The organism is Neorhizobium petrolearium (assembly GCF_017873175.1).
GTDB classification, from domain to species: Bacteria; Pseudomonadota; Alphaproteobacteria; order Rhizobiales; family Rhizobiaceae; genus Neorhizobium; species Neorhizobium petrolearium.
The window spans coordinates 1-57,267 of sequence record NZ_JAGGJW010000021.1 but is presented as its reverse complement, the minus strand read 5'-3'; the positions used below and the strand labels follow the sequence as shown (position 1 = coordinate 57,267).

Below are 57,267 nucleotides of genomic sequence, written 5' to 3'. Positions count from 1 at the left end.
TGATATAAATTAATCAAAATCGTGCCCGAATTACGGGCGCGTCAAAAAAATGGCTGGGGCTAAACCTTGCAAGTTGAGATGGTGCTATATTGGGAGGAAACATGGCGGACATGGATGAATTCGCAAGGCTGTCGCTGCTTCTCGAAAGCAAGTTGAGCGAGCGGGGAATCTTGAACCTCGACGGTTTGTTGATGTCCGCTTCATTGCCCGCCGATATCGAGGAGAGACTGGACGGATTGATCGACAACGTCGCCGAGCTGGAAGGATTGATCCGCATTGCTCACGCCGCCCGGCAGGGCGAAACTCTTTCGCCACCGGTCGCGGGTGCCGTTCGCGTCATGATTGAGGAAGTCTGCGACGCCCTGTTTGAGCCGGAGGAGCTTCGGAACTTGTCTGGGCTGCATTAGTGTAGGTCGTTTCAATCACATGGTTGTGTCCGGTTCCGATGAAGTTCAAACCTTTGGTTCTGCTTGCACTTTTGCCTCTCGCGCATCCAATCCTGGCTGGAGAGGTCTCAGGCTGTACCGCTGCAGCCAAAGGCCTGCTCGTGACGAAACCTGGCCAACTGCTATCGGTTGTGCAGGCAAGGGAAAGCTGCACCGCCATTTTTCTGATGTACCGCGAGGGAAAACGTCCGCGAAGGATGACGGTCAACTTTCGAAGGAGCCCTGACGAAAGCGCCGGCATCCGATGGGAAACGGTTGGCCCGGCGAAGATATTGCCGGTGGCGGGACGCGAGCCATCCTCCCGGTGAATAGTCGTGCTGCGCCGCGTGGAAGAAAGAACCGAGCGTCAGATGGACCGTGATCGTTTCGGGAGTTACGCTTGTCATGAGATTGAGGACGGCACGCTATTTCAAAGCGCTCGCGCTGTTGGGCGTCGGGCTCGGATCATTGCCTGCTGCCGCGGCAACGCAGTCGGTACTGCCTACGGGCACTCCCGATATGCCGCGCTATATCGTCGATGTCGCCGGAAAGCGGGTCCGGTTGGTTGGCCCAAGATTTTTCACGGATACGACCAAGAAGCTGAGGTTTCCCGGCCGGAACGATGCCGTCCGGGGAGGGCAGGTCAAGTAGCTGATCGATAGGCCGAGCTGTCATACCAAGCAAACAGGGGGGGCCGACCCAGTCATCGGCGATATCTGGGGTCAAGCGTCCGGTTCGCTCATCTGGCGTAGGCGCCGAAGGGACTCGGCCAGCAAGGGTTCATGTGCGAGCATCTCGCGAAGGTGATCACGCGCAAGCGTATCGAGAAGCGCTTCTCCAGAGGTCGTCAGCTTGAGCAAAACGCTGCGCCTGTCTTTAAGGGATGCTTTGCGCAGCACAAATTTTGCCGCCACGAGACGGTCGGCGAGTTGCACGGCGGCATGATGTGACAGCAGCATATCGTTTGCGAACTGCTTGATCATGATCTCGTTGTTCGCAGCGACCTTGATGACAAGAAGCGCCTGATATTGTTGGGAGGTAATGCCTGCCTTGGTCAGGACCGCTTCACTGAAGGCGAGAAACCGGCGCATAGCGAGCCGCACCCCTGCCAGTCCTTTGAATATTTCAATGTCTAACTGGTCCTGGGCAGGGCTCATCTAGGTTTACTCGAACGAGGTTAGATCAATATTGCAGCGATAGGGCTGCGAAGGATAGCTCCCAAGAGCATCTAAGGTCGATCTTCAACGGCAAGCCAGCGCAAATCACTGCGGCAGATGTCTTGGTCGCCGGCTGCAATGGGCGAACTTCAGCCTGAGCCGCAACGACCGCACCGCAGCCGGCTTCGGTCCGGTGTCCGGATCAAACATTGCCGGCAGATAGTTCGATGATTTCGTTGGTGATTTCTTCCTGGCGCAGCTGGCGTGAAAGCGACACGAGCCCGTCGAGCGTTCTGCCAACATTGGACTTTGCCGCGATCATGGAACGTGTCCTGGCCTCGTTTTCCGCCGCGAAAGACAATGTTAGCGCTTCGCACAGCTCTGCGAAGACATATTCTTCGGCGAGTTGTGTTACGAGGCGCTGCGCAGGAAGGGTGATCAGCGGCGGCTGCGCGGACCTGGAGGGCGGAAAACGCCGATAGTCGAACGGTATGAGCGGCCTGCAAAGGATATCGAGCTGGCCGGCTTCGCCGAGGGTCGTATAGACCATGGTCACCCGCGAAAGCTCACCTGTATCCAGCCGGTCGTAGAGCGTCTCCATGATTCGGCTGGCAAGATCTGCGATCTGAGCGACATGGGCGACCATGGGAGCCGTCCATTCCACCGCGACGTTTCTTTCGGCCGCGACCATCAAACCGCGGTCGCCGATCATCAAAAGCCGGCTCTGCGGGTCCTCTTCCATGATCGCGACTGTGGCATCGAGAACGCGCTCGCTGAAACTGCCCGCAAAACCCTGGCCTGCCGATATCGCGATAATGGCATGTCCTGGCTCCGCCGCGCCAAAGGAGATGGCCGTCTTTGACGGCAGGAGCGGAAGAGCTCTGCTGATCGCATTTCCGATGGATTCGGAATAGGCGCGGATACCTTCAAGATGCGTTCGTGCTTCATGCGAGCGGGCGGCGGCTATGCCGCGCATGGCCGTCACGACAGCCAAAAGCTGTTCGGCGGAGCCGATCCTCGCTTCGACATTGCTGAGGCGGCTGGTCACTGAGGTGTCTCCGGGTCGGTTGTTGAGTTGCCGGCGACCATCGCGCGGACTGCGGCAACCAACTCGCTTCGCTGAACATCGTCGAGCGGTTTGCCGGCAGCTATGGACCGGGCGACCTCGGGCGCTCTTCCATCGATCAGAGAGGGAATGCGGGCCCTGAGCGCGAGGATGTCGGCGGGGGGCATTGCATCGAGTGCGCCTGCGCCGAGGGCCGTAAGAAGTCCGATCTGGTCGACCATGCGCAGCGAAGCGAAACGCGGCTGGGCAAGCAGCGTGCGAATCCGTTCTCCACGGTCCATCTGCGCCTTGATGCGGTTGTCGGAAATGCCGCCGAAACGGGTGAACATCTCAAGTTCCAGGAACTGCGAATAATCGAGCCGGATACGTCCGGAAACCTGCCGCAGCGCCGGATGCTGGGCCTTGCCACCGACCCGACTGACGCTCAAGCCCACATCCACGGCCGGTCGCTGATTGGCGGCGAAGAGCCGCGAGTTCAAGACGATCTGGCCATCGGTGATGGAGATCAGGTTGGTGGGAATATAAGCCGACAGGTTGCCGGCGTCCGTCTCAGCGATCGGTAGGGCCGTCAGCGAACCGCCGCCACGCTCGGCCGACAGCATCGCCGCGCGTTCAAGAAGCCGGGCGTGCAGATAGAAAATATCGCCGGGATAGGCCTCACGGCCCGGCGGCTCCCGCGTCAGCAGGGCAAGCTCGCGATGGGTCGCTGCATGTTTCGTCAGATCGTCGATGACCACCAGCGCATGGCCGCCGCGGTCGCGGAAATATTCGGCCATGGTGAAGCCGGCAAAAGGCGCGATCCATTGCATGCCGGGGGATGCCGATGCGGATGCCACCACGAAGATGCAGCGTTCCGGTGCGCCGTGAGTACGAACTGCCTCGATGACCCGCTCGACCGCCGTCGCACGCTGGCCGACTGCAACGTAGACGCAGATGATGTCCGAATTCTTCTGGTTGATGATCGTATCGATGGCGATTGACGTCTTGCCGGTGGCCCGGTCGCCGATAATCAGCTCCCTCTGGCCGCGGCCCAGCGCAAACAGCGCGTCGATCACGAGTATACCGGTCTCGACCGGCCGGGAGACGAGATCGCGCTCGATGATCGCCGGGGCAGGGCGTTCGGCTGGATGAAAGGCCTCAGCGTCGATCGGGCCTTTGTCGTCGAGGGGACGCCCGAGAGGGTCGACGATGCGTCCGAGCAGGGCTTCTCCCACCGGAACCCGTACGACTTCGCCGGTGCCCGTCACGCGCGAGCCGGCCTCGATCGTGTCGCCCTCATCGAAAAGTACCGCGCCGATGGTATCGGCATCGAGCGTGAGCGCAAACCCGGTGCGGCCGCCGTCGAAATGCAGCAGTTCATTCAGCCGGGCTTTGGGCAGGCCGGAAACGCTGGCAATTCCGTCCGCCACCTGTTCCACCCGCCCGACTGCTTCCGCGAGGGGAGCCAATTGAGTTCGCGCAACCGTTTCGCGGCTTTGAGAAAGCCAGGCTCTTGTCTCGGTATCAATCTCTGCCATGGCTTTTGAGCTCCCGCAGAAGGCGATCCAGATCGGCCCGGAAATTGTTGCGAACCACCGCGTGGGGCGCGTCGATTTGCAAGCCCGCGAGCAGCGTCGGATCCGCCGCGACAGTGATCTCCACCGGTTTTCCCAGGACCTCGGCAAGCATGGCCCGAATGTCGCTTGTTTCCTTATCCGTCAGGGCCCGGACCGCCCGTACCGGAACCGGTCCGCTCTCGGTGATCGCCGCCAGGCTTTCCGGCGGCAGAGCCCGCAAGGCCATGGCAATGCCGTCGATGAAACCGGTAATCTTGGCAGTTTCCGGCAGCCGGGTGACCAGTTTCGCAGCAATATCGACCGCCAGCGACTTGGCGTCTTCGGCATAGGAGGTCTCCGTCTCTTTTCTGTGACGTTCTATATCGGTCTCCACCGCGGCGCGGAGCTTTTCCGCTTCCGCCCGTCCGCCGGCAAGCACGGCCGCCTTTGCCGCCTCGGCCTCGGCAAGGGCGGCCTTCAGCGCATCGTCCCTTGTCGCGGCAAGTCGGGAGGTTTCCTCTGCCGCCTTTTGCTTTTCCGCCATGGCATCCGTCCTGGCGGCTTGCGCATCGGCAATCAACTTCGCTGCTGCAGCCTGCCGGGCATCGATCATCGCGGCGACGGGCTGCATGAGAAAGCGTTTCAGCAACCAGAGCAGCACGAGGACGTTGACCGTCTGCAGCGCAAGTGTCCACCAGTCGAGATGCATGGCGTTTGCGTCCTCAACCGGCGTAGGGGTTTGCGAAGAGGACCAGAAGCGCGATGACCAGGCAGTAGATCGCCATGGTCTCGATCATGGCGAGGCCGACGAAAAGCGTGCGCGAGAGCGTACCGGCCGCTTCCGGCTGACGTGCGATGGCGTCCATGGCCGCGGCAACGGCCCTGCCTTCGGCAAGTGCGGGGCCGATCGCGCCGAAGGAGACAGCAAGAGCTGCCGCGATAATGCTGACGATTTCGATGACATTCATGGTTGTTTCTGCTCCTGTAGATGCGAATTGGTGGGTGATGCGGCCTCTCCGCCGACTGCAGCACCGATGAAAACCATCGTCAGTACCGCGAAGATGTAGGCCTGTACGGCTCCGGTCAGCAGGTCGAGCGCCATCAGCGGAATGGGCACCAGCAGGCCTGCCAGCGAAACCACGATGCCGATGACAAAGACGCCGCTCATGACATTGCCGAAGAGACGCACGATCAGGGAAAAGGTACGCGTGATCTGCTCGACCACATTGAGCGGGATCATCACCCAGCTTGGTTCGGCGAAAGTCTTGAGATATCCGGCCGCACCCCTGATCCTGATGCCGTAGAAGATAGTTGCGCCGAACACGATGAGGGCAAGAGCGGTGTCCGTTTCCAGATGCGCTGTCGGCGGTTCAACGCCCGGAACGAGGGAAGACCAATTGGCGACGAGCACGAAAATAAAGATGGAGCCGACAAGCGGCCGGTAGGGGCGGGCATCCGTCTGCATCGTGTCGCGGATCTGGCCGTCGATGGTTTCGACAAGCATTTCCAGCACAGCCTGTGTCTTCGAGGGCGTTAGAGAAAGACGCCGCGTTGCCAAAATGGAAACGAGCGTCAGCACCAGCATGATGGCCCAGGTAACGACGACCGGAGCGGTGATCGGCACAGGGCCCAGAAAGAAAAGCGGCGTGATTTCGAGCGGCGAGGTCATGAAAGGCTCCCAGTCCTCCGTAAAACGAGGCTGCGCGCGATGAGAATTCCCAGCATGCCGCAAAGCAGTGTCATTGCCCCGAATGTGGCGAGCAGGGCGAGCGCGCCACCCAAAAAGCAAAGGCGCAAGAGCTGAAGAAGAAAGGCTTTCGGAAGGCTTCCTCCGGTGAAAAAATGAAGGTTCCACCGAAGTGTCGCGAAATGGAGGAGGCCGATCAGAAGACCCGCGACCAGTCCGATCCCGGCCTGGAACCCAATGCCAGTTGCTTGCAGCGAGAGAATATTTCCAGTCATGAGCGATGCATCCATTTCCAGGCTGACCAGAGGCCGAAGGCGGCGCCGATCATGATGAGCGGCGCGGAGAAGAAGATGCCGGTCCCCAGGCTGCGATCGATGAAGCGGCCAAGGATCACGCCAAGCAGGGTCGGCACGATGATCGTCCAGCCGAGAATGCCGATCTGCCCAAGGCGGACGCCCAGCGAAGGCTCCGGTTCTTCGACACTTTTGCGATCACGCTCGGCGGCGCGGCGTGCCGCTTCCTTCAAACGATCCTTGCTTTGCGGAGGTTCGGGGCCGGTCGTCATATCTCGGCCTTTCCATCGGTCGGAGCGATCGCTCGCCCTTCACCCGGACGCAAGTATTTCATCAGTTGCCGCACCGCATTGGCGTGCATCCGTGCCTGTTCGACGCGGGAGCAGCGATCGACATCGGCAAGTTTCGACCGCATCCGTTTTACGTCCTCCTCGAGCTTGGTGAGGTCGTCGCTAAGCGTGCCCTGGCGGCAGGCAATGGAGACTTCGCTGCCGCCTGAAACCGTGACGATGCCGCCGCTGACGGCGCAAAAATGCATCTTGCCTTTTAGATCCCGCCAGCGGATGACGGACGCCGGAAGCACCGTCAGAAGGTCGGCGTGACCCGGCAGGATGCCAAAACCGCCGCTTGCGTCCTCGGCACGCAAGGAACGGATACCCGCGGCATCCGCCAGGACGGCCGAGGGCGTCGTGATAACGAGGTGAAGGCCGTCGCTCATTGGTGCACCTTTGCGCTCATTGGTGTACCTTCGCCGGCGATCCGACGTCCGTCCGGCGCATCGCCTCTTCCTTTTCGCGTGCCTCGTCCAATGTGCCGACCATATAAAGCGAGCTTTCGTTCCAGTCGTCGCAAGCGCCTGCGAGGATGGCTCGGCAGCCGGCGATAGTATCGGCGAGCGTGACCGAGCGGCCTGCCGTGCCCGTGAATGCCTCGGTGACGGCAAAGGGCTGCGTGAGAAACCGCTGGAGCCGTCTTGCCCGCTCCACGATGCGGCGATCGTCGCTGCCGAGTTCTTCGACGCCGAGAAGCGAGATGACGTCCTGCAATTCGCGATACCGTTCGATCGTGCGGCGGACATCCATTGCGACTTCGGCATGATCGCTGCCGACCACGAGAGGATCAAGCAGCACGGATGACGATGCTATGGGATCGACCGCCGGATACATCCCCTCGGCCGCCATGTCGCGTGACAGCACGACCATGCTGTCCACATGCGCGGCAATCGTCGTGACGGCAGGGTCGGTGAAGTCATCAGCGGGAACATAGACGGCTTCGATCGCGGTGATTGAGGCATCGCCGACCGAAGCAATCCGTTCCTGAAGGGCTGCAACTTCGCTGGCGAGTGTTGGCTGGTACCCGACGCGCGACGGCAGGCGTCCGAGCAATCCAGACACTTCTGCGCCCGCCTGGACAAAGCGGAAGACGTTGTCCATCAAAAGCAGAACGTTCTGGTGGCGTTCGTCGCGGAAGTATTCGGCGATCGCCAGCGCGGTCATCGGCACGCGCCAGCGGGCTCCCGGCGGTTCGTTCATTTGGCCGAAGACGAGTGCGGTGCGGGCAAGTACGCCGGAGGATGTCATGTCCAGTAACATTTCGTGCCCCTCGCGGGAGCGCTCGCCGACGCCCGCGAAGACAGAAATACCCCGGTAGCTCTTGACCATTGCGTGGATCAATTCCATCACGAGAACCGTCTTGCCGACGCCCGCTCCCCCGAACATGGCGGCTTTCCCGCCTCGGGCGATCGGCGTCAGGAGGTCAATCACCTTGATGCCTGTGACGAAGAGATCGGAAACGCCTTTCTGAGTGACGAGTGCCGGAGGCTGCCGATGGATCGGACGACGCGGCAGGCTGGCCGGAAATTCTCCGCGACCATCGCCGGCATTGCCGGCGACATCCATCAGTCGTCCCAGGACCGCATCGCCGACGGGCACGTTGAGCGGCTGGCCGAGACGCACAGCCTCGTCGCCCCGCCGAAGCCCGCTGGTTGTCTGGAGCGCGATTGCGCGGACCGTGTGACGGTCGAGATGCGCCTGGACCTCTGCCAGCAAAGTGACGCTCTCGCCCTGAAGTGAAAGAGCTTCGTCAATCTCGGGAAGTTTTTCCGGCGCGAAGGTGATGTCGATCACTGCGCCGCGGATCGCTACGATTTTTCCCGATTCTGCCATGGCAATTCTGCCTCGATTGAAAGCTGAACTCCACGGCAAACTGTCTGGATGAACCGATCGCTACATTGATCTTTGTCACCCCCGTCTGAGAATTCCCATCGGCTTGTCCCCGGAGCGTTCGCATGGCCTCAAATTCGAACACAGCATCCTGAGGATGATCCTGGTCCGGAACTTTCAGGATGGATGGTGTTGGTGGTGCACCGGATAAAATGCCGGAATTTCGTAGATCGACATGTCCGACTTCAACGACAAGTCTGGGTAACGACCGGCCCGAAGCAGCCATCGACAATCCGAATTCTCTACCTTACTGCGGGCAGGAACCGCAGCCCACGCAACGCGTTGTGTGTCGGAAACAGAGGAGAAAGACGATGCTTAAGGGTATTTTATTATGGGCGATAGGCGTCCCTATCTTCGTGATCATCCTGCTTTACATGTTTGTCTTCTAGACAGAGCATCAAACCCGCGGAGTATGCCGCCGGCAGGTGGCGGCACCACCATCAAGGACCCGCAACTGCGGTGCGAGGACAGTTCTCGATCCTCGATGTGATGATTTTGGTGGTGTAAGCGGTGCGTTCGTTTCAGCCGACCGAACGCGCCCGCATGGACGGGCGAAGTCGCGCTTACTACTCCGTCGGCCGGTCGTACCTAGTGCACCGACTGGCTGGCGTCGTCGTCGCCGAGGAACGAACGAATGCCGTCCCGTTCAGTCGTGGCAAGAAATTCCTCCCACGCCTCCTTGTCGCTGACGAAACTGCCCTCCCAAGTCGTTACGTCTTCCTCCTGCGAGATCACCTCGAGGGTCCAGCCGTCGCTACTGCCGGCGGGCCTGTGAATGTCCACTAGAACAGTAATCCCGTCGTCTTCGAATTCGCCGGAGAAATCCGAATGCTCCAGCTTTGGCTTTTTCGTCATCGCCACCCGCTCCTCATTCCAATGCCGCGTGCGCTAGGCTGTGTGAAAACCCCGGCAGAACCGGTGAAATGTTTTTAGTGACCTCAACCTAGCGGACAAGCAAGATTTTTGATCTGCATTGCCCCACCTGGGGCCTGAGATGGTTGGGAGGTCCTGACTGTCGGCGTCTTGCTGCAGAAGCGGTACATCCGTCCGCTGAGGCGGCAATTGCATTCAAAAGTGCTCCTGCGGCGATCAAACTGCTTACGAGCTTACAATTGCAGGCAAGAACGTGCGGTGCATCGACACGACGGATATGCATCTTCGATGTCACCGACTGGTCGTAAAACCCGCCTTGGCGCATGAATGTCACCGGCTGGTGAAAATTATACGCCAGAACTCCAAAAACACTGTTCGGTGATATTACGAATACCCCGTGCAGGGGAAATGATTGCACGGAGCGCGGTCTAAGCCCTTTCCGCGGCTAGGCCCACGTCCGCCATCACACCGCCAACAGGCGCCGATTTCTTTGGCAACAACGTTTGACGGGAGACGCGCCAAGTTATAGCCGGGAGAATGCCAGCGGCCGAAGAACGGTTGGGCAGGAACCGACGGCGCATTCGAACGAGAGCGGATCGGGCGAGCGCGAAAGAAGGGCAAGCGGCAGGCAGGGGGCACCCGAGAGAGGCCGAAAGGCCGCGACGGTTTCCCCATAGGCTTCGCCATTGACGATGACCGCGAAATCGCCGGCGAAAAGAGGCGATCCGGCTTCACGCGCGGGAAGGGGGGCACGTCTCTGCCCGAGCGCTTTTTCAAACAGGCCGGAGCCGGAGGACAGGCGCAGCATGCGGTTCTGCTGTTCCTCCACCAGCGCAAAGGCCTTGGGGATGAATTCCTTCACCCACTCGTCTTCCTTGGCCAATGCTGCGCGACAGGCCTCGCGTTCGGCCCAGTCCGCGTAGCTCCACAGATGATGGATAACGTTAAGGGGGCCGGTTTCGGCGAGCCAGTAGCCCATCAGTGGCAGATGCCGGCTCACGAATGGAAGCCCGTAGCCCGCCAGCAGTTCGAGATAGGGTATCGCCGCTCCGGGCTTCAGCCGGTAGCTCCGCCATTCGTGAATCATGTTTCCTCCATGCCTTACGGCGTCGCGGGAATAGTCCCTTTCGAGCGCGACGCGCATAGCAAGATTGTTGCAGGAAGCCTTGCCATGAAATGGATCACCCGTCGCAAAACATGGACGATCCATCGCTCTCACGCGCAGCTCTACGCGTGGCTGCTCGCCACCTGCTTGCGATAGGCGCCGGGCGATATGCCGGCCTGCCGGGTGAAGAAGCGGTTGAAATAGGCGGGATCGTCGAAGCCCGTCATATGGGCCACCTGCGCCACGCTGCTTTCGGTATAGACCAGATAGCGCTTGGCCTCGATGGTGACGCGTTCGTAAAGCAGGTCGGACGCCGTTTTGCCCGCCCGGTTCTTGCAGGCGGCGTTGAGCCGCGCCGGGGTGACGGCGAGAGCATCGGCATAGAAGGCCGGCGAGCGCTCGCTGCGGAAATGCTCTTCCAGCAGCGCCCGGTAACGAGCGAGAAGATCATAGTCCCGGTCGGGCGCGATGATGCGCGGATCTTCCTGTGTGATGCTGAGGCGCAGGACCACCACCAGAATCCGCATGAACTGCGCGAGGATCGCGGTACGGCGACCGGGGGCGGACCAGACATATTCCCGGTGCAGCCAGTAGAAGGTGTCGGTGACGGCGGCGATGTTGACACCGGTTCCTTCCAGCGAATAGACGGCCGGGCGGCTCGCGGCATCGACAAGCCTTGCGTCACTCTCCGCTGCCGCCTTCAGGCAGCCGAGGGCGGCGGTGACGACGAAGCCGTCGGTTCCCGGATCGAAGTCGATCTGGTGGACGATACCCGCCGGGATGACCAAAATCCCGGGGACGGGGATCGTCAGCGAAAGGTCCTCCATGCGGATGGTGCCGCCACCCTCGCGCACCAGCAGAACCTGCATGTGATCGGGATGCGCATGCGGACGAATCCTCCAATCATTCGGACCGCTTCGCTCCCTGATGATCTCGATATCCAATAAGTCTAGTTCGACATCCGCACCCTGATCTCCATAGAGATAGTAGTGCGGAATGCTCGCCGTCGCCTCGCCGCCCATTTTTCCTCCCATTGCTCCGATCGAATTGTGCAACAATTGCACGGCAGCGTCCATTGGTCCGGCCTCTCCCCGCGCGTAGCAATTTCCCTGTGTAGCGTGAGAAACGGGAGGAAATCATGGAACGGGCAAGCGAGGGGCGCGTCTGTGACGTGCTGGTGGTCGGATCCGGCGCGGGAGGGCTCGCAACGGCGATCACCGCGAAAAAACATGGCCTGTCGGTCATCGTCATCGAGAAGGAAGCCGTCTTCGGCGGCACCACCGCCTTTTCCGGCGGTGTGCTGTGGATCCCCGGCAATCGCCACGGAAAGACGAACAATCCCGCCGATACCCGCGAGGCCGCGCGCCGCTACGTGGCGGCGGAGACGGGCAACTGGTTCCAGCCGCAAGCCGTCGACGCCTTTCTGGACGCGGGACCGCGCATGCTCGACTGGTTCGAGACGGAAACAGTGGTGAAGTTCGTGCCCACGCTTTATCCGGACTATCATCCGACGATGGATGGCGGCGTGGATGTCGGGCGTTCGGTGCTTGCTGCCCCCTTCGACACCAGCGCTCTTGGGCCGGACCTGAAGCGGCTCAGGCCGCCGCTTTCGACCATTACCTTCATGGGCATGATGTTCAATTCCTCAAATGCCGACATCAAGCACTTCTTCAACGCCACGAAGTCGCTGACCTCGTTCGCCTATGTGCTGAAACGGCTCGTCGCCCATGCCGGCGAGGTGGTCCGCCACGGCCGGGGGGTGCAGGTCACCAGCGGCAATGCGCTGGCTGCTCGATTGGCAAAGAGCTGCCTTGATCTCGGCATTCCGATCCTTACCGAAACCCCGGCCATGCATCTCGTCAAGGTGGATGGTCGCGTCATCGGCGTCGATGTCGGTGGAAGGAGTCCGGGACGGATCACGGCGCGGCTCGGCGTTGTGCTCGCCTGCGGCGGCTATGCCCATGATCTTGCGCGCCGGGCGGAGGCTTACGCCCATGTGAAGGCCGGCAGTGGGCATTTTTCGCCGGTACCGCAGGCCATCACCGGCGACGGCATACGGCTTGGGGAGGAAGCCGGTGCGGTCTTCAATGCGGAATATCCGCAACCCGCGGCCTGGATGCCGGTCAGCAGGGTGCCGGGCAAGGGCGTCTTTCCGCACCTGCTCGACCGCTACAAGCCGGGGATGATCGCGGTGCTGTCGAACGGCAGGCGCTTCACCAATGAAAGCGAAAGCTATCACGATGTCGGCGCGGCCATGGTCGCTTCCGGCGAAGCTTCCGCCTGGCTCATCTGCGACCACAGCACCATCCGCAAATACGGCCTTGGTCATGCCAAGCCAGCCCCCATGCCGCTCCGGCTCTGGCTGCGCACCGGCTACTTGAAGAAGGGAAGAACCCTTGGCGAGCTGGCGCGCGTTTGCGGCATCGACCCCAAAGGGCTGGACGATACCGTCTCGACATACAATCGCGGCGCGCGCGAGGGCCGCGACGAGGCCTTTCGTCGCGGCGAGACCGCGTTCAACCGCTATTTGGCGGATCCGGACCACAAGCCAAATCCGGCGGTCGCACCAGTGGAGCAGGGGCCGTTCTATGCGGTTCGGATGGAGATGGGTGACCTCGGCACCTTCGATGGGTTGAAAACGACGGTTCCGGGCGAGGTGCTCGACCGGCATGGAGCTGTCATCCCAGGCCTGTTCGCCGTGGGCAACGACCGTGCCTCCATCATGGGGGGTAACTATCCCGGCGCCGGCATCACGCTCGGCCCCGCCATGACCTTCGGCTGGATCACCGGACGCCATCTGGCTGGCATCGCACAGGAAGCAGGACGCAAAACAGCCAACAGGGAGAAAGCATCGTGAATTGGCTTGGACTGGAGGGAAAGACTGCCGTCGTTACCGGCGCCGGCGGCGGTATAGGCCAGGCTCTCGCCCGCGCCTTTGCCGGGCAGGGTGCCCGCGTGGCGCTGATCGACCGCACCTTGGAACGCACGCAACCGCTCGCCGCCGAACTGGGCAATGACGCACTTGCCATCGCCTGCGACCTGTCTCGGCCGGAGGACATCGAGGCTGCCGCCGGTCAGGTGGACAGGCATGGCGGGGTGGACATCCTCGTCAACAATGCCGGCGTGCTGCGCCCCGGCCCGCTCGATAGCGTGTCACCGGCGGACTGGTCGATGATGCTCTCGGTGAACCTTACCGGCTACATGCTCGCCGCCCAGGCCTTCGGCAAGGGAATGGTGGCGCGGGGGGCCGGTGTGCTGGTCCATGTCGCGAGCGTCGCCGGAAGCGAACCGCAGCCTGCAAGCGGCGCCTACTCCGCGTCGAAGGCCGCCATCCTGATGCTGTCACGCCAGCTAGCCTATGAATGGGGACCCAAAGGGATAAGATCGAACACGTTGAGCCCCGGCCTGGTGCGCACGCCGCTTTCTGAAGCCTTCTATGCCGATGACACGACGAGGCAGCGGCGAGAGGCCATGGTGCCGCTTCGCCGCATCGCCACGCCCGACGACATGGCGGATGTGGCACTTTTCCTTGCCTCGCCGCGCGCATCCTACGTGACGGGCCAGGATGTGGTGGTCGATGGCGGCCTAACCCAGTCCCTGATGGGCCTCGTGCCGAGGCCGGGCTATGCGTGAGGCACTGGTCACCGGAGGCGCCGACGGTATCGGCTTTGCCACGGCGCTCAAGCTTGCCGAGGCCGGCTATCGGGTAACGATCGCCGATCTCGACGGCGAAAAGGCCATCGAGCGCGCCGCCGAACTCGGGCGAATCCATCCCGGCTCGGCTCATCGCGGCATCGCCTGCGACATCACCGACGAAGCACGGGCGGTAGAGGTCGCCGCCTCCGCTCCGTTTGATGTCCTCGTCAATAATGCCGGCATCGGCGACACCCATCTGCCGACGCTGGAACAGGGATTGGATGCCTTCCGCAAGGTGGTGGACGTGCACCTTGCCGGGACCTTCCTGATGTCGCGGGAGGTCGGAAAGGGCATGGTGGCGCGCCGCTGCGGCGCAATTGTCAATCTGTCTTCCATCGCCGGCCTCACGGGACTGCCGAAACGCAATGCCTATGGCGCGGCCAAGGCGGGCGTCGTCGCCATGACGCGGGCCATGGCCTGCGAGTGGGCGGGCTTCGGCGTGCGGGTCAATGCCGTCGCACCAGCCTTCGTGGAAACGGCGCTGGTGAAGAAGCTCGCCGATGCAGGCCGCGTCGATCTGCCGATCATCCGCCGGCGCACACCGATCGGACGGCTGATCGCCGCCGAGGAGGTGGCGTCCGCGATAGCCTTTCTGGTGTCGCCGGAATCCTCCGGCATTACCGGCATCGTGCTGCCGGTCGATGGCGGTTGGACCGCCTTCGGTGATTTCGGGGATGCATCGGCTTAAAGGCGAGAGCAATAAAACGGAAAGGCCCGGTGAACAATTCACCGGACCTTTCCGCAGCACGCGCTGGGAGGAATTTTCGGGAGGATTTCAGGCCGCGTCCTCGATATGGCCGCCGAGGAAGAGTTGGCCGACGCGGGGGTCCTTTAGCAGCGTATCGGCTTTGTCGAACATGCGTGTCTGGCCGAGTTCGAGAACCAGGCCGTAATCCGACATGGCGAGTGCCGCCTTGGCGTTTTGCTCGACCATGAGGATCGTCACCCCCTGGTCGCGCAGGCGGATCAGCGTCTGAAACACCTCCTGGACCAGATTGGGCGAAAGGCCGATCGAGGGTTCGTCGATCAGGATCAGCTTGGGATCGAGTAGCAGGGCGCGGGCGATTTCAAGCTGTTTCTGCTGGCCGCCGGAAAGCTCGATCGCCTTCTGGTCCTTACGCTGGCGCAGCATGGGAAACTGGTCCATCACCTCCTCCATGCGCCGCTTGACCTTGGCCTGGTCCTTTGACGTGATGCCGCCGAGCTCCAGATTGTGAAGCACGGAAAGCTGCGGCACCACGTTGCGGCCCTGCGGCACATAGGTGACGCCTCGGGCGATCATCTCGGCCGGCGATTTCTTCGTGACGTCCTCCCCATCCAGCAGGATCTCGCCCGAATGGATGTTGAGAAGCCCGAAGATCGCCTTGAACACCGTCGACTTGCCGGCGCCGTTCGGGCCGATGACCGTGGTGATCGACGCCTTCGGAATGGTGAAGGAGGTTCCGTTGAGGATGATGATGCGGCCATAGCCGCCGGTGACTTTCTTCATCTCCAGCATGTCAGCCTCCAAGATAAGCGTCGATGACCGTCTGGTTCGACCGGATCTCGTCCGGCGTCCCCTCGGCGATGATTTCGCCCTGCGCCAGCACGATGATACGCGTGCACAGCGACATGACGAACTCCATGTTGTGCTCGATGACGACGAAAGTCGTGCCGTGCTTGCGGTTGTAGGTAATGAGCCGTTCCTTGAGATGGCCGAGCATGGTGAGGTTGACGCCGCCGGCCGGCTCGTCGAGCAGCACGATGCCGGGGCCGGCCATGAAAGCCATGGCTGCATCCACCAGCTTTTGCTGGCCATAGGAAAGCGAGCCGGCTGGCGTATCGCGATAAGGCGTCAGACGGAAGAACTCGATAAGCTGCTCGGCCTTTTCGGTGAGGCCCGCGTCCGGCTTGCCGAAGAGGCGAGAGAGCATCGAGCCCTCGTGCTCCTGTCCGGCGAGGATGACGTTGTCGAGAACGCTCATCTTGGGGAAGACCGAAAGCTGCTGGAAGGTACGGCCGACGCCCATCAGCGACAGGTCCGCCGGGCGCACGCCGTCGGTGGACCTGCCGTTGATCTCGCAGTGTCCCTCGGTCGGGCGAAGCTGGCCGAGGATGCAGTTGAACAAGGTCGACTTGCCGGAGCCGTTCGGCCCGATCAGGCCGAGGATCTCGCCCTTCTCAACCTCAAAGCTCACCCCGTTGACGGCGCGGATGCCGCCGAAGTGCTTGGAAATGTTATGGACGGAAAGGATGGGTGCGTTGATGTTCACAGCTGTACCCCCTGTTGCAGGTCGCGGCGGGCTTCATGCCGGGGCTTCAGCTTTTCCGCGATCCTCCGGCCAAGACCGATGAGGCCGCTCGGCGAATAGACCATCAGCACGATCACCAGGACCGAGTAGATGATGAGGTAATAGCCCTCGGTGAAACGCAGCACTTCCGGCAGCAGTATCACCACGGCCGCGCCGAGCATCGGCCCGAAGAAGAAGCCGGAGCCGCCGACGACCACCATCAGCAGGAGCTTCAGTGAATGGATGAGGGCGAAGCTGCCAGGCTCGATGAACTGCACCAGCGGAGCCTGAAGCGCGCCGGCCAATCCCCCGAAGGCGGAACCGATGGCGAAGGCAAGCAGCGTCTGGCGGCGGATCTTGAGGCCGAGGCTTTCGGCCCGGATCGGGTTCTCGCGCAACGCCTTGAAGGCGCGGCCCCAGGGAGAGCGCAGGATCCACCACATGGCGAAGGCCGCGATGAGGAAGCAGACCAGCGAGAAGTAGTAGAAGGCCATGTTGGTGTCGGTGGAGACACCGAAGAAGGACGGGCGCTCCATGCCGGAAAGACCGAAGGAACCGCCGGTGATCTCCTCCTCGTTGCGCAGCACGAGGAACAGCAGCGTGTTGAAGGCGAGTGTCACGAAGGCGAGGAAGTGATGCTGTACACGCAGGGCCGGATAGCCGAGCATGAGGCCGACGGCGAAGCTTGCGGCAATCGAGAGGATCGCGGCAAGGCCCCAGTGGATGCCGGCAAGCGTCAGCAGCGAGGTGATATAGGCGCCGATGCCCATGAAGGCCGCCTGAGCGAGGCTGACCTGACCGGCATAGCCGAGCGTCAGGTTGAGCCCCATGGCGGCGATGGAGAACAGGAGCCACGAGCAGAGCGTGTAGACGATGTAATTGCCCTGGCCGATGGGGGCTAGCACAAGCGCAGCGATGCCGAGAACGAAAAGGACGGGTTGAAGGCGGGTCATACGGTTCTCCCTTCCGGGGTGCCGAGCAGGCCCTGCGGGCGCAGCAGGATGATGGCGATGAGCAGGATAAGCGGCATGGCCGAGCGATATTCCGCCGAGATGTAGACGGCGGAGACGTTGTCGATCACCCCGATCAGCAAGCCGCCGACCAGCGCGCCACGGATCTGGTTGAAACCGCCGACGATGGCTGCGATGAAGGCGACGAGGCCGAGCGTTTCGCCGTTGGAGAACTTGGCGAGATAGATCGGCGAGATCAGCACCGAGGCGATGGTGGCGAGCGCCGCATTGATGAGGAACGTATAGAGCACCATGCGCTTGACGTTGACGCCGAGGATCTCGGCGACCGCCGGGTTCTGGGCGCTTGCCTGCATGCAACGCCCGGTTCGGGTGCGGTTGAGGAAGAGCTGCAGTCCGCCGATCGCCAGCATGGAAACGATCAGGTTGCCGATGTCTTGAAGCGAAACGCTGGCGCCCGCGACATGATAGACCGTCTGCGGGAAGATCGCCGGAAAGGGCTGGGCGGTGGCGCCGTAGAATTCCTTGACGCTTTCCTTCATCAAAAGGCCGAGCGCGATGGTGGCGATAACCAGCGGCAAAGTGCCGTGCGGCAGCATCGGTTCGACGATCAGCCGCTTGAAGGCCACGCCAAGAATGACGAGCGACAAGGCCAGTGCCAGAAACACTGAGGGCCACAGCGGCAGGCCAAAGACGGTCATGCCGACGAGCACGAAGAAGGCCGGCAGCATGACGAACTCGCCCTGGGCGAAGTTGATGGTTTGCGACGCCTGCCACAGCAGCGTGAAACCGACCGCGGCGAGCGCGTAGATGGAACCGGCGGCAAGGCCGGAGATGAGAATCTGGATAAGCTCGGCCATGGGATCGTCCTCAAGGGCTGGTGGTCGGCTTTGCGCAAGCTGTTGGATATGCGCCGGCGGCATAGGCCGCCGGCAAGGGGGCAATCACCCGGCTCAGTTCGGCGGCAGGATGGCGTCGACCACCTGCTTGCCGTTCTCGACCTTCACGAAGAAGCTCTCGCGGGACATTTCGCCAGTTTCGTCCCAGCTCACGTCCATAAGAACGCCCGGATATTCGGAAGCCTTCAGCGTCAGGCCGTGCAGCTTTTCGGCAATCGCCTTGCCGTCAGGGCTGCCGACCATCTCGGTGACGTATTTTAGCGTCCAGGCGGCGGTGTAGCCCTTGATCGCGTTGTGATCCGGTGTGTACTTGAACTTGGTCTTGAAGCGCTCAACCATTTCCTTAAGCGCCGGAATATCGGCATCGGGCGTCAGGCCGACATGGCCCATGGCACCGTTAGCGGCATCGCCGGCAAGCTCGATCACCTTGTGGCCGGTCAGCGTGGTTTCGCCGACCAGGGGCTTGTCGAGACCCTGCTTGCGGGCTTCGCGCAGGAAGCGGGCGCTTTCCTCCTCGGTGTAATAGACGAAGAAGGCTTCCGCGCCGGAATTCTTCAGCTTCAGCACGTCGGCGGAGAAATCGGCCTGCGCCTGTTCGGAAGGGACGTCGACCACGATCTCGAGGCCCGCCTTCTTGGCTTCATCGATGAAGGCCTGATGGCCGCCCTTGCCGAATTCGGTGTTAGCCCAGGCCACACCGACCTTCTTTACGCCCATCTTCTCGACCATGTACTTGACGAGTTTCGGCACGCCCTTTTGGGAACCGAAAGCGGTGCGGAAGATGTAGGGGTTGCCCTTGGCGGTGATCGAGGGTGCTTCCGAGCCGGTGAACTGCGGGATGCCATATTGCTTGGCGACCATCATGTTTACCACGGTCGACGAGGAGAACACCGTGCCGGTGATGGCATAAATGCCGTCATCGATCGCCTTCTGCACCATGGCGCGGGAAACCTGCGGATCGGTCTGGCTGTCATATTCGAGGACCGTGACAGGCTCCTTGAGAATGCCGCCGGCGGCGTTGACCTCTTCAAAGCCCATCTTCACGCCGTCGCGGAAATTGGTGCCGGCGGCAGCGCCCGGTCCGGATAATTCCACGATCGAGCCGATCTTCAGTTCGGCCAGCGCCGGTGCGGCGGTGCAGGCCACGAAAATTGCAGCTGTAGAAAGTAGTTTCCTGATCATCATCTTCCTCCCGTGAATGATCATATCAAAAATCCGAAAGCGGTCCTCATGACGGCTTCTCGGAATGCGGTCGCCCCGAACTCCTCCCGGGGGCGCGATTTCTCTCAATCCCTGCTCACCAACGCGGACGCCGTATCAGCAGCAGGTCCGTCATGCCTCGATCGAACGCACGCCCATCAGCAGCTCGGCAAGCAGGACAGCCTGGGCGTTGAACATTCCCGATCCCGGCATGGTCCCGCATCCAATTGCCCGTGCGGCCGCAATCAGCGGCGGCACGGCAGGGCGCGTCACCACATCGGAGACGAATTGCTCCGATGTCAGAAATTCCGTCTGGAAGGGCAGGGGATCGCCTTCGCGCATGCCGAGCGGCGTCGCATTGGCGACCAGCGCAAAGCCGCGTGGATCCGTGCTGCCGGCGCGAGCCTTGCCCGGAAAGGCTTCGTTCAGCCGGGCAAGGAGCGCATCGCGCTTTGTCGTGTCGATATCGTGGAGCGCAAGTTCGGAGGCGCCGCGAGCGAGGATTTCATAGGCGATGGCGGAACCGGCACCGCCTGCGCCGACCAGCAGTGCCGGCTTGCCGGAAACGTCGAAACCTTCCGCCGCGATGCCATCCAGGTAGCCTTGGCCGTCGGTCGCGTCTCCGATCCACTCATTGCCGTTGCGGATCATGATGTTGACCGCGCCCGATGCCTTGGCGCGGGCCGAAACGCGGGCACAGAAGGCGAGGCAGGCGACCTTGTGGGGAACGGTGACGATGATGCCGTCGACATTGCGCATGGCGCTCGCCTGCGCCAGCCAGCCCGGCAGGTCTTGCGGCAGGATGTCGACCGGCACGACCATGCCGTTGAAACCCCTGTCCGCCATGATGCCGCTTAAGGATGTCGGCGATTTCACCTGTCCGATAGGATGGCCGACGATCGGAAAGATCCGGGTCTCTCCGTCGACCTTCAACGGCTGCGTCATGCTTTCCTCCCAAGGCACGGCTCAATGCTCGACCGGCCGCTTCCATTGTAGACAGAACCACGATCCCCATGGCCGGGAAATGGATTATGGGGCTGAAACATTGGACTCTTCATTGAACGGCCCTCGCCGAAAGCTCGGCCAGCGTCTGCGCAATGCCCGCGGCAATTCGCGTCGGCGGTTGAGCTCCCAGGAAGGCCGGCACCGGATCGGAAGTCAGATCGGCGGGAATGCGCAGCGGTTCTCCGCTGACGGTAATGCCGCTCCAGCCTGTCTGGCGGGCGAGTTCGCTGACGAAATCGCCCATCTCGGCGGTATCGCCCGCCATGGTTAGAACGGTCGCGCCCTCCAGCGGCCTGGTCATGGCCGCCGTCAGCATGCGCGCCACGTCATCCACATGGACGAAGCCGACACGGCCGGAGAAACGGATTTCCGCCGGTTTTCGCGCCACTGACGCGGCAATCGCAATCGATGGTCCCGCGGCGATGCCGGCGCTGATGCCGGGGCCGTAGACGATATAGGGGCGAAGTCCGAGGCTCGGCACGCCGTAATCGAGATGCCAGGCCCGTGCCACGCCCTCGACGGCGAGCTTGGTTGCGCCATAGACGGTCATCGGTCGCGGATGAACCGCGTCCTGGGGACCGAAAACACCCGCCGTGCTGAGATAGGCGACCGGCAACCGGGCCGCTTTCGCAGCCTCGAAGACATTGATGCTGCCGATCAGGTTGACCCGCGTGGCGAGCGCCGGATCGCGGGCGCAATCGACCGTCATCAGGCCGACGAGATGGACGATACCGCTGCATTGCTTCGCCGCCGAGCACACGGCCTCTGCATCGGTGATGTCACCGAAGACGATCTCGACATTTGCGGCCAGCGGCAGAAGCTCGGGACGTGGCGCAAGGTCGAATATCCGCACCTGATGTCCGGCGTTCAACAGCGCTGCAACCGTCCTTAGGCCGACGAACCCCGCGCCGCCAGTGACGAGAATCCGGCTCATGCCGCTTCTCCCCGGCGGACCGCCGCCGCACGCTGCGCCGCATGGCGGGCCGCAATGGCGCCGAAAACGATGGCCGGGCCGATGGTGATGCCGGGACCCGGATAGACGCCACCCATGATCGACTGCAGATCGTTGCCGCAGGCATAAAGACCTTCGATGACGGAACCGTCCCTCCTGAGAAGGCGGGCATTCTCGTCGCCCACCAGACCCATCGCCGAGCCGATGTCGCCCGGCCAGAGCTTCACGGCATAATACGGTGCGGTCTCGAGCGCGCCGAGCGTCGGGTTCGGCCCATGGGTCGGGTCGCCGTTCGCCTTTTCATAAACGGTCGTGCCGCGGGCGAAATCGGCGTCGATGCCGGTCTTCGCATAGGCGTTCATGCGGTAAACACTGTCCTTCAGGCCTTTGGCATCGATGCCGAGCTTGTGGGCCAGTTCGTCCAGTGTTGCGCCTTCCGTCAGGTAGCCGTCGGCAAGGTAGGGCTTGATGTTGGCGCCGCCCGGCCGGATCATGCCCATGCCGTAGGTCTTCAGCGCCCTCGCATCAGCAATCAGATAGGTCGGCACATGGCTACCGTCGCTGTTGGCCGCATACATGGCCGAAACGAATTGGTGATAGCTGGTGCTTTCGTTGACGAAGCGCCGCCCGTCGCGTCCCACCGAAATGATGCCCGGCTTCGACCGATCGAAGACGAAATGCGGGAAGACCGCCATGGAGCCATCCGGCCGACGACGATGCGACACCGGCGCCCAGAAGCATGGCTGGGCCGACGTGGTTCCGTGATGAGCGCCGGCGGCAAAAGCAAGATCGTGCAGCGCGCCTGTGTGACCTGGCGCGGACGGGCTGAATTCCGGCACGGGATGCGGCAGCTTTTGCGTCCGCATCTTCGGGTGGCGCGAAAAACCACCCGAGGCGAGCACGACGCCGCCCGTTACCGAGATCCGCTTGTCGATGCCCCTCTGCCGCAGAGTGATACCCGTCACGCCATGCTTGTTCGTGACGAAGGCCGTCGTTTCCGTCTCGGTCAGGATGTCGACGCCGAGCTTGTTGGCGGTCAGCAGCATCCGGCCGATCAGGGCATTGCCCATGAGCAGGCGGGGATCGCGGCCGTGGCGCATCTTGCCGATATAGTAACGACCGATCAGTCGCGCCGAGTAGACGGCGGATTTTAGCGACTTGCCCATCTTCATCAGGTGGGCAATGTCGTCCCGGTCGATCATCATGCCGCCGAGAATGGTGAATTCGGGGATCGGCGGACGGATGAGGACCAGATCGGCCCCAAGCTGGCCAGCCTCGAAGGGCGTGGGTTCCAGCGCCCGGCCGAACGAGGTCGCACCCTCCAGTTCATGGAGATAGTCCGGATGGAAAGGGCGAGGGCGGAAGTGCACGTCTGTCTTGGTCTCAAGCGTTTCCACGACCCCGGGTCCCGCTGAGAGGAATGCCTCCCGCAGCACCTTCGGGCTGCGGTTTCCGACCGCGCGGTCGAGAAAACCGGAGACCTTTTCGCGGCTGTCATCGGCGCCGATGGCGCGGGAATGGCGGGTGAGCGGTATCCATGTGGTCGCGGCCGAAAAAGCCGACGTGCCGCCGAGATATTCCGTCCGCTCGACCAGCAGGACGCGCATGCCCTCAAGCGCTGCAAAGACAGCGGCGGACATGCCGCCAGCGCCTGCGCCGAGCACGACAACATCATAGGTCTGCCCGGCCTCAGCCAACGCTTTTCGCATGCGGTTCTCCTCCCCGAGATCCCAAACAACTGCCGTTCTGGATCTGACAATTGCAAAAAGTGGAAAATGATTCAAGAATAAAAATATGTTCCATTTTGTTTTCCTGTCTGCTATCCGTCGAAACAGGATCGGGGAGTATCGAATGCCGCAGACAATCGACATCGCTGTCATCGGCGCAGGCGCAATTGGCCGTACACACATCGATACGCTGGCGCGCATGCCGAGATTTCGCCTGTCCGCAATCGTCGATCCGATGCCCTCGGGCGCAAGCCTTGCGACCTCTCTTGGCCTGCCGGTTTTCCCGAATGCCGCCACCCTGATCGATTCGGGGGTGGCTAAGGCCGCGATCGTCGCAACGCCAAACGAGACCCATCTTCCGATATCCGAAGCGCTGCTGCGGGCCAAAATGCCCGTGCTTGTGGAAAAACCCGTGGCGGAGAGCCTGGCCTCAGCACTTCGACTGATTGCGGTTGCCGAGGAAACCGGCGTTCCCCTGCTCGTCGGCCATCACCGGCGGCATAACCCGATCACTCGTAAGGCGCATGAGGCGATCCGGGCGGGCAGGATCGGCGATCTCGTCATGGCCACGGTCACCTGTTCACTGGCAAAGCCTGCATCCTATTTCGAGGCGGCATGGCGCCGCGCACCCGGCACCGGTGGCCCGCTTCTCGTCAATCTCGTCCACGAAATCGACCTTCTCCGGCATTTTTTCGGCGAAATTTCCAAGGTTCAGGCCATTGCCAGCAACGGGCGGCGGGGGTTTGGCGTGGAGGATACCGCAGCGGTCTGCCTGAGCTTTGCCGGCGGCGGGCTTGCGACGCTGTGCATCTCGGATGCGGCGACCGGCCCCTGGGCCTGGGACCTGTCGGCGGGTGAAAACATCGTGCGTTTTCCCGCCCATCCGGTGAGCGCACATCATTACGCCGGCAGTCGCGCCGGCCTTTCACTGCCGGACCTGACGCTGTGGGAGCCGGAAGGCGAACCGGACTGGACGCGCAAGCTGCATCCGACGACGCTTGCCGTCGAACCCGCCGATCCCTATGAAGCCCAACTTGCCCATTTCGCAGGCCTGATCCGCGAAGGCGGCGCCCCGCTCGTCTCGGCGCGGGATGCGACGGCAAACCTCATTGTACTCGATGCGATCGGCATGGCGGCGGAAACCGGACACGCGGTTTCGGTTGACCTTTCGCCTCTGGATGGCATTAGTGGAACCGTATTCAACAACGGAAGCGGTCCATGAGCAGTGTTCTCGAAAAGTCCCTCGCCATCATCGAACTCCTTGTCGATCACCCGACCGGGCTGCCCGTCTCGGCCATCGCATTGGCAACCGACCAGCCCGTCAGCGGCGTGCATCGCACGCTGCAGGAACTGGGACGCCTCGGTTATGTACGGCAGGTGCAGGCGCAGGGCGATTACGCCCTGACGATCAAGCTGCCTGCAATGGGGCTCGGTTTCCTCGGCCGGGCCGGCATCACCGATGTCGCGCAGCCGGTTCTGGATGCGCTGGCGGCACGTTCGGGCGAGTTGATCCGCCTTTCGGTGATCGATGGTGACCGGCTGATCTGGGTGGCGGTGGCGCAGGGCGCGACCCGCGGGCTGCGCTACGATCCGGGGCAGGAGCAGGGCGTGGTCGTACACCTTGCCAGCTCCGCGGGCGGCAAGGCATGGCTCTCGACAATGAGCGACGACGAGGCGCTTTCGCGGGTGGCCGCGCAAGGTCTGCTGCGGCAGGCGGAAGGCACGGGGCCGAATGCGCCGCGAAGCCTGACGCTGCTTCTCGAACAACTGGTGGAAGCTCGCGCGCGCGGCTACGCCACGGCGGTCGACAGCTATATCGCGGGCATGGCCGCGATGGCGGTGCCTGTCCGCTACCACACGAACGGCCCTGTTCTTGGTTGTCTTTCCATCGCCGGTCCGGCGGTGCGCATGACGGCCGAGCGCATGGCGGAACTGGCACCGGCGCTTCAGGCATCGGCGACAGAACTGGGAGAGGCGGCCGCCGCGTCGCAGTATTTTCAAGCAATCGTGAAGGCCGTGGAACCGGCTCCCCCGATGGATCGCAAGTCCGCGTAAGCGTTCTGCCGTTCCATCGCAGGGATGTCCCTTCGCCGCGTGCCCTCGAGCGGGGATGAATGGAACGGCAATGGATACGCACCTTCGGGTGCGATGTACTGGTCATCGGTTCGGGCGCGGCGGGACTGGCCGCCGCGGTGACAGCCGCGCATTATGGCCTCAAGGTCGTCGTGGCGGAGAAGGAAGCGGTGTTCGGCGGCACCTCGGCCTGGTCGGGTGGCTGGCTGTGGATCCCGCGCAATCCGCTGGCGCGGACGGCAGGGATCGAAGAGGCGCCCGAAGGACCGATGGAATATCTGCGCAACGAGCTCGGAAACCGCGCTTCCGACCCTCGTCTTTCCGCCTTTCTCAGCAACGGACCGGAGATGGTCTCTTTCTTCGCCAAGAACACTGCCGTCCGCTGGATCGACGGCAATCGCGTCCCGGATTTCCATGAGACGGCCGGCGCGGCGAAGGGTGGCCGCTCGGTCTCGGCCCTGCCTTACGACGGGCGAGGACTGGGCGAATGGGTAAAGAAGCTGCGGCCGCCACTCGATGTCGCAAGCCCCTTCGGCATGGGGATCGCGAGCGGCGCGGACATGACACATTTCTTCAACGCCTCGCGCAAACCCGGCTCGGCCCTGCATGCGGTCAAGCGCCTTGCCCGTCATTTCCGCGACCTCGCCATCCACGGCCGGGGCATGCATCTCGTCAATGGCAACGCGCTCGTCGCCCGGCTGATGCGCTCCGCGCTCGATCTCTCCGTCACTCTGATCGATAGCGCCTCCGCGATCGAACTCATCCGCGAAGGTGATCGCGTCACCGGCGCGCGTCTTCAAACGCCTGGAGGCGATATCGTGGTAAAGGCGGCGCGCGGCGTAGTGCTGGCAACCGGCGGCTTTCCGCACGATCCCGCCCGGCTCGATGCGCTGGCCGCCCAGGCAGGCGGCGGGCAGGGACATTTTTCCGCCGCCCCCCGCAGCAATACCGGTGATGGCCTGCGGCTCGGGGAAAAGGCCGGCGGCACGGTGGCGGACGATCTCGCCTCGTCGGTGGCGCTCGCTCCGGTCTCAGTGGTGCCGCGCCCCGATGGAACGTCCGCGAATTTCCCCCATCTCGTGGAGCGCGCCAAGCCCGGCATCATCGCGGTCACGCCGGAAGGCCGGCGCTTCGTCAGCGAGGCAGACAGCTATCACGACTTCATGAAGGCGCTGATCCTGGCGACGCCTTGCGGGCGTCCGCCGGTCGCCTGGCTGATCGCCGACCACACAGCGCAACGCCGCTGGGGCCTCGGCTGGTCTAAGCCCTTTCCCTTTCCCGTCGGTCCCGCGATCCGGTCCGGCTATCTCAAGACCGGGCGGACGCTTGGTGAACTCGCCCGCGCCTGCGGCATCGACGGCGGGGCGCTCGAAAAGACCGTGCAAGCCTTCAACCGCCATGCCGCGCGCGGCGAGGACCCCGATTTCCATCGTGGCCGCGCGCTCTACAACCGGGTGCAGGGCGATGCCGGGCATGGCCCCAATCCGTCGCTTGCGCCGCTCGACCATGGACCGTTCTATGCGGTGAAGATCGTGCCCGGTTCGCTCGGTACCTTCGCCGGGCTCATCACCGATCCGGCCGCGCGGGTGCTAAACGGCGCCGGCAGGCCCGTGCCCGGCCTTTTTGCCGTCGGCAACGACATGTCCTCGGTCATGGGCGGACATTATCCATCCGGCGGCATCACGCTCGGTCCGGGCATGACCTTCGGATATATCGCCGGCCGCGTTCTGGCCGGCCAGCCTGTCGAGGGCATCGAAACGACTTCAACGGAGGAAACGGCATGAACCTTTATGAACTTGCAACGCTCGACACGGTGATTTTCGGCGCCGGCAAGGCAGCACCCGCCATCGAGGCCTGGGTGAAGCAAGGCAAGGGGCGACTCTGCGGCGCCTGGGGCACCGATATCGGCACGCTAAACCGCGTGTTCGTGCTGCGCGCCTTCGATAACCTCGAGGATCTTTTTGCCGAGCGCGAGCGCGCGTTGCTGAGCGACAATCCCTTCGGCTGCGTCGAACATCTGGTTTCGCTGGACATGCAGAGCTATCGCGCGCTGGATTTCTTGCCGCCGGTCGAACCCGGTTCTCACGGTCCCATCTATGAATTCCGCACTTACCGCACGAAGATCAACGGCATCGTGCCGACCATGGACAAATGGGCTGATGCCGTGCCACAGCGCCGGGCCTATTCCAAGCTGACGATTGCCATGTACGGCCTCGACGGCGAGCCACGCCTGACGCAGATATGGCCCTATGAAAGCCTTGCCGCCCGCTCGGAGGCGCGCGCGAAATCCGTCGCCGACGGCAAGTGGCCGCCGAAGGGGGGGCCAGACTGGCTGACGCCCGACATGAACAGCCAGATCGCCCTGCCGCTTTCCTTCTCGCCGCTGAAATGACCATGCACGCGCTGTCTCTCGCATTTCTCACGACCTTCGAGGTCGGTCCCGTCGAAGCCGTACGCATCGCGGCCAAAGCCGGCTATCAGATGGTCGGCCTACGCATCCTGCCCGCCGCAGCAAGCGGCGAGCCGTCTTATCCGCTCCTGACAGACGGACAGGTGCTGAAGGAGGTGCGCTCGGCGCTCGCCGACACCGGTGTTTCGGTTGGCGATGTCGAGATCATCCGCCTCAACGCCGAAAACGACTGGGATCTCTTTTCCCGTTTCTGCGAACGCTGCGAAGCGCTCAACGCCCGGCATGTGCTGGTCGCCGGCGACGATATCGAGCGGGCGCGGCTCACCGAAAGCTTCGCCCGCTTCTGCGAGCTTGCCGGCCGTCATCGCCTGACCGCCGATCTGGAGTTCATGCCCTGGACCGCCGTCCCGGATCTTAAGGCAGCGCTCTCCATCGTCGAGGCGGCAGGCCATGCTAATGGCGGCGTGCTGGTCGACGCGTTGCATTACGACCGGTCCGCCACGACGCTTGAGGAAATCGCGGCGCTGCCGCGGAGCCGGATCAACTATGTCCAGTTCTGCGACGGGGCTGTGCCCTACGATTCGAGCAATGAGGGGCTGATCCGCATCGCTCGGGGCGAGCGGCTGTTCCCAGGACAGGGTGGCATCGATCTCGTCGGCTTTGCCCGCGCTATCCCGGTGGACGTGACCGTCAGCGTCGAAATCCCGCACCGGGTGCTCGCTGAACGGGTCGATGCGCTCGGCCGGGCGGAAATGGCCATTGCTGCAACTCGGGCAATATTGAGGGCATCAGGCCGTATGTGATCCCCGCGTACGGCCGTCATCGCATCCGGCAAAGGTGGCGAAGGTAGTCCGGATAAGTGCTTGTATATCGATCGTTGGACCTCACCACCGAAACGTGGCCGTGTTTCCCATTTGAATGTTCTTCGGCCTGCCATGCGCTCGACTTTGGCAAATGCCGCCGACATTCATCGTCGGAACGGCCTCATTTTTCCCGAACCAGCTCCATCGGTAAACGGTTGAAAGGAATAACCAGATCTCCACTTTCCGCGGTGGACGCAATAGGTCGATCACGGGTGATGTGCTGACCGATCGTGACCTCGCTCATCTCGATCTTCTTTTTGATCGGCTTTCGTGGTCTGCGTCGAGCGGTGGTTTTGCCCGATCGGCAAGTGTTCATTCGTCTCGACATCTGCGTCTCCTGACCCTTATCCGCTTGGGCATCAAATTGGTGTGCATTAGAGGTCTGTCATATTCGGCTCGCGCGGCGCCTAATGCCGAATTTCGAGCATCTGGCCATGGCTGACGAAGCAAGACGGCAGAACATCCTTCAAGGCATCCGCGACAGATATGCTCGTTAACAGCCGACCGGCGTCGTCCATGATACTCACCCTCATCAGTGGCAGCGGCTCACCGCGCAGGAGATGCTGGGCGACCGTCGCGCGGATTTCGGCGGTCGTGTCCGCAACCGCGGCTTCAAGCGTCACACATTCGACCCCCAAGGGGTCGACCATTCTACTGCCAGCAAGTTCAAGGTAGAAAAAAAGTCGCACGTGTTGGCTCATTTGTGCTCGGGGTTGGAACGGTACGTCGCGTTTGACGCGAAAACGGTGCCCTTTTCTTTCGGTTAGCATCCGGTGGGTTCAGCCAATCCGGCAGCGTTCGAATAAGTGCGGACAAAACCAATGGACCGAATTTTGCTCCGCCGGCCTCGCTCCAGTGGTCTGCATCCATGAAATAGACATGCCGGCAGTCCAAAATGTCGTTGCGCGGGTCGAAATTCACAGCACTGATCGTGGAGACGTAGGTGATCTGATGTTGGTCTGCCATGGCGCGGGCCATCTCATCGAGATGTCTGTAGGAGGGGATGACGAACGGATTTGGGAGAGCTGCCAGTCCATCGCAACCTCTGGCGACCAGTTGGTTCTGTGTGACATGGGGATCGATCCATGGTCCCAGCCAAACCATCGGGGTGTGAAGGGAGAGCTTGCGCAGGTAGGAGAGCGTCAAGGTTATGCGGTGGCGGCTCGCATCGAAGGAGCGTCCATCGTAGCGGTGGAACATGTCCCTGCTGCCGATCGTGCCGTCCGGGGCGTCGAGCAGGTAAAAGCCGGCCTGCATGTAGACGATGAGCGAAATTGATGAGGAATGTTCCTCGGCGAAATCAAGCAGGGTGTCATAGAAGCACTGGGGATTGCTTTCGACGGCGCGGCAGAAGCCCTTGCTTAATCCAACGACAAAGGGGCGCTGCGAAATGGGAGCTAGGGCATCGAAGAGATTTCCCGCGTGGGAGTCCCCGACGATCATCAGGGCCGGACCATGACGGGCTGCGCAGGCGGCGAACTGGTTCTTGAACACCTGGTTCATCTCGGCTGTGCGGAAAATGCAGTCCGTCAGCCTATTCCCATCGGCGATTTCGTCGACGCGTCTCTTTTCAGTCAACAGATTTCGATAGACGACAGCTTGCTCCGGCGAAAGCCGCGCCAGGGTCCAGGCCGGAAACCCTGACTTGACGTGAATGACGGCACCAACGCAGATCAGGATCAAACTGCCGAATGTCGCACCGGCAAACACTTTGCGCGAACTGAAGCTCGCCTTTCTGACCGGTTGTTCAACAAATTTCCAGGAAAGTGCGGCCAGAAGAATGCTCAAAGAAATCAGCCCGAGCATTTCCGGCCATGAGGGCTCGGCCGGTCGTGCATATCGGTAAAGCGCAAAGATCGGTTGATGGACAAGATACAGGCTGTAGCTGATCAGTCCGATGCCAACAGCTGGCCTGGACGACAGAAGCCGACCCACGGGGGTCGAGGAATGCGCATACCGGATGACAAGCACTGATCCGCACACGGGTATCAGCGCGAAAACCCCGGGAAACGGCGTTTCTTGGTTCAGCCGGAGCACGGCATAGACGATGAGGAGTAGTCCCAAAACCGCGCCGAGCGACGCGATGCCGCCCTTGAGGCGGGGATATCTTGTTTCATAAAGCGCGAGCAAGGCGCCGGCCAGCAGTTCCCACATCCGAAACGGTAGAAGAAAGAACCCGCTTACGGGAAATGTCGTTGAAACATATTGCGCAGCGCAAAAGCTTGCGAGCGTCAGCGATGAAAGAATGAAGAAGGTGGCGGAAAAACTCCAGCGCTTCGTCAAGATCAGCAGCAGCGGAAACAGGACATAGAATTGCTCCTCGACCGCGAGAGACCAGGTGTGGAGCAGCGGTTTCAGTTCCGCGTTCGGGGCAAAATAATCCGTTTCAAACCAGAAGAGCAGATTCGATGAAAAGGTCAGCGTCGCGACCACGCTCTGACCGAAATCCTTGAAGTCGTCGGCATAAAGCGTGAAGGCCGAAAGGACGGTACTCACGATGATGGTCGCAAGCAGAGCCGGGTAGATGCGCCGAATGCGACGATTATAGAAGCCTACCACCGAGAAGAGCCCGTCGTGAACTTCTCTCAGGATGATCCCTGAAATCAGGTATCCGCTGATCACAAAAAAGACGTCTACCCCGACGTAGCCACCCGTGAAGGGCCATATGCCGGCGTGATACAGCAGCACCGAAACAACAGCGACAGCCCTAAGCCCATCGATTTCCGGTCTATAGCTCATGCAACGAGCTCCTTTGGAGCAGTGTTGAGCTCATCGCATGCTTCAAGATACCAGCTGACAAAGGCCTCGACGCCGACATCAAGCGTCGTATCCGGTTTGTAGCCGGTCAGCGCATAAAGCAGATCAGGGCTGGCAAACGTATGCGGTACATCGCCTTTCTGCATCGGGAGGAGTTTTCGCCTCGCGGTGCGACCCAGGGATTTTTCGACCGTCTCCACGAACGTCATCAGGGTTTGCGGCTGACCGCCCCCGATATTGATGATCCGGAAGGGTGCCTGATGAGACAGTGTTTCGACGCGGGCGTCCGCGATGCGGCTTGGTTCTGACGGGACGATTTTCGAGAGGCGAACCACAGCTTCCACCAGATCGTCGATATAGGTGAAGTCACGGCTCATTGCGCCTTCGCCGTATATCTCGATTGGCTGGTCTTCCAGGATGTTCTTGACGAACTTGAAGAGCGCCATGTCCGGTCTGCCCCAAGGCCCATAGACGGTAAAGAAGCGGAAGGCAGTCGTCGGTATCTTGTAGAGATGCGAATAGCTGTGGGCCATCAGTTCCATCGACTTCTTCGTGGCCGCGTAGAACGTCAACGGCTCGTCGGCGCGGTCCGTTTCGCGAAACGGGATGGACGCATTTGCGCCATAGATCGACGAGGTGGAAGCAAGCATGAGGTGGCCGATCCCGACCTGTCTGGCAATCTCCAGAATATTCCAGGACCCCTCGATATTCGACGATAGATAAGCTTTGGGGTTTTCCAGGCTGTAGCGAACGCCGGCCTGCGCTGCCAGGTGTATGATCACATCCGCGTCGGCTTCTGCGATGGCCTTCTCCACAGCTTCGCGGTCCTCTAGCATGGCGATGACCGGTTGGAATGCCGAAAACTGCGCCAGGGCCGCATGCCGCATCTGCTTCAGCTTGATGTTGTAGTAATGGGTCATGCCGTCGAGGCCCGTGACCGTATGTCCGTCCTGCAGCAGCCGTCGAGCAAGATGGAAGCCGATGAAACCGGCGGTGCTCGTGATAAAGTATCGCATCCTATTGCCTCTGATGTCCTTTTGTGCCGGGATAGCTAAAGCTCTTCTTGGCAAGTTCATTGATGGGCTAGGCTTGTGGCGGAACCATCGGGCGAACCTGTTGTCCGCGATACAGACTGACCTCCGTTTTTCTAGGAAAAGACCTTGAAGTAGTCGACGCGCATGTGGGTCGACCGGTCCTCAGACCGCAGCGGTCGCGGGAACGGCACGTCGGTGCGCAGCGCCAGGGTCAGCAGCGGCCAGAAGACATCGCCGTCGTCGTCCAGCTGACGTGAGCGGGTAATCGGCCAGTCTGCAGGTCTTCCCGTCCTTCGATCGACAACCGGCCTGCGCTCGAAGTAGGGGATGCAGCGGCTATCATCGACAAGCATGCCGTAGCGGTGATAGCCTTTCGTCATGTCAACCGGTGTTTCGACACCGGTGCTTTCGCTGTTTTGACCCGGCTGACCCCATTCGTGAAGATACGTGCCATACAGCGTAGGCTCCCAACCTTTGTGCTCCACGATGTCCAGCTCGATGCTGGTCTTGGGCTGCAGAATGCTTCGCCCGTTCAGCATCCAGAATGCCGGCCAGGTGATGGGATGCCGGGGAAAGAGCATCCGTGCCTCAAAGTAACCTTTGCGCCATCCTTTGAGGATCGTGCCGTCTTTCCTGGCTGTCTGAATATTGCCGGAAATCCACTGAAATTCAGGCAATGTATTTCCGTAGTATTTTCGCACATTCATCGGCTTTCCTATGTAGCGGGCGGAGATCTGTAGAGCTTTCCCGTCCTCTGCCATGGGGTCGTCAACAATCGCATAGGGGTTGAAGCCTTCTTCCCCGTCCTTTTTGGCGAAAGCGGACCGCCCATAAAAACCGGTATCGGATGTGGTCGCTTTCGGACCCGCATCCCAAACCGACCAGTCCAGTGTGTGGAACCGGTCTTCGAAGACGACTTCGCGGCCAAGCGTGGGATCGTCGCCAAACAACGTGGTGGCCGAGCTTCGATGAGAGGAAAAAGTCAGCCCAAAGGCTCCAGCGCAGCCTTTCAGGAGGCCGCGCCGCGACAATGAAGACATCATGGCACCCTTCCGTGGGACGGTGGTTACAAAAGTTCTCGTGCAGCAACCCGCAGCGCATCGGCGTGAAGATCCACCACTCGCTCGGGGCTGTATCGATCAATGAAGCCCTTGCGGAAATCGCTGTGGAGGCGTTCCGAAGCCAGGTTGTCGCAATAGTAGGCCATGGCGCTTACAAGCGGTTCTCCGCCGCTAACCGGTACAAGCCGGCCGAGACGCTCATCCACGAGTATGTCGCTTGGCCCGAACTCGCAATCTGTCGCAATGACCGGCAGCCCAAATCGCAATGCTTCGCATATGGCCAGCGACCAGCCTTCCCATCGCGACGTCGACACGTAGATATCGCTGTTGGCAAGTGCGGGCTGGGGGTTGACGGGATGATGCTCAATCGAGACCGCGTCGGAAAGACCCAGCCGATCGATCTCGGCGCGAAGAGCGGTTTCGCCGGCGCCATATCCGACGATCTTCAACTTCGCGTTCGGGCGGACTTTGACGAGTTCGGCAAAGGCACGAAGAAGGATATCCTGTCCCTTTTGGAAGGCGAACCGTCCGACATTCACGAACGTGACCGCCGCTTCGTCGCCGGCTTCTCCCTTGCTGAAAAAGTCGAACCTCCTGACGGGATTTGGAACCCAAACCTGTGGCACCTTGCTGTGGAACATCCCCTTAAAGGCGTCCAGCTGTTTCGGTGACGTCCCAAAGACATAGGATACTTTCCTCAGGAAATAGATGCGCATCAAGAAGAACAGTATCTTCGCCTTGACGTGGCTGCGCTCTCGGCCGGGATTACCATGCAAGTGGATCGCAAAACGACGATCAAGGCCGAGGCATGCGGCCATGCAGATCACCGTCGGTTCGATCTGCGGCACCACCACGAGCGCATAATCCTTCGCCTTGACGACGCTTCGGAAGGTCCGCATCAACTCGAACCGGGTCTTTACCGCCCGATCAATAACGCTGTATTTTCGCGGCTCCGCCGGGCGGTTTTTATGGACGGACGTGTACAGCACGTCGATGTCGAAATCCTCGGCATATTTGTCAGCCAGCATGGAGCAGACGGCATCCACCACACGTTCAATCCCCGCAAAAGACTTCGTGCCGGGCTGAATATAAAGGATCTTAAGGCGGCGGCTCGGATGAAGCCCATCGCCCTTGCGCGGCTTGCCGTCCGTCATTTTCATTCGTCCACGTCCTCCGGCCCTTAGGTGACAAATCTCTGTCGAGAGCGATCAGTTTCTGGTTGCTGTGCCTGCCTTTTGGCGAAGTGACAGCCACCTGTTCACGTGTTTAGGCACAGCTCTCGCCTGATGCGGTTGTCTGGTTAAAGATTTCCGCAATGTATTCAGGTCGAATCTCAGGATATTTCTTCAAGACATTGCTGTTTGATCGCCGAATATTTCTCACCGATTCGACGATGCTGGATCTTATCAAAATGAGTTACATGCGCTGGCGGTTACTAATCCATTCTTGTAGACGGACGAGAATTCACTTGCTATGCTGCTATGCAACATAAACTTTGTAGATAAGGTTTGCAAGGTGAAAATTAACCAACCAATTCTGAGCGTTATCATCACTTGTTATAATTATGAGCGTTATATAGGCGATTGCATCAAAAGCGTTATTTCGCAAGACTACGAAGGGCTTGAAATTGTAGTAGTGGATGACGGATCTACCGATCGATCCTGGGAAAAGATCCAGGAATTCAAAGATCGGATCGTCGCTTTGCGAACGGAAAATCGCGGTCAGCTCAAGACATCTTTGACCGGTCTGTCCTTGTCGAAAGGCGATTTTGTCTATTTTCTGGATGCCGACGACGTCATTGCCGACGGTGCCATTGCGCAAGTTGCCCAATATCTGCGCCCCGACGTGTCGAAGATCCAGTTCATGCTTCTTCCGATCGATCAGAACGGCGATCCGATCGGCAACGCCTTTCCCACGCTTCAGTCATCGGAGGACTCCGGCCCCCTTATCCAGTCGATCCGTAAGAGAGGGTATTATAATACCCCGCCAACCTCGGGAAATATCTATCGGCGTGACGTCTATGAAGGTCTTGGCGAAATGAACTACGAACGCGGCATAGACGGCGTCTCATACCTCTTGGCCCCGTTCGTCGGGCGTGTCGTGTCGATCGATAAGGTCCTTGGAAAGTACCGGATCCACAATTCCAACCAGTCCTCTTTTTCCGTCCTCACTTCAAGCCGCATGAAAGGCTATATAGACCGCTTCTTGGGACGCCTGCATCATCTGTCGCAGCTCGTCCAGGAGCGGTGCGCAGCAGCTGAAAAAATCGAAGTTCGCAACGATTATGCCTATGTGATGGAGCTCAAGGCGATGAGCGTGGTGGTTGACGGCAAGCGGCCTGCCTTAAGCCAGCTATCGGCCTATATCGGGGCTGTGATGCGCGAAAACACCGGCAAGAAGCGCCTTGCACTGTTGCTGTTTGCTATCGCGCTCTTCGTCTTGCCAAATAAGATGGCTAGGCATATGGCGGCGATCCGCATCGATCCTTCTCGATCACAGCACCTGCGATCGCAGCTGAAGCGCGTTCTTTACGTCTGACGGCATGTGCGCCCGGGATGAAGCTGACGCACGGCCATGCGTTCACACGCCCATTTTCCCGCTTGGGATTGCTGATCGATAGACGTCCATCGTTTCCCTGGCCACCCGATCAATCGTCAGGTACTCGATCCTCAACTGGCTCTTCTCCTTCCAGGCACTGATCTGCTTCGGCGACTTCAAAAGGTGGATCAACATCTTGGCCAGGGCCGATGGATCGTGCGGCGGCACGAGAATTCCCGCCTCGCCATGCTCGAGCAGTTGCGGAATACCATCCACCGCTGTTGCGACGATTGCGCATCCGGCCTCCCGCGCTTCCGACAATACCAAAGGTGCTGGATCGGCATGCGATGGCAGGACAAAAATGTCGGCCGCCAGCATGTAGGGGTAGGGGTCGCTGATCGAGCCGGCGAACGTGACGGCGGGGGCGCATTTCAAAGAGGCTACAAGCTCCGTATACTGGTCGCGATGGGGCCCGTTTCCGACGATGTAAAGGTGCGCGCCAGGGAGTTCCTCGTGCACGAGGTCAAATGCCTCAAACAGATCCGGCAGCCCCTTGCGCGGATGCAGCCCGCCGACGAACAGGACGGATGGCGATTTCAGCGCTTTGGGCTCGCCGCTGCGTCCTTCCATGCGGCTTGATCCAATCGTTCCATTGAGCACGACCTTCAGCTTTGACGCCGCCACGCCACGTCGCCTCATCGAGCGGCCGACGACATCGCTGACGGCGATAACGCGAGTGCCGAGGCCCATCAGCGTCGCACTCTTTTCGAACTCGTTGTGCACCGTGGTCACCAGAGGGATGCCCTTGAGCTTGCAGATCGGAAAGGCAAGAACGGCGCTGGTCATCATATGCGCGTGAACGATGTCGACCTCGAACTTCCGGATGTGGCCGTTCAGTCGGATCAGGGATCTGGCAAGCCTGGAGGGTTTTCTTTCATGGTCGACCAGGAGTGTCGTTATCCCGTGGGCCTGTAAAAGGTGATCGAAATCGCCACCTCCGCTTGCCATGTAGACCTGGTGGCCGAGCCTGACTTGGGCGCAGGCAAGATCCACCGCTGCATGGACATTGCCGTTGAGACGCCGCGTATGATTGAGGATATGCAATATGCGCATGTTCGACCTCTCGCCGCCTGATCCGTCAAGACACGGTGGTAAAATTGTGCTTCAGAGCGCGCCCTCTTGCAGGTGAAAAGCGCAGCGTTCCGGCTTAAGCAATCGCAATCAATGCTTCCCGATCGCCGTCTCGACGTCGATCGTGGAAACCCTGGCCGTTGGTTGATAGTTGAAGGCCCCCTGGCGACCCAATGATTCAATCCCAAAATCCCGCAGTCTCACGATGGCATCAGCGGCGTCATCGGCCGCGCCTTTGCTGTAGATTGGATAGGCATTTGTCAGCGTCTGGCTGCCTTCCAGTTTCAGATCTCCCCGGAACATGCGATTGGAAGCGACATGGCGACGGAAATCGGCTTCCGCTTGCTCGGTCGACGCGACGGTGCCGGCGATCACCTCTACGGCAAAATATTCCCGATCCATGACCCGCCCATAAAAGTCCGAATAAACGGTCAGTCGCTTCCACGAACCTTCATGCGAAAAGTTGTAGATGATGGGTCGCTCAAAGCCGCGATCGCCGGAAAAGCTGAAGTAAAGCGAGATGAGCGTGATGGTCGTGAGGCTGCAGCTGGGGGAGATGCCGCACAGTTTCTCGGCGACTTCGATCGGTACGGTCGAGATGATCCGGTTGGATGCGATGGTGCCATCTGCCAGGCAGAGCTCAAATCCGAAGGGGCTCTTGCGAATGCTCTTCATGGATGCCGACAGCTTAAAGGCGACCCCTGCGTTTTGAAGTGTCTCGACCGCGGGCTGATAGAGGGCGGCGTATCCCTCCTTGGGCCGGGCCATCTGTCGGTTTTTCCGCCCCTTGCTTTTCTTGCGTTTGAAGGCGAGCCTGATCAGGTTCGTCAACGAGGCATATTCTGCAATCCACAGCATGCGCTTGCGGGCGAGTTCAAGATCGACCTTGTCGGGAGAAATCCCGTAGAAACGTCGCATATAGGTTTCCAGCCCGGAACGATGAAGCAGATATCCGCCGACCCAAAAGCGCGCGAAATCCCTCGCACTGTCCAGTCGCCTGCAAAACAGGCGTGCATAAAGCACCGAGCCGAAGATGCGCAGCAAACCGATAGGGCCGGCCCCAACAATATCGTCCCGGATCGAGATCGGATAATCGGTAATTTTGCCCTGCGGGTTGAGCCTGCCCCAGCTGGGATTGATCGGGATGTAATGCGCCAGCAGCTCCGGGAAATGCCGCAGCAAAGGGGAATCGTCCTGGAAGATCAAACTGCCAATATCGAATGTATACCCCTCTGGAGATGACCAGTCTATGTGGTTTCCTCCCACATGGTCATAATCATCAACGACAGCAACTCGGTCACCTTTTCTTGATAATATTGACGCACTAACAAGTCCTGAAATTCCTGATCCAATGACGACGACGTCAAAATACTGTATCGAAGAAACGGGCATGATATGCGGTTTTGCGTCATTCATCCAAACGCTCCATTTATCCGATACAGTAACTGGTTTAGATAGTATTATCGGTATGGAAAGGAGTCGATCCCGCAAAAACAATACCTTATAAATATCTGTGTATGAGTATTTTTTGCAACGGCAACCGGAATAAAGCCGAAAGATTTCAGTTTTAACTTGCCTCTTGTGATTTGACGCTGCTACCGTTTCGCCAAATGTGAATTCACTGATCCTGCTTTTGCTGCCTCTCGACGATGCGCGTCGTTGGTCGAGATTGGGGCGAAATTAATCGACGGCGAAGGGGTTATTCAGTGCTGAGGCAAAGGTTCGACCACATTGATCAGCCCTTGGAGGGTATTGGTCTTATTTCCACGGACGTGTTCGACACCCTGCTGCTGCGTCAGCCGCTGTCCCAGCGGTCGCGGATCATGGAGGGAGAGCGAAGATTTGCGCAGTTCTTGTGCCAGCAAGGCTATCGCATTGGCGCCGAGCATCTGTTCCGAGCCAGGCAGCTCGCCGAAAAGCTTGCCTATCGCGCACTGAATGTCGGCGGCGGCGTTGGGGAAGTGAAGCTCTTCGACATTGTCACCCGCCAATTGATCATGCTCGGCCTTCCCGAATCCATGGTCGAGAAGCGCCTGGCCCTCGAAATCATGATCGAGAAGGCGTCTTTGTCTGCCAATGGGGAATTGGCGAAGATGCTGCGACAGCAGCGCAAAGCGGGAATTCGTGTCGTGGCGGTTTCCGACACCGGATTGCCGACCGCTTTGTTGAAAGAACTGATCGATTATTTTCACGGGCCTGGTCTGATCGACAAAATCTACTCAAGCGCGGAAGTCGGGGCCAGCAAGCGACACGGCAGCCTGTTCTCGGTCGTCCTTTCGCAGGAGAAGACTGCGCCAGACAAGATGCTGCACATCGGCGACGACTACATTGCCGATTATGAGGTTCCCAAAAGGATGGGGATCAGTGCGATGCATCTGCCCAAAGGGCGCTTCAAGCGATGGGCCGCCCGTGCCGACGGAGCGCGAATGGAAACCATGAGAAGCGTGCGCCGTCACCTGGCAAGGTCGGACGGCCGTGTGCCCGATCTTGACGACCGAACGGCGTTTGGTCGCGAAGTGTTCGGGCCGATCGTCGCGCAGTTCTGTTTGAACATCTGGCTTTATGCATCTCAGGCAGAGGCGCCGGGCGACGCCACGTTGCTGTTTTGCGCGCGGGGAGGGCTTGGCATCCGGGAGGCGTTTGAGCGCCTGCTCGTCAGGCTTGACCTGCCACTTGGGATCCGGCGCGAGAACATCATGGTTTCCCGCCTGGTTGCTGCGCGTGTGGCGTTGATAAGGCGCAGCCCCGCTGTGCTTGACGAACTTGGTCGGGAATTTGAAACGAGAAGCTTTGCAGACGTGGCCAACGCTCTCGGCAACAGGCGTTACGAGCTTCCGGCAGTCTGGCAGGGGAGGTTTAAGGCGCATCGCTTCTTTTCCATGCTGGAGACGCCTGAAGGTCGCGTGATCCTTAATGACGTCGCCGGACAAAGCGAGCTCTTCGAGCGCCATCTGAAGACCATTGCCGGCGACGCCTCGCGCATCGTCCTTTGCGATACCGGACTTTATGGCAGCACCCAGCGGCTCCTGGCCGCGGGCCTGCCTGAACGAACGTTCGAGACGATCCAGTTTGCCCGGTCTAACTACAAGGGTCTCAGCGAAGAGCATTTCCACCAGGTCTCAGGTTTGGTGGTCGAGAACAATCTTTACAATCCCCTGAAGGTGGAGACGGTCGTCCTGCGTTACTGGCAGATCATCGAAAGCCTGTTCGAACCGGCGATCCCTTCCGTTCGTCAGTTTAGCGAAGCGGACGACGGCAGCGTTCGCAGCAATGCTGGCGAGACGGCTTATGGCACACTCGATGCAGCCGCCGGAAACCTGCTGCTAACAGGGGTTTTGCAGTATATCGATCGACTGCGGACAGGATCGCAGGTCATGCGCGATGTTGACATCGCCTGGCCCCATCTGAAACGGGCGATAACCTATCCCGGCGCTTTCGATATGCAGGCACTGGCCGTCGGCGCACGGTCAGTCGACTTTGGCCGACCTGAAAGCGTCCACGTCCTTCATCGCTCCGATGCTCCTGATTTCGCCCGAAGGGTGACATCGCTCAAGTCCCAGCTGTGGCGGGAAGGGGCGATCGCTCGCGATTTTCCCCGCCTGAAATCAGCGCTCTTGCCCGCGCTAGAGCTTGTCCACATCGTGCGGGGGGTGTCGGAACGGCTCAATAGATGAAGGCGTCGAGGAGCGTCTTTTGAAAGCCGGCAACGGATACACGCGGGGGCAGGATTCATTCAAGGGAGGATTTTGGAGCGATCGGCGCAACGTGGTGATGCCCACGCTGCGACCGGCAAGCAGCCGTCGCCCCGGTCTGAAGGCCGCAATGTTATCTCGGAGTGATAGATGCTGACGGTAAAGGCAATCAAAGGAGCAGGTTGGCTCGTTTCCTCGCGTTTTGCGGGACGCGTCATCGATTTCTTCACCCTTCTGGTCCTTGCCCGCATGCTTACTCCGGCAGATTTCGGGCTCGCCGCTTTGGCAATATCGCTCGTTGCCGTTGTCGACACCGTGCTGGAGGTTCCGGTGACGCAGGCATTGGTGCGCCTGCCAACCGTCGAAAAGAGCCATCTGGACACCGGATTCACGATCGGTCTGCTTAGAGGCATCCTCATCGGTGTCATGGTTCTCATAGCCGCCTGGCCCTTTTCGCTGATCAACCATGAGCCCTTGCTCGCTGACCTCGTTGCTGTGCTTGCGCTCGGCCCTATTGGCCGGGGGCTGGTGAGCCCCGCCATGGTAAAGTTTAACCGAGAGCTCGGGTTCCGGCAGACTTTCATACTGGAACTGTCAGGCAAGCTCTGCGCCAGCGCCGTCGTTGTTGTCGTGGTACTGGCAGGAGGGGCCTATTGGGCGATCGTTGCAAATCTCGTCACCACGTCAGTGGTCTCGACGGTCGTCTCCTATATTCTGGCGCCCTACAGGCCGGCTCTTTCTTTTGCCAAACTGCCTGATTTTGCCGGCTTTATCGGCTGGTTCAGCTCGGCCCAACTCATCTCGGCGCTCAACTGGCAGTTCGACCGGTTCCTTGTCGGTGGCTTTGCCGATCGCACGACTTTTGGTCGATATGCCATTGCAAGCGACGTCGCGGTCATGCCCACGCAAAGCCTCATCGGCCCTGCGATGCAATCGGTATTGGCGGCGTTCTCCCAGATCAACGAAGACCAGGCGCGCGTGCGACAGGCCTTCCTCAAAGCGGTCCGGTTCGTCATGCTCGTCTCGGCGCCGGCCGCTGTGGGGATCTCGCTGACAGCCGACCTGGCCACCGATCTCCTGCTAGGCCCAAAATGGCAGGAAGCCGCGCCCATCCTCAGTCTGCTCGCGCTCGCCGTCCTCCCGATTCCCTATTTCCAGACACTTTATTCAGTCAGTCTGGCGCTGGACCGGCCGCATCTCATTTTCCGCCTCAATGCCATCGATCTCGGTTTCCGGATCATTCTCATTCCCCTTGGTCTTTATCTGGGGTCAGTGATGGGAGTAAGTCTCGCCAGGATCGTCCTGTCCTGCCTCATGTTTGTCTTTTACCTGAACGAGGTCCGCCTCCTGCTTGGTCTCGGTTTCCTCGCTCAATTGAAAAACCTATGGAAAATCGCAGCCGCGGTGGTCACGATGGCGATAGTGGTCTTGCTGTTGCGTGATGCGATTGCCGCGTATGACTATCCCGACGTGGTAGAACTTGCCTTTGTCGTGGCGGCAGGTGGTGCGAGCTACGGCGCGGTCCTGCTTGTGCTCGGCTTGCGCCTGATGGTCGGCCGTGGCCGCCTCGAACTGATCGACCGTTGAATGGTCAGGTGAAGACTGCCGAGGTCGGTTAAGATCGGAAAGTCCGGCTGATGCCTTGTGTCGCAACGATCCGGCGGCCGCGCGTTTCGTCGGCGCTTCAATCCGAAAGCCACGTCGTTTCGCAGATCGATGCCGAACGAAGCGGAATAGGACAGGGTAGGGGGCGGTGGGCGATTATCGCGCGCGGTTGATCACAGTCCCGACGACATTTGCGCCCGCACGGCGAAGCATCTGCACTGATTCTGAGACTTCCTCGATCGTGGTCTGGCCCGCACGTGCCACGACCAGGACGGCATCCGCATAAGCTGCCAAGGCTAACGCATCCGTAGAATGGCAAAGTGCCGGCAAGTCAAGAAGGACGTCTCCCTTGGAACGGGCGGCGTCGATAATCTGGCGCACACGCGGATTTCTGAAATCGGCAAACAGGTTGGCGTTCACATCCGCGGAATGGATCGGCAGGACCGCCACACCGCCGACTTCGTCGAAGGCAAGCTGGTCTGGCATGAGCTTGGCAAAGGTCGCGCCAGCCAGGGATCCGGTCGGCGACATGCGATTGTCTGCCGGACCGCTACCGTCATCATCAGCTTTGAACAATGTCACGTGCCGGTCACTTCGGCTGATGAGTTCGGCAAGACCTCTACAGATCGTGGATACACCGGCGTCGGCGGTCCAGGCTACGATCGCGACGACGATGCTGTTTTCATTGCGCAGGCTCGTACAGGCGATTTCGAGGGATGTGCGAAGATCGTGAATAGCGGCTACAAACCGTTCCTGTTGCAAATTGGTGATGCGCCATGGCACGCCGTCGGCGCCGGCGACGTAAGGGATTGATCCAAGGCACAGAAGGTCCAGCTCACGCGATAGTTCTTTGCCATCTCGAACCCTTCTATCGAGTGCGAGCTTGATGGCCACAAACCCGAAGCCACCCAAGAGGCCGAGAACACCCCCGAGCGCAATGATCAGCGACTTGCGCGGCGCCGACGGTCCGAGCGGGGGGAGCGCGGCGCCGATGACACGCGCGTCGGCATCTGGAGTTGGAATAGATGGTAGCGTTCCAGACTGCATTGCCTCGCGAGCAGCGTCTACCTGACGCGCGAGGCTATCAAGGCGGCCCTGCAGCGCGTCGGTGCCGGCCCGGGCGATCTGTTCCTTGAATGCAATGACCTGGAACATGTAGCCGGACACGGTTGCGTTGGCGACGCGTGCGGGAAGCGTGGGATCGGACGAGGCATATTCGATCTCGATCACAAAAGATTGGCCGACCCGCCGAGCGCTGATCCGCTTTGTGAAGTTCAAGAATGCCGCGATGTCTGCATTGGTGACAAGCGTGCTGTCGACGCTGGACGAACCGGTCGGCGGGGGGGCGGTCCTTCCGCCTTCGGCCGTCTCCAACCAGGAGCGGACATATCCCAGGATCTTGTCAGGCAAACCAGGTTGTTGAGGCCCGAGCTCCGGGCTGCGTTGAAGTTTGAGGCTGTCAAAGACTCCCGACAGCAAACGCTCCGACTTGATCGTTTGGAGTTCGCTGTCTGCACGATTGAGATCAAGGCTCTGCTCGGTACCGGAGGCCCCTGCAGAGGCTGCAGATCGGCGCGGTTCAAGCAACAGTATTGCCGTTGCCTTGTAGGTCGGCGGAAGCGAATAGGCATAAAGGCCAGCCAGCGTCAATCCGGCGAAAAGGCAGGTAAGCAGACTGATTTTGTAACGAGCCGCCAGAGCGATCAGGGCACGCAGCAAGGCGATCGGACCGTCGCCGCTATCGTCTGACCGCATCTCATTCATCCGCCAGACCCGCGACGTCATGTCAAGCGGGCGGGGTCTATTGAACATCATGCTGGCTCCCTCGCATTGGTGGTCTTGTCGGCAATTCGCTGCGGGGCAATTGCAGCGGCACGCTCCGGTTCCAGCCGGCCCTTCAGGGCGTCGGCGATTGCAAGCAGGTTGCCCTTGGCCCTTCCCATCCGATCGATGAACGGTTCGGGCCAGGCGGCACGTCCGAAATTGCTGGCGGTGTTGCGGAAAATGTGGTCCACGACCTTGGGAAGGGACATCGTACCTTTGCCCATCATGTAAAGCGGATTGATGACCTGCGAATACCCGAGCCGGCGACCGCTTACCCTGCCGGCTTTGACGCCCATATGCACACCGTAGGCCATGGCGGATTTCACCAATCGCCCACCACGCTTGGCAAGTGCCGCGGCGAAATCGCGATCTTCCAGCCAACCATAAAGAACAAGGCGCTCATCGAACTTCGTGTCGCCGATAGCCGCAAATCGAAAGGCCATGTTACAACCATAGGGGCTGAAAGGCTCAGCCCAGACCTGTTGAGGCCGGCCGCTCTCGACCAGCCGCACGGCGTCCGCAAAGGCGATGCCAGGCCCCTTGATGCCATCGGCAAGGACCCGGCCCGTGAAGCCGACGACCTGGCTTTCGTCGCGAAAGATCTGTAGTGCCGATGCAAGCCATTGACGGCCTGCGACAAAATCATCGTCGAAAAACGCAACGATCTCCGTGCCGGCAGCAACATGGCCAAGAGCGGTATTGCGTTGCGCAGCCAGCCCGGCAGGTCCGGTGATGACCGTGACGTCGGGATGGTCGACAAGATCGCCGGCATCGGCCATGTCAACGCAAGAAACGATGAGGCTGTCGGGCCTCAGTGTCTGGGTCGCCAGAAAGTAACGAACGGTGGCGGCAACGATCTGCGGGCGTCCACGCGTTGCGAAGACGACGGCGATGCGGGGCCGGCCGACACCAGCCGCACGATGGCTTGGGACGTCCGCCTTTGGGTCGACCAGCAGTTCAAGATATCGGGCCGCGGTCTGCTCCCAGGAAAATTGCTGGACCTGTTCAAGCCCTTGCCCGATGAGATCTTGCCGAAGCTGTTGCGACCCTTTTAAACCGCAAATCAGATCCACCCATTCCTTTGGCTCGAAAGGCGATGCGAGGAGAGCTGCCTTGCCGCAGACTTCCGGCATGCTGGCGCAGTTGGACGCCACCACAGGACATTTCCTGGCCATTGCCTCGACGATCGGAAGTCCAAATCCTTCCGTCAGGGACGGGAAGGCGAGACATAGCGCGTGGTCGAGAAGATAGGCGAGGTCGTCATCCGAAATCCGGCCGGCCATTCGGACATTTGGCCGGTCCAGCAGACTGTGTGATGTGAAGATGCTGTCGCCCCCGCCGGCAATCACGAGGTCGAGGCCGGCCTCATCCAGATGAGGGGCGATGTCGATCAACAATGACAGGTTCTTGTGGATCGCGCGAGACCCGAGCGCGAGGACATAGGGACGTTGTCTACCGCCGGGCGCAGACAGGATCGGGGCTATGGTTGCTTGGGAAGGGTCCCAGTGCAAAGCATGCTCGTGGCCATTGGGCAGTACGGCTATGTCGTGCAAAGCAACGGGCAAATGCCTGGCCAGTTGACGCGCGGCCGCGTGTGAAACGGTCGTGATGCGGGTCGAGCGGCGAACGAGGGCAGGTTGCAGGTGCTGATAAAGAAGCCGAAAACTCCGGTTGTAGCTTTGCGGCGCTGCAAAGACGTTTGCGTCGTGGATGCATACGATCTGGTCTGATTTGGCCGCAGGCGCGGTGTTGCACAGGTTGAGAAGCCGGTGATCGCGGCTGAGATAGGGCAACTCGATCTGCTCCCAGAGATGGCTGGTCAGACGCCCGCTTTTTTCAACTCGCAGCTGGCTCAACCGCGCATCCGCGGCGCGAGCCGGTGCGAACAGCACGGAGGACTTTGCGATCAAAAGCCGATCAATGGCCGCGACGACATTGGTGGCATAGCGCTGGACCCCGGTCATATCCTGCGTCAGATATCGGCCATTGATTGCAAAGGCCGGGACATTCATGAAACACCTCCGGGCCGGCAGATGTCGGGCGTTGCGTATCGCTGAATTGAGGAATGAAGCCCGAACGTCTTTTGCACTGTCTATTTCCGCTGAAGTTTTGCCATGAAGCGCCGACAGCGCTTTGAGGGAGACTTGTGTGACTCAAGCATCTCGTGTCGCCACGCGCCGTCTGAGGCCATTGCACGAAGGACGACGCGCCAATGCGCGGGGAACGGTCAATAGCTGCCGCGCGAAGACAGGACGGCCGGGATCGTCTTCAACATGATCGCAATGTCGCCGACAAGACTCTGCTCAGCCACGTAACGGGCATCGAGCTGCACGCGTTCGCTGTAACTCATGTCGCTGCGTCCGCTGACCTGCCACAGACCGGTCAGCCCCGGGCGAACCCGGATATAGTCCGAATAGTGGATCCCATAGAGTTCGGCTTCACCAGCCACGATCGGGCGTGGGCCGACAAGGCTCATCTCCCCGCGGATGATGTTGATCAGCTGCGGCAGCTCGTCGATGCTGCTCTTGCGGAGCAGCGCGCCAAATGGAGTGATACGCGGATCATCGCGCAGCTTACGCGTCGCGTTCCATTCCTCCCGAAACGACGGATTGGCGTTTAGGTGACGTGAAAGAACCTCGTCGGCATTTCTCACCATCGTGCGAAACTTCAGACACGGAAACATCACACCGTTCTTGCCGATACGACGATGGGCGATGAAGATCGGGCGTCCTTGCAGGATCAAGAGGCTCCCCATCAGCATGATGATCATCGGCGAAAGTACAAGCAGGCCGATGAGCGCAATTGTTACATCCATCAAGTATTTCATGCAGGTTGAAGCGACGATGGAGGCGCTTATTTGGCGTATTTCGGAAGCATGAGAAGAGGCGTCCCGAGAAAACCGGCGGTCCTTATGATATCTTCCGAGATTACGTCCGAGATCAAGTCCCACCATCTGCGTACTCCCCTGTATAAGCGAGATCATAGGTATGTGAAGAGCGCCATATTCCTTCGGCTCATAATTACGTTAACAAGTGTTTAATGGTTTGACAATGAAATTATTGCGCTGCACTATGCATGAGTGCAGCGCGGGAAATCAAACTGAGTTCTGGATTCTTGACCTAACTGAGTTGGCAATAGAATCCGCGTCAATTCTTTCGGTTTTTCAATAAGAAAGGCTGAAAAGACATGAACCCGCATTGTACGCCAAAGTAACAAGACCAGTGTTTTTCGTGGAGTTTGGCGTGCGGGTAGCGATCATACATTATTGGCTTGTGGGGATGCGCGGCGGCGAAAAAGTCCTTGAGGCTCTGTGCGATATCTTCCCGACCGCCGATATCTACACGCACGTTTATGACCCGGGGGCGATATCCGACAAGATCAAGAAGCATCGCATTGAGACAACCTTCATCGGAAGGCTGCCTTATGCCAGGAAAATGTATAAGCGCTACCTGCCGCTCATGCCGATGGCGCTGGAACAGATCGATCTGGGAGCCTATGACCTCGTCATAAGCAGCGAATCCGGGCCCGCCAAAGGCATCATTCCTGCGTCTCCAGCATTGCATCTTTGCTACTGTCACTCTCCGATGCGTTATGTCTGGAACATGTACAATAGGTATTACGACAGCTCCGGACCGATGACGCGTTTGATGATGCCGCCGATGGCCCACTATTTGCGGACGTGGGATGTTGCGACGGCAAACCGCGTTGATGACTTCGTTGCCAACTCCGCCACCGTGGCACAACGGATCAGAAGTTATTACCGTCGCGACGCTTCGATCATCTATCCCCCTGTCGACACGACCGCCTTCCGGCCCGTCCCGATGTCGGAGGTCGAAGACTATTATCTCATGGTCGGCGAACTGGTCAGCTACAAGCGGCCGGAACTCGCCGTCGAAGCCTTCAACCGCATGAAGGCGAAACTCGTGGTCATCGGGGGCGGCGAGATGCTGGATCGATTGAAGCGGATTGCAGGGCCAACCGTCTCTATCCAGGGCGCACAACCATTCCATGTCCTGAAGCATTGTTATGCGCGCTGCAAAGGGCTGATCTTTCCCGGCGAGGAGGATTTCGGGATCGTTCCGGTGGAAGCCATGGCAAGTGGCCGCCCGGTCATCGCCTTCGGTCGCGGCGGTGCAACCGAAACCGTGGTGAACAACAAGACGGGCGTCTTCTTCCACGTGCAGACGACGGAAGCGCTCATCGATGCCGTGGAGCGGCTGGAGCGCCAGGATTTCAATCCGGCCGATGCCGTTTCACGCGCGGCCGAGTTTCGCCGTGACGTTTTCGTCGATCGCTTCCGCACATTCGTTGCGCGGGCGACCGGCGTGACAATCGCTGCCTCAGCGTGACGGGGTGTTTGACTGTAACGTCTATCAGTGGATGCCAAACGCGATGCAAAATTCCATCCTGTCTTCTTTGAGCGGTCAACGATCATCCACGTTGCGTGAAGTTCGAGCATCGATGATCGTGTTTTTCGCGCTTGTCGCCGCGCTTGGGGCAATGGCGCCGACCAGCATTGCCCATGCGTTCGAAAACTATCGCATTGGCCCGCAAGATACGTTGAAGATTCGTGTCTTCGAGTGGCGGCCGAGCACCGCCACGACTTACGAATGGGTGCCACTGACGGGCGAGTTCGTCATCTCTTCTGCGGGCAATCTGTCCCTGCCGATCATCGGAACGGTCGCAGCTGCAGGAAAGACGCTCGAGGAACTGTCGGATGCGATCAGCGAGAGGCTACAAAGCCAAGTAGGTCTGCAGAAGCGCCCAAACGCCTCCGTCGAAATCTCCTCCTATCGCCCGTTCTTCGTGGCAGGTCTCGTGACCACTCCGGGAAAGTACACGTTCAGTCCGGGACTGACAGTCATCCAGGCGTTGAGCATGGCTGGCGGTATCGGTCCGGTGGACCCGAATTTCATCGGCTTGCAGCGCGATGCGCTGTCCAGCCGCGGCGATCTTCGGGCGCTCGAAGCAGAGCGGGCGGGCTTGGTGGCGCGTCGGGCACGAATTGACGCCATTTTGAGTGGCGCCTCGGCGGTCACCTTCCCTGAAGAACTTACCGAGCGGGCTAACGAACCGCAAATTGCACGAATGATCCAGGAGGAGCAGTCCTTATTCGAAGCGAGCGAACGCTCACTCAATGCCGAAATCGAAGCTCTCAATCGGGCGAGGATGCTTGCCATGAACCAGATCGAGGCACTGAAGGCCAAGGCAAATTCCCTTTCTCAGCAGATCGAACTTGCCGCCAACGATTTAAATTCGGTCAACAAGCTGGTCGCCCAGGGGCTGACCGTGTCGGCCCGGCAGCTTGGCGCAAGCCAGAATGTCGCCGAACTTGAAAGCCGCAATCTGGACGTATCGCTGGCGATATTCAGGACGCAGCAAGATCTGGCAAAGGTCGACCAGGACATTGCAGCTGCCCGCAACCGCTACCGCGTGAATGCATTGACGGAATCGGCCGAGTTGCGGGAACGCTTCGCATCCAACGGCGAAAAGATGCAAACGGTTCGCGATCTTCTCAAAAATCTCGACATTCGAGCGCCATCCGCGATGGCGGCATTGGCGGAGGAGGGGGAAACCTATACGTTCGAGATGACCGTCAATCGGGTTGTCGACGGCAGTATGCACAACCTGATCGTCGGCGAAAACGACCCCCTGCTGCCGGGCGACGTCCTTCGCGTCGAGCGCGGACGAGAAACGAAGATCCAACTGCCGCGCGTTGAGCGGAAACTGACCGCGACCGATTGACTTGCCTCTGCGTCAGCCAAATCCAGCCTCGGGCCTGGATCGGGCCCGGTCGAATTTTGACTTGCCAGGTGAAAAATGATATCCGCTACATAGGAGTTTCTACCCAAGCCGGAGCAACCTAAATGGGGTGGGCGTTCGCCGTCTGTGTGCTGATCGGCGCAATTTGCGCCTTGCGCATGCCCATCCTAGTGTTTGCAATTGTCGCCTTTATTGTGATGGCCGTTTATGCCGCGATGAGTTACTCGGCAGGAAGTAGCGCGTGGCAGGCAATCGGCTGGGGCTTCCTGTTTGCGGCGCTGCTCGAGGCCGGATACGTTGTTTCTTACTGGCTTCTTTACTTTTTCTATTCGAGGCGGCCTGCTGGGAAGCGCGAAACCGCGTCGCGGAAGGTCCAGTCACGATATTCTGCAGACTAGGCGAGAGTTTCGCCGACCACCGGCGTGCGCCTTTGTGCCTGCACTTCTTCTTTCAATTTGGCGAGGGCAAGCTCTTCTGCCTTGGCCATGCCAAACCGGAAACGATAGCCCGTCGCCTTAAGACGCTCGTTTGAGAAGCGCATTCGCCATAGGGGGTTTCTCAAAGGGAGCGAACGGAACCGCAGGAAGTCGTGCAACCAGTCGGCGATCCATGGAACCGCAAGCGTGCGATAGCGACGATCACCGCTCACGGCGAAGGCCCTTTTCATGAAATCAATGTGCCGAGGGCAGGGATGATCGTCCTGTGCCAGGTTGTAGAGTTCGACGCTGCCGGCCTGGCCTGCACCTGCCAGGCCACGTTGCATGAACCAAATCAGCGCGTCCGACACATCACCAACATAGATGTGATGGGCATGGCGATGCGACGCAAGGATGCGCTTGCTCATGTTCCAGTCCCGAACCCCGATGATCTGGGCAAGGTCAACCACAACGGCAGGGCGAAAAATGACGTAGCGGGTTTTGGCGGCAAAGCGCCTCAGCGCCAGTTCGCCAGCCAGCTTGGTACGGCCGTATTCGCGCACATAGTCGACAGCCCAATACTCGGAGGCAACGTCGCGATCGAAGGTCAGGACGGGCGAATCTTCGTCAATGAGGGTGGAAAGACCACTCCCATACACCGCAACCGAACTCGTGTAACAGAAAACAGCGACACCGGCCTGTTCGGCAGCTTGCGCAAGCCGCCCGGTCGCCTCGATGTTGACGCGTGCCATACGATCTTTCTTGCCAAGTTCCGCCGCCAGGTGAAGGACTGCACTGCAGCCCTTAACCAGCGCGCTGAGGTCGGTGTCGGCAGCAAAGTCGACCCTGTGCCAGTCGACAGACGGTGTGTTTGCCTCGGAAGGGATCCTTGGTCTCGACGTGGTTGCCCGAACCCGGTAACCGCGCTCCAGGAGGTCGGCGATGACCACGCGACCGATCCGGCCGGTGGCACCAGTTACAAGGACGGTCTCACCCGGCATTGGCGATGATCTCCACTGGGGCAGATTTATAGGGTCGCGATCGCAAGTGGTCCGCTAACCGGATGGCCATAGCGACAATCATCTGGGTAGGATTGCAGTGTCCTGCCGTCGGGAAAACGGAACTGCCGGAAACAAACAGGCCGTCGACCCCGTGAACCTCGCAGTTGGAATCCACGACGCCCTTGGAAGGGTCGGTCGACATGCGCGTGGTTCCGGTCGGGTGGGCGACATCAACGAAAGTTGCCGGTATGGGCGCCTTGTCCCTTACCCATTCAGCCAGGATAGGCTTTGGAAGTCCGATCCTATCGAACTCAGCCGTGATCAGTTCCGCCATGCGATGCATGGTGCGGGCTTCATCAGGATGGCTGCGCCAGTCAACTTTCGGCAATCTCATGCCGAGTCGATCGCGATGCTCGGATAAGGTAATGCGGCTGTCCGGGTCTGGAACCTGTTCGCACATGCAATCCAGGGTCAGTTCCAGCAGCTTCCGCGGAAGACCGTTGCGGGCACCGAAATAGTCTTTGGCGCCGCGCAACAGCAACGCGCTGTTGCGAACAAGGCTTACCGCGTCCTGGGGCAAGCGGGGCTTCTTCGCGTAAAATCTCCGCAGCGCGTCCCAGGGGTCGTCAAGTGCCACCGCTTCGCCCAGCCATCCTGCACAGTTCAGGAGCTTCTCGCGCTGTTGGATGGCCGGGCTGAGCCTCAGGCCGGCTCGGAAGAAGTGGTTTTGAACATTGTAACGTCCAAAACGCCGTTGCACGGGACCCGATCCGGCCAATTGGAAGAATGCGGTCGGGCCGCGAAGGTGGTCCATCAGGTAGCGTCCGATCTGATCGCGACCATTTCCGAGACCGTTGCGACCACCGGTTCCAGAATTCAGGAGGATACGGGCATTCTCGATCCCGCCCGCACAAAGGACAACCGCCGAGGCGGTCAACGTGTGTTTCCGGCCATCAAGCGTTGCGAACTCCACCCCTTGAACCGACGTGTCTGACTCCACGCTGAGAACCCGCAGAGCCGTCGCGCCAGTGACCAGCGTGGTATTTTCTCCCAAGTGCTGCCGCAGATGCCTTCCAAACCGCATATATTCAAAGGGATAGGATTCTGCTTCATCCCTGCTGAACTGCCAGAAGAAGGGAAGTAAAAGTGACGGATCAACTTCCTTTTGTGGAGGAATGCGCCCTGCAATGTCCCAAAATCGCTCGTCGGAGAAGCCGCGTCCCATGGCCAATCCCAGGTGTGACGCACTCCGATCCAGGAACGGATCTATTTCCTCCACCTTGAGCGGCCAGCCGGAACCGGCAACCCATGGCCGTTCTTGGAAATCGATCGCATCGAAACCAGCACATCGTCCTCCCCAGGTGTGCGAGCTTCCGCCAAGGATCCGGTTGCGAACGGACCACTGATCCCTGGCTCGAGGGCGCCCGATGTTTTCGATTGCGTCAAGTTCATCGATTTGTGCATTGCGTTCCGTCCTGCCGCTTTCCAGAAGAACGATATTCAAGCGCGCACTGGACAGTTCTCGGGCGATCGTGGCCCCAGCTGGCCCAGAGCCGACGATGCAAAGGTCGCAGCGCAGGAGGGGAAAGATAGACGTGCCGGGTTCAGAGTGAAGATCTATGACTGCCATGGTAATTCTCGCCTTCGTCGTGGTATTCAGCCAAATAAAGCCTGTATCCTTCGGCCTTCATCGACATTTCCGCCGCTTGCCTTGCAATTTGCCACGCGCGCGGTGCGCTAAGCCGGCTTTCCCGTCATTTGGTCGCCGCCGCCCCGCAGAGTAAGGAAGGGAGCCGAGACGCCGTCACTTGCAGGGCGGCTTGCAGCAAGGCCCGCGAGGATGAAAAATAGCAGTCCGAGATCAACAGTGGGGCCGGCCACCAGGGATCCCACCAACAGGCATAGGCAGCCGTTGCGAGCAGACAGCCGTATGTCCGAAGCCAATGTGCGTGATGGCTGATTGGGAGGCGCGAAGGCCGTCATTGCAAATAGAAGGAAAAACAGGGTACCGGGAATGCCGACATTCGACAGCAAAGCGACCGGGAAGCTCGAGGTGCGCGCCGTTCCAAGGCCAACGCCAAGACCGAACGTATCTACAAAATTCTGTAGACCGTAGATATTCCATGAACCGCGCGTAACGGCCGAACTCGACGTCTGCTTGCTCAGCAGGAGAAGATCCACATAGTTGTAGACCGTCGCATAGATGTCCTGCTGAAGCAGGACGACGAGTGCAGCGAGGGCCGCCAGCGGCGGAGTGAGGATTACCACGGCCGTGCTGTGGCTGCTGTCTTTACGTGAGCCACAACGCAGCAGCGCTGTGAAGTACAAGATCATCAGGCATATCGGTGCGGCGAACAGGCCCGTCGAAGATGTCGAAAGAACGATCAAAACGAATGAGATCAGCGCGAAGGGACCGGTCCACTCCGATTTGCGCCGGCACAGCCACATTGTGCCCGTAAAACCGAAAATGCCAAGCGTGGTCCCCGCGAAAGCCGATGACTCCGGCCAGGAACCGACGATGCGTTTCATGCCGTTGACCTTGTCGTTTTCGTGGAAAGTATATTGGGCGTTGCGGATAAACTGCAGCATATCCTGAGCGCCGATGGCGCTCGTGGTCAGGTCCAGGATCGCAAAAATGACGTTGAAGAATGCATAGGCGATCAGGCCAACCACTAGGGCTTGGAACCCTTTCAAGGTGGAGCCGACCGCCACGATCATTGCAAAACAGGCAAGATCGGCTGCCAGATAGACAGTCTGCGTCAGATTGCTTGAGACAGGTCCAAGCCGAACGACGCCGCCGCTCAAGGGATGTTCCGACACCCCCAAGGGGACGATGATGCTCGCGTCTTCGAAGATCCGGGGAGAAAAATACGCGCTCAATGCGCCGTAGACGACAAGACAGGCGAGCCAGAACCCCGGCTGTCCGAAACCGAGCGTTTTGACGGCCAGTCTGGCGTTCTCCCGATCGCGAAATGCGGCAATGGCCACGAACAGCAAGAACAGATGCGCAGGCTGGACGCTCGCCGAGCCCAGCAGAAAGGCCGCAGCAGCACCGAAAATGGTCATGACGACAAAGGCCTTGATTGTTGCATCCAGGCCAAGCGCCAGACAGTAAAGCCCGAGAAGGACGGCAAAGATACCGATGGGTTCAACCGCCATCATCCGCCACCCTGATCGGGACCGGTGCTGCGGCAGAAATGGGTCCTCGCATACGCGTCCTGCCGAGGATCACACCCTTCAGTTTCAAGGCATGCTTCTCAATAGCATGCCAGGAGAAGACTGCCAGAAGCAACGTGAGGGGAAGTGAGAGCGCAATGTTGAAGTACCATTCCCGATGGGATGGAAAAAGGTGCGCGACGGTCTGCTGGACGGGGAACGAGTAAAGGTAGATGCCGTAGGAATAGTCGCCGCTTGCCAAGAAACGGTGTTTCGGAAGCCCCGTCAGCCCGATCGCCACCGTTGCGTAGGCGATGGGAAATGCCGCGAAAAAAGGCGCATAGGGCAAGTTGAGCATGACGAAAGACAAGGCTATCGCCGCGACAGCTCGACCAGGGGTGAGCAGAACACGATCGCGGTATATGAACAGCACTACGCCGGCGAGGAAACACAAAAGCAGCACCCGCCCCGGTAAGGCCCCGTCCAGGGGCAGGTCCGCAGCCCCACGGAGAAGGTCACGTCCAAACACCGCAAGATGGGCCAGTCCGACGGCCACCAGCAGGAATAGCCGCCGATGGGCAATGCCCGTCGCGGCCAATATGGTTAAGGCGATATAGCATTCCAGTTCATACGGAATCGTCCACAGCGATACGTTGACGGCCTGAAAAAAGGGGTTGTCACGAAAGACGCCCGGGAGAAGATAGTGGATGTGTCCGAGGATGTTCCAGAAGTAAGACCAGAACTGCGGGTCGGAAAAGTATATGCCAAGCGGAAATGTCGTAAATATCGGTCCCAGCAGCAATGCACATAGCGTGACTTCAACGGCCAGGGCGGGAACGAGACGTAGCGCGCGCAACCCGAGAAATCGAGCAAGATTGCGCGTCCGCAAGAGGCTTGCACTGACAAGAAAACCACTCAACGCAAAAAACGCAGGCAGAACAAACGTGACAATCCCCCGCAATGGGGGCTCAAACAGGAATATCTCGCCGCTCTTTCCATAGGAAACCGCGAAGCTGTGGATGCACAATACAGATATCGCGAGTGCTATCCTAAGATAGTCGAATCCGCTCGTGTATCCACCGTCAAATCGATCGCCAATCGACATAATATTCCCCATCAGGTGGATTTACAAACTGTCGATGTAATACTGCGCTGCATCGCACAATAGGCAAAGGCGAGAAATTTTGGAAGTTAAATCTTTATTCATTTCCTTGATTTTTTTTGAACGCTGCTCAGTCGCTATGCTCTCGCCTGATTGGCATCCAATTAAGTGCCGGTATTTTCTGAAGATTCGCCGCAGAAGACCCCGCATATTCATTGCTAGTTTCGAATTGTTGCTTGAATAGATCGCCCGGCACGAATTTTTTTTTGATCTATACCGGGACAGAGAGCCTTTTCGCATTGCAAAATCTCACCTGCCGTGAGAAGCTTGAGAGGAAGACGGGGAAATAACCATGAAGCGTTTTCTCAAGCTGATGTATGTCCCTTGCGTGTATTTGCGGATGCTTGCCGCAACATTGTTATTTTCTCTCATATCTTATGCGCAGTCCGGATCGGTCGGGGAGTCTCTATACTATGGAGTTATTTCCCTGCTTTTGATGCAGGCGGGATATCTTGCGGGCGTTTTAGTTCTGATCTGGCGTGAGGCTGCTCGTCGTTGACCCAAGCAGGGACACTTGGAGGCATCGCGTGATCACGCTTGGCAAGGACGAGGTGAGTGCGTCCTTAAGGGAACTGCGCTGAGAGGCGCAATATCATGAAATTTGAAACGAGCGGTCTTGGAGAGCTTGTCACCGAAATGCGCTGCTATGCCGAGGCGCGGTCGGCAAGAGATATTGAAACCCTGCTGGATGGAGGGCTTGGACTGATCCGCGCATGGGCCGCGCAAACTCGAGCGGTCATGCCAGACGAAAATACCGGAGATCATTTGCATGACAGCCAAGATCATTCCCATCATCATGGCGGGCGGCAAGGGTACCCGGCTTTGGCCGCTCTCACGCGCCAGCGCTCCCAAGCAGTTCATACAGTTCGTTGGCGAGCAGACACTGTTTCAATCGACGCTGTCGCGCGTATCCGACAGGGCGCTCTACGCGGCGCCGATCGTCATCACCAATGAGGATTTCCGGTTCCTCGTAGCGGAACAGGCGCGCGAACTCGGCGTCGAGCTTTCCGGCATTCTGCTTGAACCGGCGGGGCGCAATACCGCCCCGGCAGTTGCGGCCGCGGCAGCGTTCGCCGCCGGCAAATTCGGCGAGGACGCCGTATTGCAGGTCCTCGCCTCCGACCACGAAATCACGGCCGGTGAGGTCTATTTCGAGGCGATCCGTATTGCCCAGGAAACGGCCCTTTCCGGAAAACTGGTAACGTTTGGAATAAAACCGACGGAGCCCGCGACCGGCTATGGCTATATCGAGATCGGCGAAAGGCTTGCGACCGGCGCATGCGACGTGAAACGGTTCATCGAGAAACCGGCCTTGCCGGACGCGCAGAAGATGGTGGCCGCCGGTGGCTTTGCGTGGAACTCCGGTATCTTCATGTTCAAGGTCGCGCAGGTGCTCCGTGAAATGAACCGCTTTGCGCCGGAGGTCGAGAAGGCCGCAAGGGCGGCCGTCGCCAAGGCCGCCAGCGATCTTGACTTCATCCGCCTCGACGCGGAGGCGTTTTCGGCCAGCCCGGACATCTCGGTCGACTACGCGATCATGGAAAAGACGGCCAATGCCGCAGTCGTGCCATCCTCTTTCACCTGGTCGGACCTTGGAAGCTGGGACGCGGTCTGGAAGCTCGGCACCCGCGACGCGGCCGGCAATGTCGCCACCGGCAAGGCGACACTGGTCAATACGAAGAATTCGCTCGTCATGTCGCG

The 57,267-nt window shown here is 60.0% G+C and carries 54 protein-coding genes; 18 read left to right on the top strand and 36 right to left on the bottom strand.

Annotation, left to right across the window (positions count from 1 at the left end):
* Positions 1-101 precede the first annotated feature (101 nt).
* On the top strand, positions 102-407 hold the full coding sequence (locus J2046_RS29885) for a hypothetical protein (protein WP_210058056.1): 306 nt from the start codon (positions 102-104) through the stop codon (positions 405-407).
* A 423-nt stretch (positions 408-830) separates the two neighbouring features.
* Entirely contained in the window at positions 831-1,076 is a 246-nt protein-coding gene (locus J2046_RS29880; protein ID WP_210058054.1) for a hypothetical protein, read from the top strand.
* Positions 1,077-1,147: 71 nt separating this feature from the next.
* On the opposite strand, the gene J2046_RS29875 is transcribed toward J2046_RS29880, so the two are convergent.
* The 13 genes from J2046_RS29875 to J2046_RS29815 form a co-directional block, all read right to left on the bottom strand.
* Positions 1,148-1,582 (bottom strand): MarR family winged helix-turn-helix transcriptional regulator, encoded by a 435-nt coding sequence (locus J2046_RS29875; RefSeq protein WP_210058052.1) that lies wholly within the window; start codon positions 1,580-1,582, stop codon positions 1,148-1,150.
* A 202-nt stretch (positions 1,583-1,784) separates the two neighbouring features.
* Positions 1,785-2,630, bottom strand: coding sequence for a F0F1 ATP synthase subunit gamma (locus J2046_RS29870; RefSeq protein ID WP_210058049.1), 846 nt, complete (start codon positions 2,628-2,630; stop codon positions 1,785-1,787).
* Positions 2,627-4,165: a F0F1 ATP synthase subunit alpha gene (locus tag J2046_RS29865; protein ID WP_210058048.1), complete on the bottom strand. Its 1,539-nt coding sequence runs from the start codon at positions 4,163-4,165 to the stop codon at positions 2,627-2,629. Before J2046_RS29865 ends, J2046_RS29870 begins: the two co-directional genes overlap by 4 nt.
* Positions 4,152-4,892, bottom strand: a complete 741-nt coding sequence (locus J2046_RS29860) for a F0F1 ATP synthase subunit delta (protein WP_210058046.1) — start codon at positions 4,890-4,892, stop codon at positions 4,152-4,154. The genes J2046_RS29865 and J2046_RS29860 overlap by 14 nt, the downstream gene beginning before the upstream one ends.
* Before the next feature lie 13 nt (positions 4,893-4,905).
* On the bottom strand, positions 4,906-5,151 hold the full coding sequence (locus J2046_RS29855; protein ID WP_210058044.1) for a F0F1 ATP synthase subunit C: 246 nt from the start codon (positions 5,149-5,151) through the stop codon (positions 4,906-4,908).
* Positions 5,148-5,852, bottom strand: coding sequence for a F0F1 ATP synthase subunit A (locus J2046_RS29850; RefSeq protein ID WP_210058043.1), 705 nt, complete (start codon positions 5,850-5,852; stop codon positions 5,148-5,150). The genes J2046_RS29855 and J2046_RS29850 overlap by 4 nt, the downstream gene beginning before the upstream one ends.
* Positions 5,849-6,160 (bottom strand): N-ATPase subunit AtpR, encoded by a 312-nt coding sequence (locus J2046_RS29845; RefSeq protein WP_210058041.1) that lies wholly within the window; start codon positions 6,158-6,160, stop codon positions 5,849-5,851. Before J2046_RS29845 ends, J2046_RS29850 begins: the two co-directional genes overlap by 4 nt.
* Complete coding sequence (locus J2046_RS29840) at positions 6,142-6,435, bottom strand: AtpZ/AtpI family protein (RefSeq protein WP_210058039.1); 294 nt, start codon at positions 6,433-6,435, stop codon at positions 6,142-6,144. The genes J2046_RS29845 and J2046_RS29840 overlap by 19 nt, the downstream gene beginning before the upstream one ends.
* A complete protein-coding gene (locus tag J2046_RS29835; protein WP_210058037.1) occupies positions 6,432-6,881 on the bottom strand; it encodes a F0F1 ATP synthase subunit epsilon in 450 nt (149 codons plus the stop codon). Before J2046_RS29835 ends, J2046_RS29840 begins: the two co-directional genes overlap by 4 nt.
* 16 nt (positions 6,882-6,897) lie before the next feature.
* Positions 6,898-8,328 (bottom strand): F0F1 ATP synthase subunit beta, encoded by a 1,431-nt coding sequence (gene atpD, locus J2046_RS29830; RefSeq protein ID WP_210058035.1) that lies wholly within the window; start codon positions 8,326-8,328, stop codon positions 6,898-6,900.
* Between the two features lie 645 nt (positions 8,329-8,973).
* Complete coding sequence (locus tag J2046_RS29825) at positions 8,974-9,240, bottom strand: hypothetical protein (RefSeq protein ID WP_210058033.1); 267 nt, start codon at positions 9,238-9,240, stop codon at positions 8,974-8,976.
* A gap of 541 nt (positions 9,241-9,781) precedes the next feature.
* Complete coding sequence (locus J2046_RS29820; protein ID WP_210058031.1) at positions 9,782-10,345, bottom strand: NIPSNAP family protein; 564 nt, start codon at positions 10,343-10,345, stop codon at positions 9,782-9,784.
* A gap of 140 nt (positions 10,346-10,485) precedes the next feature.
* A complete protein-coding gene (locus tag J2046_RS29815; protein ID WP_210058029.1) occupies positions 10,486-11,439 on the bottom strand; it encodes a helix-turn-helix domain-containing protein in 954 nt (317 codons plus the stop codon).
* Between the two features lie 62 nt (positions 11,440-11,501).
* Between J2046_RS29815 and J2046_RS29810 the strand changes: the two genes are divergently transcribed.
* The 3 genes from J2046_RS29810 to J2046_RS29800 are packed head-to-tail and all read left to right on the top strand — an operon-like array spanning position 11,502 to position 14,747.
* Positions 11,502-13,220: an FAD-dependent oxidoreductase gene (locus J2046_RS29810; protein WP_210058027.1), complete on the top strand. Its 1,719-nt coding sequence runs from the start codon at positions 11,502-11,504 to the stop codon at positions 13,218-13,220.
* Positions 13,217-13,996 (top strand): SDR family NAD(P)-dependent oxidoreductase, encoded by a 780-nt coding sequence (locus tag J2046_RS29805; protein WP_210058025.1) that lies wholly within the window; start codon positions 13,217-13,219, stop codon positions 13,994-13,996. The genes J2046_RS29810 and J2046_RS29805 overlap by 4 nt, the downstream gene beginning before the upstream one ends.
* Positions 13,989-14,747: an SDR family NAD(P)-dependent oxidoreductase gene (locus J2046_RS29800; RefSeq protein ID WP_210058023.1), complete on the top strand. Its 759-nt coding sequence runs from the start codon at positions 13,989-13,991 to the stop codon at positions 14,745-14,747. Before J2046_RS29805 ends, J2046_RS29800 begins: the two co-directional genes overlap by 8 nt.
* Positions 14,748-14,834: 87 nt before the next feature.
* On the opposite strand, the gene J2046_RS29795 is transcribed toward J2046_RS29800, so the two are convergent.
* From J2046_RS29795 to J2046_RS29760, 8 genes are all read right to left on the bottom strand, one after another.
* On the bottom strand, positions 14,835-15,557 hold the full coding sequence (locus tag J2046_RS29795) for an ABC transporter ATP-binding protein (RefSeq protein ID WP_210058020.1): 723 nt from the start codon (positions 15,555-15,557) through the stop codon (positions 14,835-14,837).
* A 1-nt stretch (position 15,558) separates the two neighbouring features.
* A complete protein-coding gene (locus J2046_RS29790; protein ID WP_210058106.1) occupies positions 15,559-16,305 on the bottom strand; it encodes an ABC transporter ATP-binding protein in 747 nt (248 codons plus the stop codon).
* A gap of 2 nt (positions 16,306-16,307) precedes the next feature.
* The gene (locus tag J2046_RS29785) at positions 16,308-17,282 is read right to left on the bottom strand and encodes a branched-chain amino acid ABC transporter permease (RefSeq protein WP_210058018.1); all 975 of its coding nucleotides are present in this window, start codon (positions 17,280-17,282) and stop codon (positions 16,308-16,310) included.
* On the bottom strand, positions 17,279-18,157 hold the full coding sequence (locus J2046_RS29780; RefSeq protein ID WP_210058016.1) for a branched-chain amino acid ABC transporter permease: 879 nt from the start codon (positions 18,155-18,157) through the stop codon (positions 17,279-17,281). Before J2046_RS29780 ends, J2046_RS29785 begins: the two co-directional genes overlap by 4 nt.
* 93 nt (positions 18,158-18,250) lie before the next feature.
* Positions 18,251-19,378: an ABC transporter substrate-binding protein gene (locus tag J2046_RS29775; RefSeq protein WP_411828567.1), complete on the bottom strand. Its 1,128-nt coding sequence runs from the start codon at positions 19,376-19,378 to the stop codon at positions 18,251-18,253.
* Between the two features lie 150 nt (positions 19,379-19,528).
* On the bottom strand, positions 19,529-20,341 hold the full coding sequence (locus J2046_RS29770; RefSeq protein ID WP_210058012.1) for a shikimate dehydrogenase family protein: 813 nt from the start codon (positions 20,339-20,341) through the stop codon (positions 19,529-19,531).
* 109 nt (positions 20,342-20,450) lie between these two features.
* Complete coding sequence (locus J2046_RS29765; RefSeq protein ID WP_210058009.1) at positions 20,451-21,335, bottom strand: NAD-dependent epimerase/dehydratase family protein; 885 nt, start codon at positions 21,333-21,335, stop codon at positions 20,451-20,453.
* On the bottom strand, positions 21,332-23,062 hold the full coding sequence (locus J2046_RS29760) for an FAD-dependent oxidoreductase (RefSeq protein WP_210058007.1): 1,731 nt from the start codon (positions 23,060-23,062) through the stop codon (positions 21,332-21,334). Before J2046_RS29760 ends, J2046_RS29765 begins: the two co-directional genes overlap by 4 nt.
* A 142-nt stretch (positions 23,063-23,204) precedes the next feature.
* Here J2046_RS29760 and J2046_RS29755 point away from each other — a divergent pair, with 142 nt between their 5' ends.
* From J2046_RS29755 to J2046_RS29735, 5 genes are read left to right on the top strand one after another with little or no spacing between them, the layout of a single operon-like run.
* Positions 23,205-24,302 carry a Gfo/Idh/MocA family protein gene (locus J2046_RS29755; protein WP_210058005.1) on the top strand — a complete coding sequence of 366 codons (1,098 nt, stop codon included), beginning with the start codon at positions 23,205-23,207 and terminating at the stop codon, positions 24,300-24,302.
* Positions 24,299-25,135 carry an IclR family transcriptional regulator gene (locus tag J2046_RS29750; protein ID WP_210058003.1) on the top strand — a complete coding sequence of 279 codons (837 nt, stop codon included), beginning with the start codon at positions 24,299-24,301 and terminating at the stop codon, positions 25,133-25,135. Before J2046_RS29755 ends, J2046_RS29750 begins: the two co-directional genes overlap by 4 nt.
* A gap of 59 nt (positions 25,136-25,194) precedes the next feature.
* The gene (locus J2046_RS29745; protein ID WP_210058001.1) at positions 25,195-26,937 is read left to right on the top strand and encodes an FAD-dependent oxidoreductase; all 1,743 of its coding nucleotides are present in this window, start codon (positions 25,195-25,197) and stop codon (positions 26,935-26,937) included.
* Positions 26,934-27,545, top strand: a complete 612-nt coding sequence (locus J2046_RS29740; RefSeq protein WP_210057999.1) for an NIPSNAP family protein — start codon at positions 26,934-26,936, stop codon at positions 27,543-27,545. The genes J2046_RS29745 and J2046_RS29740 overlap by 4 nt, the downstream gene beginning before the upstream one ends.
* 2 nt (positions 27,546-27,547) lie before the next feature.
* Entirely contained in the window at positions 27,548-28,366 is an 819-nt protein-coding gene (locus J2046_RS29735) for a sugar phosphate isomerase/epimerase family protein (protein WP_233470382.1), read from the top strand.
* Between the two features lie 181 nt (positions 28,367-28,547).
* On the opposite strand, the gene J2046_RS34180 is transcribed toward J2046_RS29735, so the two are convergent.
* The 6 genes from J2046_RS34180 to J2046_RS29710 form a co-directional block, all read right to left on the bottom strand.
* Entirely contained in the window at positions 28,548-28,670 is a 123-nt protein-coding gene (locus tag J2046_RS34180; protein ID WP_267950879.1) for a hypothetical protein, read from the bottom strand.
* 163 nt (positions 28,671-28,833) lie between these two features.
* Positions 28,834-29,076, bottom strand: coding sequence for a DUF6894 family protein (locus J2046_RS29730; protein ID WP_210057994.1), 243 nt, complete (start codon positions 29,074-29,076; stop codon positions 28,834-28,836).
* 16 nt (positions 29,077-29,092) lie between these two features.
* On the bottom strand, positions 29,093-31,165 hold the full coding sequence (locus tag J2046_RS29725; RefSeq protein ID WP_210057992.1) for an acyltransferase family protein: 2,073 nt from the start codon (positions 31,163-31,165) through the stop codon (positions 29,093-29,095).
* On the bottom strand, positions 31,162-32,199 hold the full coding sequence (locus J2046_RS29720) for an NAD-dependent epimerase/dehydratase family protein (RefSeq protein ID WP_210057990.1): 1,038 nt from the start codon (positions 32,197-32,199) through the stop codon (positions 31,162-31,164). Before J2046_RS29720 ends, J2046_RS29725 begins: the two co-directional genes overlap by 4 nt.
* A gap of 131 nt (positions 32,200-32,330) precedes the next feature.
* Complete coding sequence (locus J2046_RS29715) at positions 32,331-33,260, bottom strand: glycoside hydrolase family 16 protein (protein WP_210057989.1); 930 nt, start codon at positions 33,258-33,260, stop codon at positions 32,331-32,333.
* Positions 33,261-33,283: 23 nt separating this feature from the next.
* Positions 33,284-34,438 carry a glycosyltransferase gene (locus J2046_RS29710; RefSeq protein WP_233470381.1) on the bottom strand — a complete coding sequence of 385 codons (1,155 nt, stop codon included), beginning with the start codon at positions 34,436-34,438 and terminating at the stop codon, positions 33,284-33,286.
* 355 nt (positions 34,439-34,793) lie between these two features.
* On the opposite strand from J2046_RS29710, the gene J2046_RS29705 reads away from it, so the two are divergent.
* Positions 34,794-35,816 (top strand): glycosyltransferase family 2 protein, encoded by a 1,023-nt coding sequence (locus J2046_RS29705; RefSeq protein ID WP_325169803.1) that lies wholly within the window; start codon positions 34,794-34,796, stop codon positions 35,814-35,816.
* 42 nt (positions 35,817-35,858) lie between these two features.
* Here J2046_RS29705 and J2046_RS29700 read toward each other — a convergent pair whose 3' ends face one another.
* Positions 35,859-36,929, bottom strand: a complete 1,071-nt coding sequence (locus J2046_RS29700) for a glycosyltransferase family 4 protein (RefSeq protein ID WP_210057986.1) — start codon at positions 36,927-36,929, stop codon at positions 35,859-35,861.
* Positions 36,930-37,037: 108 nt separating this feature from the next.
* Positions 37,038-38,363, bottom strand: a complete 1,326-nt coding sequence (locus J2046_RS29695; RefSeq protein ID WP_210057983.1) for an FAD-dependent oxidoreductase — start codon at positions 38,361-38,363, stop codon at positions 37,038-37,040.
* A 290-nt stretch (positions 38,364-38,653) separates the two neighbouring features.
* Here J2046_RS29695 and J2046_RS29690 point away from each other — a divergent pair, with 290 nt between their 5' ends.
* Entirely contained in the window at positions 38,654-40,621 is a 1,968-nt protein-coding gene (locus tag J2046_RS29690; RefSeq protein WP_210057982.1) for a hydrolase, read from the top strand.
* 168 nt (positions 40,622-40,789) lie between these two features.
* A complete protein-coding gene (locus J2046_RS29685) occupies positions 40,790-42,226 on the top strand; it encodes a lipopolysaccharide biosynthesis protein (protein ID WP_210057980.1) in 1,437 nt (478 codons plus the stop codon).
* Positions 42,227-42,400: 174 nt separating this feature from the next.
* Here the strand turns inward: J2046_RS29685 and J2046_RS29680 are convergent, their stop codons facing one another.
* The 3 genes from J2046_RS29680 to J2046_RS29670 form a co-directional block, all read right to left on the bottom strand.
* Positions 42,401-44,059, bottom strand: coding sequence for a Wzz/FepE/Etk N-terminal domain-containing protein (locus J2046_RS29680; protein WP_210057978.1), 1,659 nt, complete (start codon positions 44,057-44,059; stop codon positions 42,401-42,403).
* Positions 44,056-46,080 carry a glycosyltransferase gene (locus J2046_RS29675; RefSeq protein WP_210057976.1) on the bottom strand — a complete coding sequence of 675 codons (2,025 nt, stop codon included), beginning with the start codon at positions 46,078-46,080 and terminating at the stop codon, positions 44,056-44,058. The genes J2046_RS29680 and J2046_RS29675 overlap by 4 nt, the downstream gene beginning before the upstream one ends.
* 215 nt (positions 46,081-46,295) lie before the next feature.
* A complete protein-coding gene (locus J2046_RS29670) occupies positions 46,296-47,021 on the bottom strand; it encodes a sugar transferase (protein ID WP_210057973.1) in 726 nt (241 codons plus the stop codon).
* A gap of 325 nt (positions 47,022-47,346) precedes the next feature.
* Here J2046_RS29670 and J2046_RS29665 point away from each other — a divergent pair, with 325 nt between their 5' ends.
* The 3 genes from J2046_RS29665 to J2046_RS29655 all read left to right on the top strand — a co-directional run bounded on the left by J2046_RS29665 (position 47,347) and on the right by J2046_RS29655 (position 50,229).
* On the top strand, positions 47,347-48,417 hold the full coding sequence (locus J2046_RS29665; RefSeq protein ID WP_210058103.1) for a glycosyltransferase: 1,071 nt from the start codon (positions 47,347-47,349) through the stop codon (positions 48,415-48,417).
* Between the two features lie 112 nt (positions 48,418-48,529).
* On the top strand, positions 48,530-49,813 hold the full coding sequence (locus J2046_RS29660; RefSeq protein ID WP_325169802.1) for a polysaccharide biosynthesis/export family protein: 1,284 nt from the start codon (positions 48,530-48,532) through the stop codon (positions 49,811-49,813).
* Between the two features lie 122 nt (positions 49,814-49,935).
* Positions 49,936-50,229: a hypothetical protein gene (locus J2046_RS29655; RefSeq protein ID WP_210057969.1), complete on the top strand. Its 294-nt coding sequence runs from the start codon at positions 49,936-49,938 to the stop codon at positions 50,227-50,229.
* Here J2046_RS29655 and J2046_RS29650 read toward each other — a convergent pair.
* From J2046_RS29650 to J2046_RS29635, 4 genes are all read right to left on the bottom strand, one after another.
* A complete protein-coding gene (locus J2046_RS29650) occupies positions 50,226-51,197 on the bottom strand; it encodes an NAD-dependent epimerase/dehydratase family protein (protein ID WP_325169801.1) in 972 nt (323 codons plus the stop codon). The genes J2046_RS29655 and J2046_RS29650 overlap by 4 nt on opposite strands.
* A 40-nt stretch (positions 51,198-51,237) precedes the next feature.
* Positions 51,238-52,878 carry a GMC oxidoreductase gene (locus J2046_RS29645; RefSeq protein ID WP_210057965.1) on the bottom strand — a complete coding sequence of 547 codons (1,641 nt, stop codon included), beginning with the start codon at positions 52,876-52,878 and terminating at the stop codon, positions 51,238-51,240.
* 107 nt (positions 52,879-52,985) lie between these two features.
* Positions 52,986-54,407, bottom strand: a complete 1,422-nt coding sequence (locus J2046_RS29640) for a hypothetical protein (RefSeq protein ID WP_210057963.1) — start codon at positions 54,405-54,407, stop codon at positions 52,986-52,988.
* Entirely contained in the window at positions 54,397-55,509 is a 1,113-nt protein-coding gene (locus J2046_RS29635) for an acyltransferase family protein (protein WP_210057961.1), read from the bottom strand. The genes J2046_RS29640 and J2046_RS29635 overlap by 11 nt, the downstream gene beginning before the upstream one ends.
* A 349-nt stretch (positions 55,510-55,858) precedes the next feature.
* On the opposite strand from J2046_RS29635, the gene J2046_RS29630 reads away from it, so the two are divergent.
* Positions 55,859-56,065, top strand: coding sequence for a hypothetical protein (locus J2046_RS29630; RefSeq protein WP_210057959.1), 207 nt, complete (start codon positions 55,859-55,861; stop codon positions 56,063-56,065).
* 270 nt (positions 56,066-56,335) lie between these two features.
* A partial coding sequence (locus J2046_RS29625; protein WP_210057957.1) for a mannose-1-phosphate guanylyltransferase/mannose-6-phosphate isomerase occupies positions 56,336-57,267 on the top strand: 932 nt, incomplete at its 3' end.

Coding starts and splice junctions, on each gene's coding strand:
- J2046_RS29885 (WP_210058056.1), top strand. CDS start 102: ATGGCGGACATGGATGAATTCGCAAGGCTGTCGCTGCTTCTCGAAAGC.
- J2046_RS29880 (WP_210058054.1), top strand. CDS start 831: ATGAGATTGAGGACGGCACGCTATTTCAAAGCGCTCGCGCTGTTGGGC.
- J2046_RS29875 (WP_210058052.1), bottom strand. CDS start 1,582: ATGAGCCCTGCCCAGGACCAGTTAGACATTGAAATATTCAAAGGACTG.
- J2046_RS29865 (WP_210058048.1), bottom strand. CDS start 4,165: ATGGCAGAGATTGATACCGAGACAAGAGCCTGGCTTTCTCAAAGCCGC.
- J2046_RS29860 (WP_210058046.1), bottom strand. CDS start 4,892: ATGCATCTCGACTGGTGGACACTTGCGCTGCAGACGGTCAACGTCCTC.
- J2046_RS29855 (WP_210058044.1), bottom strand. CDS start 5,151: ATGAATGTCATCGAAATCGTCAGCATTATCGCGGCAGCTCTTGCTGTC.
- J2046_RS29850 (WP_210058043.1), bottom strand. CDS start 5,852: ATGACCTCGCCGCTCGAAATCACGCCGCTTTTCTTTCTGGGCCCTGTG.
- J2046_RS29845 (WP_210058041.1), bottom strand. CDS start 6,160: ATGGATGCATCGCTCATGACTGGAAATATTCTCTCGCTGCAAGCAACT.
- J2046_RS29840 (WP_210058039.1), bottom strand. CDS start 6,435: ATGACGACCGGCCCCGAACCTCCGCAAAGCAAGGATCGTTTGAAGGAA.
- J2046_RS29835 (WP_210058037.1), bottom strand. CDS start 6,881: ATGAGCGACGGCCTTCACCTCGTTATCACGACGCCCTCGGCCGTCCTG.
- atpD (WP_210058035.1), bottom strand. CDS start 8,328: ATGGCAGAATCGGGAAAAATCGTAGCGATCCGCGGCGCAGTGATCGAC.
- J2046_RS29825 (WP_210058033.1), bottom strand. CDS start 9,240: ATGACGAAAAAGCCAAAGCTGGAGCATTCGGATTTCTCCGGCGAATTC.
- J2046_RS29820 (WP_210058031.1), bottom strand. CDS start 10,345: ATGATTCACGAATGGCGGAGCTACCGGCTGAAGCCCGGAGCGGCGATA.
- J2046_RS29815 (WP_210058029.1), bottom strand. CDS start 11,439: ATGGACGCTGCCGTGCAATTGTTGCACAATTCGATCGGAGCAATGGGA.
- J2046_RS29810 (WP_210058027.1), top strand. CDS start 11,502: ATGGAACGGGCAAGCGAGGGGCGCGTCTGTGACGTGCTGGTGGTCGGA.
- J2046_RS29800 (WP_210058023.1), top strand. CDS start 13,989: ATGCGTGAGGCACTGGTCACCGGAGGCGCCGACGGTATCGGCTTTGCC.
- J2046_RS29795 (WP_210058020.1), bottom strand. CDS start 15,557: ATGCTGGAGATGAAGAAAGTCACCGGCGGCTATGGCCGCATCATCATC.
- J2046_RS29785 (WP_210058018.1), bottom strand. CDS start 17,282: ATGACCCGCCTTCAACCCGTCCTTTTCGTTCTCGGCATCGCTGCGCTT.
- J2046_RS29780 (WP_210058016.1), bottom strand. CDS start 18,157: ATGGCCGAGCTTATCCAGATTCTCATCTCCGGCCTTGCCGCCGGTTCC.
- J2046_RS29775 (WP_411828567.1), bottom strand. CDS start 19,378: ATGATCAGGAAACTACTTTCTACAGCTGCAATTTTCGTGGCCTGCACC.
- J2046_RS29770 (WP_210058012.1), bottom strand. CDS start 20,341: ATGACGCAGCCGTTGAAGGTCGACGGAGAGACCCGGATCTTTCCGATC.
- J2046_RS29765 (WP_210058009.1), bottom strand. CDS start 21,335: ATGAGCCGGATTCTCGTCACTGGCGGCGCGGGGTTCGTCGGCCTAAGG.
- J2046_RS29760 (WP_210058007.1), bottom strand. CDS start 23,062: ATGCGAAAAGCGTTGGCTGAGGCCGGGCAGACCTATGATGTTGTCGTG.
- J2046_RS29755 (WP_210058005.1), top strand. CDS start 23,205: ATGCCGCAGACAATCGACATCGCTGTCATCGGCGCAGGCGCAATTGGC.
- J2046_RS29750 (WP_210058003.1), top strand. CDS start 24,299: ATGAGCAGTGTTCTCGAAAAGTCCCTCGCCATCATCGAACTCCTTGTC.
- J2046_RS29745 (WP_210058001.1), top strand. CDS start 25,195: ATGGAACGGCAATGGATACGCACCTTCGGGTGCGATGTACTGGTCATC.
- J2046_RS29740 (WP_210057999.1), top strand. CDS start 26,934: ATGAACCTTTATGAACTTGCAACGCTCGACACGGTGATTTTCGGCGCC.
- J2046_RS29735 (WP_233470382.1), top strand. CDS start 27,548: ATGCACGCGCTGTCTCTCGCATTTCTCACGACCTTCGAGGTCGGTCCC.
- J2046_RS34180 (WP_267950879.1), bottom strand. CDS start 28,670: ATGAGCGAGGTCACGATCGGTCAGCACATCACCCGTGATCGACCTATT.
- J2046_RS29730 (WP_210057994.1), bottom strand. CDS start 29,076: ATGGTCGACCCCTTGGGGGTCGAATGTGTGACGCTTGAAGCCGCGGTT.
- J2046_RS29725 (WP_210057992.1), bottom strand. CDS start 31,165: ATGAGCTATAGACCGGAAATCGATGGGCTTAGGGCTGTCGCTGTTGTT.
- J2046_RS29720 (WP_210057990.1), bottom strand. CDS start 32,199: ATGCGATACTTTATCACGAGCACCGCCGGTTTCATCGGCTTCCATCTT.
- J2046_RS29715 (WP_210057989.1), bottom strand. CDS start 33,260: ATGATGTCTTCATTGTCGCGGCGCGGCCTCCTGAAAGGCTGCGCTGGA.
- J2046_RS29710 (WP_233470381.1), bottom strand. CDS start 34,438: ATGAAAATGACGGACGGCAAGCCGCGCAAGGGCGATGGGCTTCATCCG.
- J2046_RS29700 (WP_210057986.1), bottom strand. CDS start 36,929: ATGCGCATATTGCATATCCTCAATCATACGCGGCGTCTCAACGGCAAT.
- J2046_RS29695 (WP_210057983.1), bottom strand. CDS start 38,363: ATGAATGACGCAAAACCGCATATCATGCCCGTTTCTTCGATACAGTAT.
- J2046_RS29685 (WP_210057980.1), top strand. CDS start 40,790: ATGCTGACGGTAAAGGCAATCAAAGGAGCAGGTTGGCTCGTTTCCTCG.
- J2046_RS29680 (WP_210057978.1), bottom strand. CDS start 44,059: ATGATGTTCAATAGACCCCGCCCGCTTGACATGACGTCGCGGGTCTGG.
- J2046_RS29675 (WP_210057976.1), bottom strand. CDS start 46,080: ATGAATGTCCCGGCCTTTGCAATCAATGGCCGATATCTGACGCAGGAT.
- J2046_RS29670 (WP_210057973.1), bottom strand. CDS start 47,021: ATGGTGGGACTTGATCTCGGACGTAATCTCGGAAGATATCATAAGGAC.
- J2046_RS29665 (WP_210058103.1), top strand. CDS start 47,347: ATGCGCGGCGGCGAAAAAGTCCTTGAGGCTCTGTGCGATATCTTCCCG.
- J2046_RS29660 (WP_325169802.1), top strand. CDS start 48,530: ATGATCGTGTTTTTCGCGCTTGTCGCCGCGCTTGGGGCAATGGCGCCG.
- J2046_RS29655 (WP_210057969.1), top strand. CDS start 49,936: ATGGGGTGGGCGTTCGCCGTCTGTGTGCTGATCGGCGCAATTTGCGCC.
- J2046_RS29645 (WP_210057965.1), bottom strand. CDS start 52,878: ATGGCAGTCATAGATCTTCACTCTGAACCCGGCACGTCTATCTTTCCC.
- J2046_RS29640 (WP_210057963.1), bottom strand. CDS start 54,407: ATGGCGGTTGAACCCATCGGTATCTTTGCCGTCCTTCTCGGGCTTTAC.
- J2046_RS29635 (WP_210057961.1), bottom strand. CDS start 55,509: ATGTCGATTGGCGATCGATTTGACGGTGGATACACGAGCGGATTCGAC.
- J2046_RS29630 (WP_210057959.1), top strand. CDS start 55,859: ATGAAGCGTTTTCTCAAGCTGATGTATGTCCCTTGCGTGTATTTGCGG.